We start from the raw sequence: 57,021 nt of genomic DNA on the forward strand, positions 1-57,021 counted from the left end.
AAACCAAGTTCATGATGTTTTAGGGACAATAAAAGCGTTACATCAGTACAGCAATTGGTATCAAATAATTTTCATTTGTGTGATTTTTGAGCGTATTAAATATTTTGCCTTTCGGTATCAAATGATTTGCCGCGCTATAAAGGGCACTACTTATGCGGCTGAAGCCATGGCGTCATTAACCATGGATTTGCTACAGAACCCGGCGCTGGTGGCACAGGCAAAGGCCGAACTGGCAGAGAAACTGAGCGTCACGCCGTTTGAGAACCCGATTCCCGATGGTGTGGTTCCGCCGATTCCTCAGGTATGAATAACGATCTGGCGGCATAAGCCGCCAGATCATCAGCAAGACGGGTATTACGGCTGAGCGACGAAACCAACCGCTTCGTACACTTTCTTCAGCGTTACATTGGCTTTTAGACGCGCTTTTTCAGCACCGTCACGCATCACTTGTTGCAGGAAAGCTTCATCGTTACGGAAATGATGATAACGCACCTGCAACTCGGTCAGCATGCCGGAGACCGCTTCAGCGACCGCGCCCTTCAAGTGGCCATACATCTGCCCTTCAAACGCTTTTTCCAGTTCAGGGATCGGTTTCCCCGTCACACCCGCGAGGATATCCAGCAGGTTGGATACCCCCGCTTTATTGGCGATGTCATAACGCACGACAGGCGGCTCATCAGAATCGGTCACCGCACGTTTGATCTTCTTCACTACGGATTTCGGATCTTCCAACAGCCCAATAACGTTGTTGCGGTTATCATCTGACTTGGACATTTTTTTGGTCGGGTCGAGCAGCGACATCACGCGTGCGCCCGATTTCGGAATAAACGGCTCAGGCACTTTGAAAATATCACCGTACAGCGCATTGAAACGCTGCGCCACATCGCGGCTCAATTCCAGATGCTGTTTCTGATCTTCACCTACTGGCACCTGATTGGTTTGATACAGCAGGATATCAGCGGCCATCAGCACGGGATAGTCAAACAAGCCGGCAGTGATGTTGTCGGAATAGCGTGCAGATTTGTCTTTGAACTGCGTCATGCGGCTCAGTTCGCCAAAGTAGGAATAGCAGTTTAGCACCCAGCTCAGTTGCGTGTGCTCCAGCACATGGGACTGAACAAAGATGGTGCTTTTCTGCGGATCAATACCACAGGCCAGATAAAGCGCCAGCGTATCCATCGTCGCTTTACGCAATTGCTGGGGATCCTGGCACACGGTGATAGCATGCAAATCAACGATGCAGTAAATGCAATCGTAATCATCCTGCATGTTCACCCACTGACGTAATGCGCCTATGTAGTTACCAATGGTAAGTTCACCGGACGGCTGTGCGCCGCTAAAAACGATGGGCTTATGCATGCTGACGCTTCCTGATTTTTTGACGAGAGTGGCCCCACCAGGGGCAAAAGTTGTGAGAAGCGCTCAGCACCACGTCGGGCTGACTCAGCGCAATGGCTTCTCCGTAGTTATAGCCATAAGTCATGCCAACGTTCGGGCAACCCGCGGCCTGTGCCGCCTGAATATCGTTGCGCGAATCGCCGACAAACAGCAATTCGGATGCCCACAACCCTTGCTGCGCCAATACCAGATAAAGCGGCGCAGGGTGCGGCTTTTTCATTTTGACATCATCGCCGCCAATAATTTGAGTGAAGACGCCTGCAATGCCCAGCGCTTCCAGCAGCGGCGCGACAAAAGGCGTTGGCTTATTGGTTACCAGCGCCATCGGGTAGCCCCAGTCGGCCAGTTGGGTCAGTGTGGCGTACACCTCAGGAAACAGCGTACTGCCGCCGTCCACCGTTTGCGCATAGTAGCGATCAAACAGTTCGCGTGCAGTGCGGATATCCTGCGCTGTAGGGGTCACCCCCGTCCAGAGCAGCGCCCGCTCACCAGCACATCAGCACCATTGCCTATCCAGGTGGCGACGGGCAAATTCAACGCTTGCAGCGCCATATCAACATCAACGGCATCCGCCAAACCTGGCGCACTGTCGACCAGCGTGCCATCCAGATCAAAGGCCAGCCCGCGAACTGCACTGATATTAGCCATGAGACACCTTATTCAATTCACTGCGCATCTTGTCAATTACCGCACGATAATCCGCATGACCAAAAATGGCGGAACCGGCCACGAACATATCGGCTCCGGCTTGGGCAATCTGGGCAATATTGTCGACTTTTACCCCGCCATCCACTTCAAGACGAATATCGTAGCCTCTTTCATCAATGCGTTGACGCACCTGACGCAGTTTATCCAGCGTGCCGGGAATAAAGGATTGCCCGCCAAACCCAGGGTTGACCGACATCAACAGAATGACATCGAGCTTATCCATCACATAGTCGAGACAGCTGAGCGACGTCGCCGGGTTAAGCACCAGCCCTGCTTTGCAACCGTGCTCCTTGATCAATTGCAGTGAGCGATCGACATGCTCGGAGGCTTCAGGGTGGAAGGTAATAAAGCTGGCACCGGCCTCGGCAAAGTCGGGAATAATGCGGTCTACCGGTTTCACCATCAGATGAACATCGATAGGCGCCGTGATGCCATAGTTGCACAATGCTTTGAGCACCAGCGGCCCGATCGTCAGATTGGGAACGTAATGGTTATCCATGACATCGAAGTGAACCACATCGGCTCCGGCAGCCAACACGCTGGCGGTATCTTCCCCCAACCGGGCAAAGTCGGCCGATAAGATGGACGGAACGATCAGGAAAGGCTTCATTCGTATCTCCAAAAAGTTGATAGGATAACCTGTGCTATGCGCACGCATCGGGTATTAACGTAGCGGTGCACCATAGAGCGCCAACAGCTCATTTACCTTGCTGCGCCCCATGATATTCCGACTGATGGTGCGTCTGGCTCTCACCACATACAGCGCCGCATCCTGATACCACTCTCGGGTCAGCTCAGTATCGTGGTTGGATATCAGCACGGGAATGGCACTCTCCACCGACAACCGATGCGCCAGCGTCGCCAGGCTCTGTTGATCGATGTTATTGAAATTATTCGTGTGATACGCTGTAAAATTCGCCGTTGCGGAAAGCGGCGCATAAGGAGGATCGCAATAGACCACAGCACCTTGCGTTGCTTTGAGCAGCGTCTGCTGATAGTGCTCGCAGACAAAAGTGGCATTACGTGCCTTGTAGGCAAACCAGCGTAACTCTTCTTCGGGAAAATACGGTTTTTTGTAACGGCCAAACGGCACGTTGAATTCGCCTCGCATGTTATAGCGGCACAAGCCGTTATAACAGTGGCGGTTCAGATACAAAAACAGTACCGCACGACGATAGGGCACCGCACAAAGATTAAACTCATCGCGCAACAGATAAAATATCTCCACCACGTTATGTTCATCGGTGAACAGTTCGCGCGCGTCACGAATGAAATCGTCGGTTTGCGTCTTAACGATATCGTAGAGATTGATGAGGTCACTGTTAATGTCCGCCAGGATGTAACGGTCGTATTCCGTATTCAAAAACACTGAACCGGCACCCACAAACGGCTCTATCAGACAGTCTCCTGCAGGTAGATAGCGGCGAATTTCTTCTACCAGCGGATATTTCCCACCAGCCCATTTTAAAAAAGCGCGGTTCTTCTTCATGCCGTCGTTAGTTACTCATTACATTTCAGAGCCGCGGATTGTACTCTGTGTCAGACAGCACATCAGGGCTAAAATTGGTGTTACTTATTCAAGTCCTGCTTCACCTGACGGATCGGCTTAACCCATGATTTTTGCGCCTGCACGGCCGCAGGAAGCGATGACGCGGCCTGCTTCGCTTCAGCAGAAGAAGCATAAACACCGTTCACCAATACATACCAAGGTTTACCGTCTCGCTTGGTTTCATAAACCCAGGCATTGGGTAAGTTGTGCTGCTTGGCGTAAGCTTTCAGCGTATCTGAACGTGATGCACTGCTTAATTGCAGTGTGAAATGGCTGGCGGGTGCATTTTGAATCGATCCCCCCAGCCCTGAAACCGTCGCCTTGTCCCCAGAGGATGTCGGCTTGCCTGATGTCATCGGCACTTTTTGCGTTGGCGTTAGGGCTGATTTGCCTTGTGCCGCTTTATCTTGAGCGTTTTTAGCATGTGCGGCTTTATCCTGCGCTGTCTTCTCAGAGACGTGCGGTGGATTTTTCGCCGAGGGAGCCACGGTGGCAGGTGCGGTCGGCAGTGTGGTTACCGGCGAAGAACCCGACGTTGCCCCCTGAGAGAACGCGTTAACCTTTTCTTGCTGCGTCGAAAGCGCATCCGTCATGTTACCCGGCAATTCGACACGCTGCTGCCCGGCTGGCGGAGGGTTTACCTGCGCTTGTGTCGGTGAGCCAGAGATCGGCGGCGCATTCAAGGTCTGCGGTTGCCCAGGTGCAGCAGCGCTCCCTGATACCGCAGCATTACCGGGCGCGACTTCCCCCTGGGCAGGCGCGCCCTGCGTCATCGAAGAAGAGGCAGACAAATCGATACTCTTCTCACCGTTGCCAGAAGCCGTCGTTTGCGCGCTATCAGCCGGTTTAGACGGTGATTGCAATGTGGAACCCACGCCGATGATCAACAGCACCACAATCCCAATCCCAATCATCAAATGTTGACGAGAGAGCGCCAGTTGCGGCGCAGAGAGACGGGGACTGCGTTGCTGACGTTGTGGCCGCCGATCGCTGGTATCCGGTTTTAACTCATCTTCTGGTTTAAACTCGTCCATTTAAACCCCTCCAACTGAAAAGCACATACCCGCTGCGCGGTAAGCGGAGCGAATTGTTGAATTATAAGACATTATCTTCTATTAACCATAAACCATCAGCGTGAATATGTCTGCAAATACCCGAAAAACTGTATTCACGCCCGGCAATCGGCGATCGACGCCAATACAATATCGTGTGATACACCACCGCGCACTTCCGAGCGACCAATCGCAGTGGGCAAGACAAGGCGAAGTTCACCTGCCTGTACCTTTTTGTCACGCATCATATGGGGAAGATAAGATTCCGGTGACATCGCATCCGGGCCGTGAACCGGTAACCCTGCACGTACCAGCAATGCACGAATACGATCAATTTCCGAGGCGCTGAATTGGCCAAGCCGTCTCGCCGCATGCGCGGCCATCATCATGCCCGCAGCAACTGCTTCACCGTGCAACCAGTTACCATAGCCCATCTCTGCTTCAATGGCGTGCCCATAGGTATGGCCCAGGTTGAGCAGCGCGCGCATCCCGCTTTCGCGTTCATCCGCTGCGACCACCTCAGCCTTTAGCTCACAGCAACGACGAATACAGTAAGAGAGCGCAGCAGGTTCCAGCTCACGCACCGCGTCGAGATGATTCTCCAGCCAAACGAAGAATTCGCCATCGAGAATAATCCCATATTTGATCACCTCGGCCAAACCGGAGGAAAACTCCCGGGCAGGTAAGGTGCGCAGACAGTCCAAATCGATAACCACCGAAGCGGACTGATAGAACGCGCCGATCATGTTTTTACCGAGCGGATGGTTCACTGCGGTTTTACCGCCAACGGAAGAGTCAACCTGCGATAACAGCGTTGTCGGCACCTGAATAAAGCGCACGCCACGCTGATAGCTGGCGGCAGCAAAGCCCGCCAGATCGCCAATTACGCCGCCCCCCAGGGCGACGATCGTCGTGTCTCGATCGTGAGGTTTTTGCAGCAATGCGGTAAAGACGTCATCCAGCACCGTTAGCGATTTATATTTTTCGCCATCAGGCAATATGACGTGATCAACATTCACACCCGCCTGCTCCAGCACCCGGCGAACCGCATCGAGATAGAGCGGGGCCAGCGTCTGGTTGGTCACCAACATCACCTGTTCGCCCGCGGCCAGCGGCATAAAAGAAGCCAGGTCAGCAAACAACCCGGCGGCTATTGTAATGGGATAGCTGCGTTCCCCTAATGTTACGGTAATTCTTTCCATGCGCGTGCTTTACCCGCTTGGCCCCGAAGCTCAGGGCGATGTCGTTACTCAGTTGCCATCCAACATACTGATGATCTGGTTGGCAACCACCTTGGCGCTCTGCTCGTCAGTGCGAATGGTGACATCAGCAATTTCTTCATACAGCGGATTACGCTCTCTTGCTAACGCCTCCAACACTTCGCGCGGCGGATCCTCTACCTGAAGCAAAGGACGCTTTTTGTCACGCTGCGTGCGCGCCAACTGTTTTTCGATGGTGGTTTCCAAATAGACCACAACCCCGCGCGCTGACAGGCGATTGCGTGTCTCGCGTGATTTTACCGAGCCACCGCCGGTAGCCAGTACGATACCCTGTTTCTCGGTCAATTCGTTGATGACTTTTTCTTCACGATCGCGAAAACCTTCTTCGCCTTCGAGATCAAAAACCCAGCCCACATCAGCCCCGGTGCGTCGCTCAATTTCTTGATCGGAGTCGAAAAACTCCATATTGAGTTGCTGAGCTAACTGACGGCCAATAGTGCTTTTGCCGGCACCCATCGGCCCAACCAGAAAGATATTGCGTTTCTCTGCCATGTTTTTTGGTATTACTAAGACAATTCGTTAATGATAACCCGCCCCGCCAATCAACCCAGCAACGGGACCTAAACTGAAACCTCATGAGCGATAGTTCGAGAATCAGACAGAAAATTATCTCAATACTCAGGGGCATTTGGCAACCGAATAAAATATCTCGCCCCATGTCGAACGGCAAATAGCGTATTAATTCGGCATCTTCTGGTAAGATAATTCCGCTTCGACAGACCGCAGCGCTCAATGGGCTAACCTTGTATGCTAAATCCAGCGCAGCGTCAAACTGAGAAAGCGGAAACGGGTAAATCTTGGATCTCAGCGCACACCGTTAGGTCTCCATCAAGACGATGCCGCGACTAACGTCGAGGTGATGAAAATCACCAGTTCACGCCGTTTATGCTCATGTCGTTGATGTTGAAACAGTGAGCCCAGTAACGGAACATCCCCCAACCACGGTACTTTTCGTTCCCCCTGATTTTTTTGCTGTTGAAAAATCCCGCCCAACACAATCGTCTCACCATCAGACACCACAACCTGGGTTTGAATTTCTTGCTTGTCGATTGCCAATGTTTCGCCATTGTCACTTTGTTTAATCACCAACCCCGGCATGTTTTGGCTGATTTTCAGGTTCAGAGTAATCTTGCCTTCACGCAGCACCGTGGGCGTGACTTCCATCCCCAATACGGCTTCTTTGAACTGAATGGATGTGGCGCCACTGGCACCGCTGGAGACCTGATAAGGAATCTCCGTGCCCTGTTTGATGCTCGCCATCTGCTTGTGTGCGGTAAAAAGACGCGGACTGGCAATGATTTCAACCTGGTTCTCTTGCTCGAGCGCTGACAATTCCAAATCGAGTAGCCAGCCATTCAAGCGCGCCAGATTGAATCCAATGCTGCCCGCAGGCAAATCAACCGGCAGGTTGACGTTAAAATCATTCAGGCGCAGCGCTCGGCCAGCGTTAACCGGTTCGCTCATGCCCCAGTTCACGCCCAAAGCCCGTAAACTTTCGCTGCTGATCGTGACGATATGCGCGGCCAATTGTACCTGAGGGACAGGCTGATCCAGCGCGTCAACCCATTTGTGTAACTGTTGTAATACCGCAGGGGCATCGCGCACCAATAGCGTATTGGTGCGCGTATCGGCACTCACGCTGCCCTGTTCTGACAACTGCGTACTGCGTTGTGCCAGCACGCTGACGGCAACCTCTTCCGCACTGGCGTATTGCAGGGCGAAGAAGCGATTTTCCAGCTCAGGCTGACGAATCTCCGCCGCACGCGAAGAAACCAGCAATACGTTGCCTTTGCGTTCAACCAACAATGCACCCTGAAGCGCGACAATGTCCAACGCCTGCTGCCAGGGAATGTTGTGCAAACGCAGGCTCATCACACCGTCAACTCCGGGGGCAATCACCACATTCAAACGCTGGTGCTCAGCGAGCGCCTGCACGATTTTCTGCACGGGAGCATCTCAAATATCAGCGAGATAGGCTGTGATGGCACACTTGCAAATACCGCGTGTTACACCAACACGGTAAACACTAACGCCATGATGGCCCTCAGCCTCCCGATCCGTTTCATCTTGCTTTCCTCCGTGCTCAGCGATGACATGTTCACCGTGTATCGATGCTCTGCGACGACCACGCAGCAGGCAGTTTCCGCGTCCAACTCCGCTCGTGCCCTGTTGAATCCATCACGCGTTTTTCTATCTGTACGCCGTGCTCATTGATGGCGCTGACGACCCACCCGGTGTTTGCTACCGCGTCGCCCACGTTCACCATGACCCAACCCTGCCTTGGTGCAGAAAGCCACCCAGACCATCTGGTTGAATGCCCAATCAAGCCTTCGAGCCGCCATTGTGCAATCGCATCCTCACCGGAAAAACGCCCAGTGATCGGCAGAAAAGGGTCCCGCCCCTGGGGGGCGGTATCGCTGTGCACCACCGATGGTAACAACGCCACCACCAGCATCCCCCCGTAAGTCAGATTCATCATTGCGCCTCCTCGCTGATGTCGGGAAGGGCAAGTTGCATTTCCACATGAAGACTCTCTTGTTGCGCGTTGATGGAGAGCGAATGAATATTCAACGGCTACGATGAGGCGGTAATCTGTTGAATGAAGGTCAGCACGCCATGGAAGTCAGTGCTCACTATCACCTTCCAGCTGTGAAGAGGCAGGGTCGTAGAAGGTTGCAGTGTTAACAGATCGGCTCTGGATACAGAGAGAGGGAGTAGAAGGCGCTCCGTGAGTGCCACCGTAACGTCATGGATGGGTTTTTCGGGCAGGGAATCCCACTGTTGCTGCAACGTGTGTCGCGCAGGGAAATCATCGAGACTCCGCACCAGCGTATCACGAGCCTCACTCGCGAGCAAAGTATGTTGGTGCAAGCGCTCCACTGCACTCGCTCCGGCTGAAGTACAGTGTAATAGCCCAGCGCCGCCATAACGCCAAACGATAATGGTTGAGATAACGGCGAAAGCCACAGCCAGTGATGGGCGTCAAGACCGTGCAGTAACAGGGAATAGGAAGCCACCTTCGTCAGTTGAGCCAGGGTGCGCAAGGCAAAATATCTAGTACGTCCGGTATTAGCCCGGCACGATGCAGGCACTGTTGCCACTGTGTCACTTCTCCACGTTTAGCGGCTGTGATCAGCAAAGTACCCGGTGATTGGGGCTCGGTGCGATAATCGAGCACCAGAGATTCACGGCCAATGGGAAACTGGTGGCCGATTATCACGCGCCACAGATTGCTTTCTCTGCACCCTATCTGGCAGAGATGGTGCGTCAGGAGATGGTGAAACGCTACGGTGAAGATGCCTATAACGACGGCTACAAGGTGCACACCACCATCACCAAGAAACGTCAGCTTGCCGCCGAAGAAGCGCTTCGCAATAACGTCATGGCGTATGACATGCGCCATGGCTATCGCGGCCCGGAAAAAGTGCTGTGGAAGGTCGGTGAAAGCGCCTGGGACCAAACGCGCATTATCAATGAGCTGAAAAATACGCCCAATTATGGCCCGCTCTACCCTGCCGTTATCACCCAAAATGATGCCGACAAGGCCACGGCACTCATGGCTGATGGCAGCAACGTCGTGCTGCCGCTGGCGGGCATGAAATGGGCGCGCCCGTTCAAATCTGACGTGCTGCAAGGGGAATGCCGCGTCGCGTCACCGAAGTGGTACAAAACGGCCAGCAGGTGTGGGTGCGCAAGGTGGGTAATGACTGGTGGCTGGGACAAGCGCCGGACGTCAACTCCGCCATTGTGCCAATGAACCCCACCAACGGTGCCATTGAGGTACTGGTGGGCGGCTTTGATTTCAATCAGAGCAAGTTCAACCGCGCTACGCAGGCGCTGCGCCAGATTGGCTCCAATATCAAACCGTTCCTCTACACCGCCGCCATGGATAAGGGCCTGACGCTGGCCACCATCCTCAACGATGTGCCGATTACCCGTTGGGATGCGGGCGCAGGCTCAGACTGGAGTCCGAAGAACTCCCCGGCAACCTACGACGGCCCGATTCGTTTACGTCAGGGATTGGGGAAGTCTAAAAACGTGGTGATGGTACGTGCGATGCGTGCCATGGGTGTCGATTACGCGGCAGATTACTTAGAGCGTTTCGGCTTCCCGCAGCAAAACATTGTGCGTACCGAATCGCTGGCGCTGGGTGCAGCCTCTTTCACGCCGCTGCAAGTTGTCAGAGGCTATGCGGTGATGGCCAACGGGGGGTATCTGGTTGACCCTTACTTTATTTCCCGTATTGAGAATGACACCGGCAACGCACTCTTTAACGCGACGCCGAAAACCGTGTGCGATACCTGTAATCTGCCACTGGTTTACGGCGAAACGCCGCGTTCTGCCGTTCTCTCGACGGACAACATGGGGAACGTTGCCACCTCGTTAGAGCAACAGGGTACCGTGCCTCAGCCGCAGATCGATGCGGTAACGCCGACCGAAGCGCAGGCAAGCACGCTGCCGTATGCGCCGCACGTGATTAGCACGCCGTTGTCTTTCCTGATAAAGAGCGCGCTCAACAGCAATGTTTTTGGCGAGCCTGGCTGGATGGGAACAGGCTGGCGCGCCGGTAAAGATTTGCAACGCCATAACATCGGCGGCAAAACGGGCACCACCAACAGTTCCAAGGATGCCTGGTTCTCCGGCTACGGGCCTAACCTTGTCACCTCGGTGTGGATTAGCTTTGACGATCACCGCCGCGATCTTGGCCGCAGCACGGTCTCTGGTGCGATTAAAGATCAGATCTCCGGCTATGAAGGTGGCGCAAAGAACGCCCAGCCAGCGTGGGATGATTATATGAAAGTCGCCCTGCAAGGCGTAGCAGAGCAGCCATTGACACCGCCGCCAGGCGTCGTCACCGTCACCATCGATCGCTACACCGGCAAGCTCTCCAACGGAAGCGGAAACAGCCGTGCAGAATATTTTATCGATGGGACACAGCCTACCGAGTTTGAAGTACACGAAGCGGGCACGACCCTGATGGAAAACGGCCAAAGCGAAGAATTGTTCTAACCGTTTAGAGGGAGGATGGTTCCCCCGGTGAAAGCCGGGGGAACTATTACTCAGACTGCCCTGCCAGCCACTCGCGCGTCAAAAACAGCGCACTAATGTTACGTGCTTCACGAAAATCCGGTTCCTGTAGCAAGCCAAGCAGATTATCCAACGGCCAGCGCACCGGAATCAGCGGCTCAGGCTCATCCCCTTCTCGCGTTTGCGGATAAAGATCGCGCGCTACAACGATATTCATGCGGCTGGAGAAATAAGAAGGAGCCAGCGTTAGCGTCGCCAGCAGCGACATCTGGTGTGCACCAAATCCCGCCTCTTCCATCAATTCGCGATTTGCCGCTTCAAAAACGGTTTCACCTGGGTCAATAAGCCCTTTAGGAAAGCCCAACTCGTACTGTTCGATGCCGACTGCATATTCGCGCACCAACACCAACTCATTGCCGATAATCGGCACAATCATGACCGCTTCCAGGCCCGAGGGGCGCATCCGTTCATACACGCGGCGCACGCCGTTGCTGAACTTCAGATCAACCGACTCCACGTTAAACAGACGCGAACGGGCCACTGTCTCCACATTCAGGATTTTCGGTTTTTTCAGATTGTTATCCATAAATATATTCGCCCTACGAGGCATCCCTGTGGCAACGAAAAAAATCTGATACCCGTCAAAAAAAATTGTTGAGGAGCATGAAGAACTGGCACCTCTTTTTCCGAAACGGGCGCGCCGCAGAATGCAAAAAAAAAACGTTAATTTTCTTCTTTGATATTGCTCACATTGTGCGTTAACAGGCTATCTTACTGCAACTCTGAAACGTCTAAATTTACACAATCGCAACAAATAACAAACATTTCTGATTTCCACTGAAAAAAACAAAAGTCAACACGTCACAATAAATTCAGATTTTCCCCATGTTTTCATCTGATTTTCTCTTGGTAAGATCATCGAAATGTACGAAAAATTTATTGCGCAAATGGGTGATTCAAGCTGATTAACAATGATATACGGATTATCACTCTCGGGATAAGTTTGCTAGTATCCGAATTATCAGCGTTGGAATGAGGATGGCATGAGCACAATAGTTATTCTTTTATCCCTATTGTTTGCCTGTCTTATCGTCATCGGAAGTTACACTGGATACCGTATGCGTCGCCATTTGCCCTTTACAAAACCGTCATTCGCCGTCATGCACGCGCGAGAACGCTCATTGACTCACGATGAGCGAGCTGCCATTGAACGCTATTTGACACAGGCTAATCTGCAACCGTCAGCCGCTAGCGCATTGCCGGTTTTACAGCGAACCCGTCAGGATCCGCGCGTCTATATGCTCACCCATAGCATCACACGCTATGGACTCAATACCAGTACCGCGAACAAATGGCGTTATTTCATTGATACACAAGAGATACATCTGCCCGCAAACTGGGAACAGTACATCACCGAGAACAACCACATCGAGCTGATTAACACCCGCTCAATTCCGCTGGTCGTTGCGCTCAACGGACATTCCTTGAGTGAATGCGTTGAGCGCAGCGATCAGGGTATTTTACCGACGCCGTTAATGCCTGAACGCAATGCCTCGATTCGAGAAGAGGGGAATGAGCGCGCAGAGCTGGTGGCCGTTCGCAAAGAGACCCGAGAAGAGTTCGCGATGCATCACGCGTCCGGCATTCGGGAAGCGCTGTTAATCGCATTGGCCTTCCTGCTGTTGTTTATCAGCCTGATGACGCCGCTGACGGTAATGCCCTGGCTCGCCGGTGCGGCAGTGCTGCTGGCGGCCTGGAGCTGTTGGCAACTGTTCCGCGCACCATCCGAGCGTGAACTGCAAGAGGTACACTGCCTGAATGGCACACCACAGTGCCTTGGCCTGTTTGGGGAATCGAACCAGGGGCAGATTGGCAATATTTCACTGGGTAATATCGATCTGATCTACCCGTCCCATTGGCAGCCTTATATCGCCTACGATCTAGCGCAGAAAACCCAGGTCGATATCTATCTGAATCGCCAGGTAGTCCGTCAGGGGGAATTTCTCTCGCTCCACGAGGAAGTTACCCGTTTTCCACTCCAGCGATGGGGAAAAAACCTGATCCTTTCAGCAGGCGCGCTTTTGCCTCTGATTTTGCTGCTCAGTTTCATGCCGCTGGAATTACCGCTTAATCTGAGCATGAGCTGGCTGCAAGGCGCGCAGAACATCAAAGTGACGCAGGTCGACGAATTGCAAAACGCTCGCCTGAAGATCGGCGATAAACTGGACATTCAAAGTACCGGCATGTGCGATGTGCCTGCGGGTAACCGCTATCCGGGTAATGTCAAACCGTATCCCTTTACCCCCTTTGATTGTTCTGCCATCTACTGGAACAAGGCGGGATCACTGCCGCTACCTGAATCAGACGTGATCGAAAAAGCCTCAGCGCTACTGGCCGTCGTGAACGCCCAGTTGCACCCCGTCACCAACGATGAAGGCAAAGTCAGCACACAGCTCGCATCAGCTATTCAGAAATCAGGCATGGTGCTGCTCAATAATTTCTCCGACATCGTGCTAAAAACACAGGAACTGTGTACGCGCGAAGAGGACTGTACCCGATTGAAAAATGCATTGGTCAACCTGGGCAACGTGAAAACCTGGGATGCATTGGTCAGACGCGCAAAATCAGGATCGCTTAAAGGCATGAACGTCCTGCTGCGTTCCGTTAATGCTGAATCGTTGGAATCTCTGGTTGTCAGCGCAACAGAGTCGTTTTTCTATCAAGAGATTAACGCGGTAACGGACTCGCTGAACAGTCCGCCACCGAGCGGCTTTCTTATCCGCAGTGATGAAGGCCATCAACTTGTGAACTATCCACTGCCGCCCAAGCCGTTCAATGAATATCATGCAGCAGAGCAGTGGCAGGAGTTACAACGGCTTTCCGCGATGTTGTTGCACACCCCCTTTAGCGCTAAAGGGGTGATCACTCAGCTCTCCACCGATGCCAACGGGACGCAGCACATCAATTTACATAGCGATCCTGACGCCATTACACTGTGGCGCTATTTTGGCACCGGTTTATTGATGCTGGTACTCTCGGTGGTACTGGTTGCCAAATCTGGCGCTGATGCTGGTAAAAATGCGCAAAAGCCAACAGCGCGAACGTGATATCAAACAGTACTACGGTGAGTGCTTTTCTACCCGACTCGCTACGCCTATCCTAATGGAGGGTCGCGCCTACCGGATGGATAGCTAGGCGCGCCTGCATCACAGCCTGTTGCTTATTGCCGCCTCAGGCATCATACCAGCCCTTGTTGTGCCGCGTTTTCCTGCACAACACAGCGCTCGCCGCCGCTACCGGAGTACAGATGCAGCAAGACCTCACTTGGAATGATATCGACACCGTTATCCTGGATATGGATGGCACCCTGCTGGATCTGGCATTTGACAGCTATTTCTGGTTGCAGCTAGTACCACAGCAGCTCAGCGCAGAGAGAGAGAGAGAGAGAGAGAGAGAGATCTCCCTGAGCGAAGCCAAAAGGGTGATTGATAAGGAGTATCACGCCGTCCAACATACGCTGAACTGGTACTGCTTCGATTACTGGAGTGAACGCCTCGGCCTTGATATCTATCAGATGACCAGCGAGATCGGTTCATGTGCCTGCTTACGCGCAGATACCGAGCCATTTCTTACTGCGCTGGGGGGCAAGTGGCAAGCAACGGGTATTGCTCACCAATGCCCATCCGCACGGTTTGGCGGTGAAAATGGCACACACCGGGCTCGACAGACACCTTGATTTATTACTTTCTACCCATACATATGGGTATCCGAAGGAACATCAGCAATTGTGGCAACAGGTACAGGCGCAGGTGGGGTTTAGAACGCACGCTGTTTATCGATGACAGTGAGCCGATTCTGGATGCCGCCAAGGCGTTTGGCCTGCGCTATTGCCTTGGGGTCACCAACCCGGACTCGGGTCAGCAGGAAAAATCTTTTGCTCGCCATCCGGCCATGAATGATTATCTGGCGTTCCTGCCCGCATTACGCATAGCACAACAAGCTTCCTGATAATGCGTTTATGCTCCAGGGGATTATGAACAAGGGGTGAATATGAAAGAGAAGACCGATTCAGATGATAGTATTCGCCTGGATAAATGGCTCTGGGCTGCGCGATTCTATAAAACCCGGGCTGTCGCGCGCGAGGCGATCGACGGTGGCAAGGTGCATTATAATGGGCAGCGTACCAAGCCCAGCAAGCTGGTAGAACTGAATGCAGAAATCAAACTGCGTCAGGGCAATGACGAACGAACCGTGCTGGTTTGCGCCCTCAGTTCACAACGTCGATCGGCTCCCGAAGCACAGTTACTCTATCAAGAGACCGAGCAAAGCGTAGAAAAACGCGCAAAGCTTTCTCTGGCACGCAAGATGAACGCCCTGACGATGCCGCATCCGGATCGGCGCCCTGATAAGAAAGAACGGCGCGATCTGATAAAATTTAAATACAGTGATTCAGAATAGTCCCTGACCAACCAAGAGAGAAACCATGTCCAACCATGACCAACTACACCGTTATCTTTTGAAAATAATGCATTTTGTTGCGAGTTGGTGACGGTCAGCAATACCTACCGGCATATTCTGGAAAACCATGACTACCCAGCGCCGGTGCGCCTGATTCTGGGTGATATGCTCGCCGCCACCAGCCTGTTGACGGCAACGCTGAAATTCAATGGCGATATCACCGTACAGCTTCAGGGTGACGGCCCGCTCAAACTCGCGGTGATTAATGGCAACCACCAGCAGAAAATGCGCGGTGTTGCGCGTTTACAAGGCGAGATTGCCCCTGATGCTACGCTGCGTGACATGGTCGGTAACGGCTATCTGGTGATCACCATTACCCCCGAGGAAGGTGAGCGCTATCAAGGTGTGGTAGGGCTGGAAGGCGACTCTGTTGCCAGTTGTCTGGAAAACTATTTTCTGCAATCCGAGCAGTTACCTACCCGACTGTTTATCCGCAGCACAGAGCACGAAGGCCGCCCGGCTGCCGCCGGCATACTGCTGCAAGTGCTGCCCGCACAACACGTCGGCCACGATGACTTTGACCATCTGGCGCAGTTAACCGCCACCATCAAAAATGAAGAGCTGTTTACCCTGCCCGCGAACGATGTGCTGTACCGCCTTTACCATCAGGAATCGGTTACGCTCTACGAGCCGCAGTCAGTATCGTTTCATTGTCACTGCTCGCGTGAACGTTGCGCAGATGCATTAATGACGCTGACGGATGACGATCTGAATGAGATGCTGGCGCAGGATGGCGAAATCGACATGCACTGCGATTATTGTGGAAATCACTATCTGTTTAGCGCCAGCGAAATCAGTGATATTCGTCACGCCGATACAGACAGCATAAGGCATTGATCGAAGAAGATATTGATGGAGAATCATCGACCAAACGGGCACCGAGGTGCCCGTTTTTATTTTTCAGCTATTTGAGAGAAAAATCGTTTCACTTAACGAAAATTAAACAAACCCATGTCTTAAATTATTTAATTTTATGATTGTTATCCCAGCTAAAATAGGCTTACTCCCTACAATAACTATCAGTATGACTATAACTATTGAGGAGTAGCGATATGCAGATGAAAGGTATTGCACCACAAGCCCTCGCCGCTTATGGAATCCGCGATGTTAGCGAGATTGTCTACAATCCGAGTTATGAAGTACTTTTCCAGGAGGAGGTTGCTCCCGGCCTGGAGGGATATGAACGCGGCAGAGAAACCAAGCTGGGCGCTATCGCCGTCGACACCGGCGTTTTTACCGGTCGTTCGCCCAAAGATAAATATATCGTTCGTGATGACACCACGCGTGAGCATGTGTGATAGTCAGATCAAGGCAAAGGCAAGAACGATAACCATCCCATGACGCAAGAGGTCTGGAGCCACCTGAAACAGCTGGTGACCGAGCAGCTTTCCGGTAAACGCCTGTTTGTTATCGATGCCTTCTGCGGAGCCAACCCAGACACCCGCCTGAAAGTGCGTTTTATCACTGAAGTTGCCTGGCAGGCCCACTTCGTCAAAAACATGTTTATTCGTCCGGACGAGGATGAACTCAAGCAGTTTGAGCCCGATTTTATCGTGATGAACGGGGCAAAATGCACGAATCCGCAGTGGCAGGAGCAAGGGCTGAACTCGGAGAATTTTGTCGCCTTTAACCTGACAGAGCGGATCCAACTGATCGGCGGTACCTGGTACGGCGGCGAAATGAAAAAAGGGATGTGGCCATCTTCTTCGGCCTGTCCGGCACCGGAAAAACCACGCTGTCCACCGATCCGAAACGCCAGTTGATTGGTGATGATGAGCACGGCTGGGATGATGATGGCGTGTTCAACTTTGAAGGTGGCTGCTACGCCAAAACCATCAAGCTGTCGAAAGAGGCTGAACCGGATATTTACGGTGCTATCAAACGCGATGCGCTGCTGGAGAATGTCACGGTGCGGGAAGATGGCAGTGTGGATTTCAACGACGGCAGCAAGACGGAGAACACCCGCGTCTCCTATCCCATTTACCATATTCAGAACATCGTCAAACCGGTTTCCAAAGCGGGACATGCACGTAAGGTGATTTTCCTAACGGCAGATGCCTTCGGCGTCTTGCCCCCGGTATCGCGCCTGACACCTGACCAGACGCAGTACCATTTCCTATCCGGCTTTACCGCCAAACTGGCGGGCACAGAGCGCGGGATCACGGAACCAACCCCGACGTTTTCCGCCTGTTTTGGTGCCGCGTTCCTCTCCCTTCACCCGACGCGCTACGCTGAAGTGCTGGTAAAACGCATGAAAGCCGCTGGTGCACAGGCTTATCTGGTGAACACCGGCTGGAACGGTTCTGGCAAACGCATCTCGATTAAAGACACCCGCGCCATCATTGATGCCATTCTCAACGGCAGCATTGATGATGCCGAAATGCATACGTTGCCGATCTTCAATCTGGCAATCCCTCTCTCACTGCCGGGGGTTGATGTTCAGATTCTTGATCCACGCAACACCTATGCCAGTCGGGCGAAGTGGCAAGAGAAAGCCGAAGATTTGGTACAGCGTTTTTGCACCAACTTCGACAAGTATACCGATACCCCTGCCGGTCAGGCGCTGGTCAGTGCCGGGCCTGAAATTGGGGCCGAAATTACGCAATAAAACGCAAAAGCGAGGGTTCGCCCGCGCTTTTTTTGTCTGTATTTCCCGTATTCCTCACCCTTCGGATCCCGAAGCCTCTTTTTCAGCGGCAGGTGGACCCTCTTTGATTCGGTCATACGGCAAGGGCAGATAGGCGCGCACGCACAGCCCGCCGCGCTCGCTGGTGCCCACGTCCAACGCGCCATCATGCGCATCAATGATACGCTGCACTATCGCCAGCCCTAATCCGGTACCACTGGTGGTACGCGCGCTGTCGCCGCGCACAAAGGGTTGGAACAGATAAGCTAACTGCGCGGGATCGATACCCGGACCATCGTCTTCCACCTGGAACCAGACGCGTTGCAGTTCTCGTCCACTGCTGACCTTGATCCAAGCGTTGCCGTAGCGTGTCGCATTAACCACCAGGTTCAACGCCGCACGTTTGATGGACAGCGGACTGATGCGCACCATCAATTCCCCCTCGGAGAAATCGCTGTCAATCTCGCGCTCGTAACCACTCTCCGCCGCAACCACTTCACCCAGAATAGTGTTCAGATCCGCCGCTTCCATCTGCATTTCCTGACCGGTGCGCAGATAGTCGATAAATTGCTCGATGATGGCATTACACTCTTCAATATCCTTATTGATGGACTCAGCCAGATAGTCGTCTTCCTTGCCCATCATCTCCGTGGCTAGCCGGATACGCGTTAACGGCGTGCGTAAATCATGGCTGACGCCCGCCATCAATAACGTGCGGTCATCGGCCAGCAGTTTGACACCCGCTGCCATCTGGTTGAAGGCGCGCGTTACCGAACGCACCTCAGAGGCACCATACTCGCGCAACGTGGGCGGAATGATGCCTTTCCCCACTTGCAGCGCCGCATGCTCCAGCTCCACCAGAGGGCGGTTCTGCAAGCGGATAAACAGCCACGCTCCGCCGATGACAAGCAACATGATTGCCAGCGTATACCTGAATAACGGCGAAAAGTCGCCCTGATGGATTTCCGTCAGTGGCACCCTCACCCAGATATCCGGCGAGAGCCAGGTTTTCAACCACACCACCGGGGTGTTTTTGCTCACTTCAACGCGCACATCCGTCGGGCCGCCAAGCTGCTGCGCCATTTGCTGGCTCAAAAACTTATAATGCTGCGCCCAACGTAACCCGCTCTCTTCCGCCGCGGCATTGGTATACAGGGAGATTCCCAGCTCGCGATAGATTTCACGCCGGAACGCAGGTGGCACTTCCAGTGAAGAGCCATCCTCCAGTTGCAGCCTGTCGGTCATCAGCATGCGCACTTCGTAGGCCAACACCTTATTAAATTGCTGAAGGCTCGGCAAAATAGCAAAGTTGAGCACCACCAGATAGGTGGTGACCAGACTGACGAACAACAGGGTGACAATCAGCAATAGCGTCCGGGCAAACGAACTGCGCGGAGAAAAGCGCCATCGTCTCATGCTTTACTGCCGTCCGGCACAAACACATACCCCAACCCCCAGACGGTTTGGATGTAGCGCGGATGTGCCGGATCTTCCTCAACCATGCGACGCAGACGCGAGATCTGCACATCGATGGAACGTTCCATGGCGCTGTATTCGCGGCCACGCGACAGATTCATCAGCTTATCGCGTGATAACGGCTCGCGCGGATGGCTGACCAGCGCTTTCAACACGGCAAATTCACCGCTGGTCAACGGTATCGGTTCGTCATCGCGAAACATTTCTCGCGTGCCCAGATTCAGCTTGAACTTGCCAAACGCGATAACCGCCTCTTCCTGCGAGGGCGCACCCGGCAATTCGTTCGCCTGACGGCGCAACACAGCACGAATGCGGGCCAGCAGTTCACGCGGGTTAAACGGTTTAGGTATGTAGTCGTCAGCACCAATTTCCAAACCAACGATACGGTCCACTTCTTCCCCCTTCGCCGTTACCATAATGATCGGCATGGGGTTGCTTTGGCTGCGCAGGCGGCGGCAAATAGAGAGCCCGTCTTCGCCCGGCAACATCAGGTCCAGCACCATCAGGTGGAAGGACTCACGCGTCAGTAAACGATCCATCTGTTCAGCATTGGCAACGCTACGTACTTGAAAACCTTGCTCCGTCAGGTAACGCTCCAGCAGTGCGCGCAGGCGCATATCATCATCTACTACCAGAATTTTATAATTCTCTTGCATTTTCATTCTCCAAAAGCGTAATCGCTGCCGATGCCCGTATTGTTCAAAAACCCATGAATTACTGACAGTCGTTTCTGGTATATATTGCAGGTGCAGGCAAAATTGTTACAAAGCATAATAAAATAGGGATTAATCAATCATTTCCTTCACTTTATACGCACTATCGCCATCGGATGCGGCAACGCCTATACTGCTCACAGTGTGTTAACGCCACACCACGCGTACCCGTAATAACCGATGATGAAAACAAACGATGAAAACCGATCTTATCACCCGTGAAGGTTACGACATGCTCTACAAAGAGCTTAACTATCTTTGGAAAGAACGTCGTCCTGAAATTACAGAAAAAGTGGCTTGGGCGGCAAGTTTAGGCGATCGCAGTGAAAATGCCGACTACCAATACAACAAGAAACTATTGCGCGAAATAGACCGCCGGGTGCGCTACCTGCGAAAACGTCTGGAAATCGTGCGCGTGGTCGATTACTCCCCCCAACAGGATGGTAAGGTGTTCTTTGGTGCCTGGGTCGAAGTGGAGAACGAGCAAGGCGACCGAATGCGCTTTCGTATCGTTGGCCCTGATGAGATCTATGGGCGCAAAGACTATATTTCAATCGACGCGCCGATGGCGCGGGCATTACTGAAAAAAGAGCTCGATGAAGAGGTGAAAGTGAAAACGCCCTCTGGCGAAAAAACGTGGTATGTAAATATGATCTCGTATACAACACCCGCCGAGTAATCGCCCGGCCTCCAGTTCACGAACCGGACAACATTGACATCACGGAGTGAAGGGAACAGCGTCAGCGAATATTACAGGCCAGTTTTGACCACGCCGTGCTGATAAGATAGACATCGTGCGTCAGCATTTCAAACTCCAGGATGTCATTTTCTCCGATCATAGAGAAAGCATCATCAGGTGCATTATCTTCTGGATTTTTATCTAGCGAGACATTTTTTACTATCAGGCGGTTTTCATTCCAGACGGAGTCAAAACTGAATGTTCGCTGTACCGTGCGAGGAACATCATCCTCACCAATAAACACACCATCAATAAAAATTAATACACGATTTTTGTCGCTTAAATAAATATTGACATCGTATTCCTTTCTTATTCTATATTTTTCATTTCCCTCTCTGACTCTGACCTCGCCACAACAAATCACTGGTTTGTGAAAAGACTGCTGTTTAAAATAATACGGCCCCGCCAATAAAATCATTATTAATAGTAACAGACTAAACCATACCATTTTATTACCTCGATTATTTTTCAACATAGGTAGTACATCCTTTTCCTCGTTTACTACATGCAATGATGACACGATTCTTTTTCATTCCTGGGCCATGAAACGGCATTGTCTTTGATGAAATAAACAAAACATTATCACCACAAAGTTCTTGATAGCCTGCGATCGACTCTTGGTTAACCGCATCCTGCAAGGCAAAGACATCACACTTATTTGCCACATTGACTCTGACCAAAGGCCGATAAGGGAAACGACCAGAAAACGACACCATGAAAAAAATAAATAACAGAATCATGCCGATAATAATAATAAGCTTGGCCTTATAACCTATCTGGAAACGGGATGTCGAATTATTTGGTGTGATCAATCGGGGCGTTACGCCACCGACATGCGCTTTCGTCGACGTATCCACCGCATTTTCTATCGTGTGTGCCTCCACGTGCTGTTTGGCATAGGCCTCAATACTGTCAACATGAAAAACAATGCCTGATTTCGGGACGGTGACAATCGCCTCAGCCAGACCAAAATTGCGTAATACCTTTCTAAGCAGCGAGATATAATTATTGAGATTGCTGATAGAAGGGGAAAGCGAGTACTTTTCAAGTGCCTCTCGCAGCAACAATTCACGGCTTAAAGTAACCCCCGGATTATCAATCAGAGTGGCAAGTATACGTGCAATAGGCGCGCTCAATGAAATGGTTTCACCTTCACGGTCACTCCAGGCTAAAGTCCCCTCTCCATCATTAAAAATAATGGTTTGATTAATCAAATAGGCCATAAAAACCTCTGGGATAAGCAAGTGTTATTTTAAAAATAACCTAACCCTATTGATGAAATGTTTATTTATACAGAACATAGGAAATGGAAAACCTGCGATGTATATCTTAGATCGCTCATTGAAGCCCATGAGAATATTGGTTTTAACAATACCTTTATGCCATACCTTTACACAACGTCATAAAAAGATTGAGCCGTAGCATAAAAATTTGTTCGTTTATTGTCAAAGATTATTTACCTTAAGAAATACAAGCGCGTTTTTTGAAAGAATAATAGATAAAATCGATACAAACCACAGATAAACAAAAACCCCAAAAAAATGAATAACACCTTGAGGGTAATAGATATCATAGTATGTCCTCCACACGTTTATCGCAGAAGAGACATAAATCAAACCTATTAAAAAGCAAGTTAATAACGCTGTCGTCTATAAAACATAAAAACAAATTTTACGATTTGAAAAAATAGGTTACGTGCAAATACCGCGATGAATAATAACGCCAATGAATTATACCATAGATGATTTATTCCAAGCTCAGGAAATACACAACTCAATACCACTAGGACTAAATCATCTTTAGCATTCGTAAGTTCGTTGCCGTTCGCTTATTCGATTTGTCCTACCTCTCTATTCTGCATGATAATTGCGAATTCATTCGTAATTATCATGACATCGCAGCCAATGTGATGCGTTTATTAAGCATGACGTGCATCATTGGGGGTAACCCGCCCTGAAAATCTTTCCTTATGAGGTATCTGCTTAAATTATTCGCATTACAGGGAAACGGCAAGTAAGTGATTCAAGCCAGTGAGCGCAGCCAACGCACCGGAAAATTAAAATATGACAGATACGAGATTATTTTTGTGTTGACATAAATGTGTCACTTGGATCGCTTAATTTAGCCTCGAAGTGTCACGGGAGACTCGGATATGTTCAGCTTAGATGCCATCCTGCAAGACCTTGCACCACATCGTCAAACGCCATCCTGGCAACGTTCTCTTTTGCGTGCACTCCTTTTTGAGCGCGAAATGCAACAATTCTCCGAACGCTATCCCCATTTGAAAGGTCTGGATCTGGTCGAGAAAATTCTGGACTATTTCAATTTCAGTTGTGAAATGGTGGAAGGTGATTTAGAAAATATCCCTAGCCAAGGGCCGGTAGTACTGGTTGCCAACCATCCAATCGGCTCGCTCGATAGCCTGGCGCGGCTGCGTGCGGTGGCGAGCGTTCGCCCTGACGTGCGCATTTTAGCAAGCCAAGTGCTCTCCTACATTACCCCGTTAAAAGGGGTTCTGCTCGCGGTCGATAACTTTAATAATCGCACTAAACGCTCACAAATCAATGAAATACAACAGCATCTGAATCAAGATGGTGCCATCATCCTGTTCCCGGCGGGGGAAGTGTCGCGTATCAGCCTGCAAGGGATCCACGATGGCCATTGGCACAGCGGTTTCATTCGTATGGCCGGCAAAGCACGGGCGCCAGTCGTTCCCATTCATATCAGCGGGCGTAATAGCAGCTTGTTCTAACTCTCTTCATTGCTCTATCGGCCACTCTCAACGCTGCTACTGGTACGGGAAATGTTTCAGCAACGCGGCCAGCGCAATCAATACCACCACCACGCCCGGCCAAAGCCGACGCCAGTCTGCGGTAATCAAACGCCATGGGATCATGCCTGCTCCTCCCGATGACCATCCGCCACCAGTTGTTCTTTTTCCAACTGAACGCAACGCGACATCAACGCGGCCAGTCGTTTATCATGCGTGATGGCGATCAGCGTGCTTTGATGTTCTCGCGCCAACGTCGCCAGCAAATCCGCAATCTGTTCACCGTTATGCGCATCCAGGCTGGCCGTTGGCTCATCGGCAACGATTATTTCCGGCATCGCCAGTAGTGTGCGCGCCACGGCCACACGCTGTTTCTCACCGCGCGACAGCACTTCAATCGGGCGATCGCCCGTGTTAACCCCCACGCGTTCCAGCAATATTTTTCCCCGAGCCTTCAACGACGCAGGCAATCGCCAATGACGCAGGCAATCGCCAATGATGAAAACGTGCTGGCAGCAGCACGTTCTCTAACGCATCAAGACCGGGAAACAGATGAAAATCCTGCATAATCAGGCCAACATGGCGAGCACGCCAACGATCGCGCTCGGCTTCGGACAGTTGACGAATGTCCTGCTCACCCCAGCGCACACTGCCGGTGCCCTGACAGTCCATGCCGGTGATGGCATTCACTAACGTGGTTTTACCCGATCCTGACGGCCCCATCACCGCCACGCAGCTGCCCGCAGCAATCTGCAATTGGGCGATGTCCAGCACTGCGCTGGACATATCTGGAAAGGACACGGTTAAATTTTCAATGCGCAAATCGGCCACAGCGGCTCCTACGGAGTATCAAAGCGGGCATCGCGCAGGCGCAACAGGCTAACAAACCCGGTTTCCGGATCTGTCCATGAACCATGTTCCAGAACGCCTTCCACTTCGATAATGGTGTTGTTCTGTACGAAGGTTTGCCGTTTTGACAGGTAGACCACCACGATATCCTCCGGCCAGTCAGCATCGGAAGAGCAGAACGGGCAGAGAGCCATCGGCATTTTGGTCAACATAAAGAATTGGGATTCAGCTTTGAGCGGAGGGGCCATAAAGCCACGCATTTTGACGCGTTTTCCAGAAAGGTTTTTACCTCATCGGAAAATTCCAGCCCAAGCACGCCATAAGAGGCATAGAGTTTATCGAAAGAAAGTGTGGGCAATGCGGCACGCGCGGTGCCAATCACGCTCAGCATCAACACGCAGGCGGCCATCAAACGCCACATCGCAGAGAATAATAACGGCGGAGTTTCCCCCGCCGGAAGTGAAGTATGACTATTCATCACAGCGCATTACTTGGTGGTTTGCGGTTTCAGCGCCAGCGCATCAACAATCACGCGGAACAGCTCGGTGTTTTCCATATAACCGCGAATGCGTTCGCCGCCAGGGCCACTGGCCTGAATCACCATGTCATCCACGGCGTGGACACCGGTATCCTCAGAGCGCGGCAGGATGCCTTCACGGAACACGGCACCCGGGACGTTTTCATAAGCCTTGTTCGTCACATACTGGTCTTTTTCGTTCTTGATGGCAGGAACGAACTGGTTATCCAGTTTCGGACGGAAGGTTTCGTAGTAATCCGGGTAGTTGTTGAAGAATACCGCTAACCGTTTGGAGACGTTGATATCATCCGGATAACCGTCTTTGTTGGCATCCTGATAGTTCGGGAAGCCCGCATCTTCATACACGCCCACTTTTTCACGCATCTCGGTGCCGGGTTTGTTGTCATCTACCGTACCGACAATCGACAGGCCGTGCGTATGGTCACCGGTCACGATAATCAGCGTATCCGGATTCTTCTCAGCAAACTTTTTGGCGATAGCCACTGACTGATCCAGCATGATGGTGTTGGTAAAGGCGCGTTCCCAATCCAGCGGGTGAGAGGCTTTGTCGATCAGCGCCGATTCCACCATCAGGAAGAAGCCGTCTTTGTTTTTCGACAGCACATCCAGCGCAGCCTGCATCATGTCAGTCAGGTCAGGCTGATTGGGGAATTTCTTGGTTACGTCGTTTTTCAGGAAACGGCGATCCAACACACCGTCCATATTGCCGGTGTGGAACAGCCCCAGCAGTTTGGTCGCCTGCTCAGCATTCTTCTTCAGCCCATCTGCGTCAGTCACCAGCGTATAGCCCGCTTGCTGGAATTTCTCAACGTAGTTGGTTTCATCCTTACGTTTAGAATCGGCCGTGCTTTTCTGCAGGAAGTAAGCAGAACCGCCGCCCAGCATCACCGTCGGCTTCACGTTGTAGAACATCTCAACGATTTCGGCTTTATCTGCGCGACGACGGGTGTGAGACACCACTGCCGCTGGCGTGGCATCTTCCAGTTCGGCGTCACTGACCACACCAACCGACATTTTGGAAGAACGGGTGATCAGCTCGCCCAGCGTTTCCTGTTTCAGGTGTTCCAGCGAGTTCTTGCTGCGGCTGACGTAGACACCCAGCGCATTCACGCCGGATTTGTGGCCCGTCATGTATGCGCTCATGGTGTTGGCGCTGTCTGCCGCGATGGAGTCAGTGCTGGAGGTGCCCGCAAACGCCATGTATTGCAGATCGTCAATCGCCAAACGACCATCGTCTTTCCCTTCGGTCACGCCTTTGGAGAAGGATGCGCGCGCCGGTACGGTGCGCCACGGAGAGACCATCACCGATAAACAGAATGACGTTCTTCGCTTTGCGTTTCTCAGCGCTGGGGTAGACATCCCAGGTCACTTTCGCCGTTTTGCCGTTGGCCTGCGCTTCCACTTCATACTTGCCTGCCTGCGGCAGGAACACATTGCGGATCCATACGGCAGAGACATCCTGCCCGTCTTCGCGCTCAACAAAGGTAGCGGATTTGCCCAGCACCTGCTGGTAATCCTTGCCGTTGATCAGAATGCGAACATCAGCGGGTTTCAGTACAGAATCAAACTCGACTTTAAAATCAAACTTACCGCCAGCCAGCATGGTGGCGCGGTCGATAGGGTAAATCGCTTGAGCCTGCGCGAACCCCGGCAGGGTGGAAGCAAACAGCAACGGCAGTAGCCAACGAGCGTTCATGGTCATGTCCTTGAGCGATAATATAATCACGACATAACCTAGTTAGTTACCTTTGTTTACAGTTTGATGAATGTTGACAGGGATGGTGATGTTTATTCGTCACTTGGCTGGCAGGAAAAAAATCCCCGTGACTCCCACGGGGATAAGGAAAGAGAGACCAATAAGCACTACTCCGTTTTCTCTCTCAATGGGAAGCGGCGTCGTACAACGACGAAAAAGAGGGGAACAAAGAAAATCGCCAGCACCGGTGCTGGTTGCCATCGGCAACACACCAAAAACAAAGGCCAGTGACGTCATCAGGATTGGGCGCAAGCGTTGGCGGGAGGCTTCCAGCGTGGCTTTAACGATATCCACGCCTTTGTGGTTCATATCGTTGGCAAACTCTACAATCAATATGGCGTTTTTGGCTGAGAGCCCGATCACTGTCAGCAGGCCGACCTGAAAATAAACATCGTTTTCCAGCCCGAGTGCCCAGGTAGCGATTAATGAGCCCAGCACGCCGAGCGGCACAACCAGCATCACGGAGAACGGCACGGACCAACTCTCATACAGCGCAGCCAGACACAAGAACACCACCAGCAGGGAGATAGCATAGAGCGCCGGAGCTTGAGCCCCAGTCATGCGTTCTTGCAGCGACATCCCGGTCCATTCCAGCCCAAATCCTTCCGGCAATTTGGCAACCAGTTGCTCCATCACATCCATGGCGGTGCCGGTGCTGACGCCCGGCGCAGACTCACCGAGGATCTCCAACGCGGAGAAGCCGTTATAGCGCTCCAGACGCGGCGAACCGGTCCATCCACGAGGTTTAGGCAAAGGCGGAGAACGGCACCATGCCACCGCTGTCATTACGCACATATCATTTGTTGAGATCGTCTGGCAGCATACGGTAAGGCGCGGCCGCCTGCACACACACCTTTTTCACCCGTCCACGATCGATAAAATCGTTCACGTAAGTGGAGCCCCAGCCAATCTTCAGCGTACTGTTGATGTTGCTGATGGAAACCCCAAGCGATTCGGCCTTGCGCTGATCGATGGTGATTTGCATCTGCGGACTGTCATCAAGACCGTTGTGGCGCACGCGGGTCAACCGCGCGTCGCCAGCCGCCTGCTCCAGCAGCGTGTCGCGCGCCGCCATCAAGGCGTCGTGCCCCAATCCTGCGCGATCCTGCAATTCCATATCAAACCCGGAAGCATTACCCAAACCGGAAATCGCCGGCGGCGTGCTAGCGAAAACCCGCGCCTCATTGATACGGCGAAATGCGCGCGTTGCCCGTTCAACGATGGCTCCTGCGCTGTTTTGCGCGCTGGGGCGTTCATCCCAATCTTTCAGGCGAACAAACAGTTGTGCTACGTTCTGGCCGTTACCGCCGGGACCGTTACCGACCGCGGTAAACACCGACACCACGTTCTCTTTTTCTTGCGTCATATAATAGGCTTCCACCTTCTCGACCACTTTCAGCGTTTGCTGTTGTGTCGAGCCGGGCGGTAGCTGAATCTGCGTCATAAAGACGCCGCGATCTTCTTGCGGCAAAAACGAGGTGGGTAAGGTACGGAACAGGAACGCCATCACGCCAATAATCGCGAGGTAGAGCACAAACCAGCGGCCACTTTTGACCAATATCTTGCCAACCCCGTGCTCGTAGCGATCAGAAAGCTGATTAAACTGACGGTTAAACCAGCCGAAGAAGCCGCGTTTACCATGATGTTCACCTTTCGCCAGCGGTTTCAACAGCGTGGCACACAGTGCGGGGGTCAAAATCAACGCCACCAGCACCGACAATACCATGGCAGAAACGATAGTGATGGAGAACTGGCGGTAAATGGCGCCGGTCGTGCCGCCAAAAAACGCCATCGGCACAAACACCGCAGAAAGCACCAGCGCAATCCCCACCAGCGCACTTTGCACCTGTTGCATCGATTTGTGCGTCGCGGCTTTGGGGCTTAACCCTTCCTCGCTCATCACGCGCTCAACGTTTTCCACCACCACGATGGCATCATCCACCAGCAAGCCGATAGCGAGCACCATGGCGAACATGGTCAACGTATTGAGGCTAAAACCAAAGGCATAGAGCACTGCAAAAGTCCCCAGCAGCACCACGGGAACGGCGATGGTGGGAATCAGCGTAGCGCGAAAATTTTGCAAGAACAGGTACATAACCAGAAACACCAGCAGCACCGCTTCCAGCAGCGTTTTCACCACATCCTCAATGGAGGCCTTTACAAAGGGAGAGGTTTCGAACGCGATTTTTGCCTCCAGCCCGTGCGGGAAAAACGGGGCCAGCTCTGCCAGCCGTGCGCGCACCAGCTTGTCGGTTTCAATTTCATTGGCACCGGATGCCAGCTTGATGCCGAGTCCGGAGGCGGGCTGACCGTTAAAACGGCTCAGCGAGTCGTAGTTTTCTGCGCCCAGTTCAATTTTCGCCACATCACCCAGCGTCACCGCTGAGCCATCCTGATTCACACGCAGGGTAATGGCGCGGAACTGCTCCGGGGTTTGCAGCAATGAGCGCGCGTTTACCGTGGCATTAAGTGACTGATAGTCTACAGATGGTGTGCCGCCCACCTGACCGACTGATACCTGACTGTTTTGCGACTGGATGGCGCTCACCACGTCGCTGACGGCCAGGGAAAAGGATTTGAGTTTGGACGGTTCGAGCCAGATGCGCATGGCATACTGCGAACCGAAAATATCGACGCTGCCCACCCCGTTGATACGGCTGGGCGGTTCCTGCACGTTACTGGCAACATAGTCGGAGATCTCCTGCTTTTCCATACTGCCGTCTGTCGAGACGAACGCGATCATCAGGATATTGGTATCACCGGTCTTGTTGACGGTGACCCCTTGTTGCTGCACATCCTGCGGCAGTTTTCGCATCGCAGACTGCAACTGGTTCTGCACCTGCTGGCGCGCGTTATCAGGATCGGTCCCCGCATCAAAGCTTAAGGTAATGCGTGTCTGACCGGAGCTACTCTGCGATGACATATACATCAAATGATCGAGCCCGGTCATGCTTTGCTCGATAATCTGCGTCACGGTGTTTTCCATGGTCTGCGCAGAAGCGCCCGGATAGGAAGCGGTGATACGCACGTTTGGCGGCGCCAAATCTGGGTATTGCTCAACCGCTAACGAGGCGATCGCCATCATGCCACCCAGACTCAGCAGGATGGCCAGTACCCAGGCAAAGATCGGGCGATCAATAAAAAAATTCGCCATCGAAACAACGCTCCTTCAGACTATTTTTATACGTGGCGCATATCGTTGATTATTTATAGATATCCTGAACAACGCACTACTTTACCCTGTCCCCCTACGCAACATCGTGGAGAAAATGAGGAGAATATGTAAATTAACGTTGGTGACACATTTTTCCGTCCCTGATGTGTCTTGCCTTCAACCAGGCTGTTATGCTTCTGCAAACGTGCGAATCAATGCGGCGAACGCATCAGGGTGAGAAATAAACGGCGCATGCGCCGCCTGCGCCATCACCACCGAGTCAGAATCGGGCCAGCGTTCATCCAGCAAGCTTGCCACCTTGCGCGGTACTAACCCGTCCAACGCACCGTAAATACGCAGCATCGGCAGCGTCAACGCCGCCATCGCCTGGCACAAATCGGTTTGACGCAGAATCTCCAATCCCCCGTCCAGCACCTCAATACTCGGCATTGGTTGCTCCAGCACCACGCTTTTCAGCAGACGTGCATCCTGACGCGCGCTGCCCGTGCCCAGCGTTTGCAACGCCAGAAAACGCTCTACTGTGCTCTGAAAATCTTCGCGAAGCTGCTGCTGAAAGCCCTGTAAAACCGTAGGTTTAATGCCGCCGGGCCATTCCTCTTGAGCACCAAAGCAGGGAGAAGAGGCGACGGTAACCAACGCGCTGACACGCGCAGGCGCACTGAGTGCCGCTTGGCTGGCGACCAGTCCGCCCAGCGACCATCCCAGCCAGACCGCCTGTTCAGGGGCCTGCGCCAGTACAATGTCGGTCATATCATTGAGCGACAGCGCCCCATATCCCAGACTACGTCCATAACCGGGAAGATCGACACGATGCAGCCGAAAATGCAGGGCCAGTCGCTCGGCAATGCCTTGCCATACCTGCGCATTCAGTCCCCATCCGTGCAACAGCACAAGATCGCGTTTTCCTTCCCCTTCCGTGTGCCAATAGAGCGTTGTCATCGATTATCTTCCTGCCATTCGTTCGTAATTTTGTTGCGAGGCCGCTATGTTAACCATCGGTGCCAACTGCTGGCTATGCCAACAACCGCTTTATCATTACCATCACGGTATTTGCAGCTATTGTCAGCGTCATCTTCCCGCACTGCCAATGTGCTGCCCGCGCTGCGGATTACCCTCCGGCAATGCCGTGTTGCCCTGCGGTCGCTGCCTGCATCGTCCGCCACGTTGGCACAGCCTGACCTTTGTCTCCGACTACCGCCCACCGTTCACCATACTGTTGAAACAGTTCAAATTCCACGGTCGCATCGAGCTCGGGCAAGTGCTCGCCCGGCAGATGTTACTGCGCTGGCTCCACCTCTATCGCCTTGCCCCAGAACGCATTGAGAAACCCGATGTGCTGCTCACCGTGCCGCTGCACCGCCGTCAGCGCTGGCGGCGCGGCTTCAACCAAACCGAGTTGCTGGCTCAACCGCTGGCCTGCTGGCTGCGCTGCCGCTATCACCCTCATGCGCTGAAGCGTGTACGCCATACTCCTCTGCAACAGCACCTTTCCGCCGCCGAGCGACGCAACAACCTGCGCCATGCATTTGCATGCGCTCTGAATCTCTCAGGGCTGCGGGTTGCGCTAGTGGATGACGTGGTTACCACCGGCAATACCGTGACAGAGATCTGCCGCGTGTTACTGGCGCAAGGTGCCGCACATATTCAAGTATGGTGCCTGTGCCGCACCCAGTTCAACACTTGAGCGCCGCCAACGCCGCTTTGTTGCCATAAATGGCATTCGCCGTGAATGAATTGGAGTTCACAGCACGATGGGCGTATTGTGACCGATAAGCGTAGTCAACTATTGAGTTAACCCACTATGATCCGTATTACCGACGCTGCACAAGACCACTTTGTCAAACTGCTGGTAAAACAAGAAGAAGGCACGCAAATTCGCGTCTTCGTTATCAATCCCGGCACGCCCAACTCTGAGTGTGGTGTTTCCTACTGTCCGCCAGATGCGGTGGAAGCCACCGACACTGAACTGAGGTTTGAAAAGCTTTCCGCCTACGTGGATGAGTTGAGTGCCCCCTATCTGGAAGATGCAGAAATCGACTTCGTCACCGATCAGCTGGGATCGCAACTGACGCTAAAAGCCCCGAACGCGAAAATGCGTAAAGTAGGCGATGATGCACCGTTGATGGAACGCGTTGAGTATGTGCTGCAATCCCAGATCAACCCACAATTGGCCGGGCACGGCGGCCGCGTTACGCTGATGGAAATCACCGATGATGGCTTGGCTATCCTGCAATTCGGCGGTGGTTGCAACGGCTGTTCGATGGTCGATTACACGCTGAAAGAAGGGATCGAGAAAGAGCTGTTACAGAAGTTCCCTGAGCTGAAAGGCGTGCGCGATTTGACAGAACACCAGCGCGGCGAACATTCCTACTATTGATCGCCTGACCGCTTTACTCCCCACGTCCGCGTGGGGAGTACTTCTCTGCTCATCAAGCCCCGCGAGTTTTACTCGCCGCTTCTGGCTCCAATGCCAAACCACGCCGTAGATCGAGATCGCGAATCAAGCGTTCCAGATGGCGATCTCTGAAGATTGATGTCACCGTTCTGCTCAGTTTACGCCGCCAGTTGGGGTATTCACGCGTGGTGCCAGGAATATTGACCGGTGTCGCCATGTCCAGCCAGTCCTCCAGTTGCAATCCCAGCAAGGCGCTGCGGTAATAGCTGGTACTGATGCAGTGCATCCAGCAGTCCCTGTTTCGCCTTATCGCGCTGTTCAATCTGCTGCTGCAATGTTTGCTCATCAGGATAAAGGCCCAGCTCCCTTCCCAATGACAGATCCACGTTTTGCCAAAAGCCGCGCAGAGTGGGCAGATCGTGCGTGGTGATAGTCGCCATGGACTGGCGCGGGTGATCGAGCGGCGCGCGAAACTGATGCTGCTCATTCTGTTCAAAAAACAGCACTTTATATGAATAAACCCCGCTGTCACGCAGCGTATCCACGATCTCGGCGGGCTCGGCTTTGGGGATCCACCACAGACGCAGCAGCCCCATCACGTGGTCGATGCGTAATGCGCCACAGTGCGCCATGTTGCTGCGCAGCACATCGATAAACGGCTGATACCCCTGCGCCTGCATCACGTGCAGATTCATGGGCGGCAGTGACCAGTTTTGCCCCTGAGGCCCCAGTGGAGCGGGCGGCGCGCCGATGGCGGCGTCCAGACAGTAGAGCCGACGCTCATCCCAGGTTTCCGCCCCGCCCTGCGCCACGCCCACGGCCATGTCACGATATAAACCGATATGCATACCGAGTTGTTTGCTGTGGGCGAAACATTCGGCCAGTTGCTCATTGGCCACCTATTGCAGCCAGCAGTAAAACGCGATTTCGTGCTCGTTTTCATGACGAAACGCTTTCACCGCGTCGCCATGCACATCGTGATAACGCTTCGGCCACTGCTGCCAGTCGCTATAGTTCTCCCCCCTGGCGCTTAAGCCAGGTTTGCAACGCATCAAGGGTAGCTTGCCGTTGCAGGCTTTGCCCGCCACTAACCACAAATTGACGAAATGCGCTGACGCGCGGATCGAGCACGCTGTGCGTCTTGAAATAATCATATGCCAGTCGCAGCGCGGCCAATTTTTGCGCCATCACCCCGCTGTAGTCCACCCAGCGTCCGGCGCGCAGTGTCGCTAACTGGCGCTGCGTATCATCCTGTCGCCACCATGCTTGTGCTTCTTTGCTCTGCTGAAAATCATCAATGCGGTTCACGTTGATATAAATAATATTCAGCCAGTGGCGGGATGAGGGGCTGTAAGGACTGGCAGCCTCGGGGTCGGCAAGGTAAAGCGCATGCAGTGGATTCACCCCGATAAACGCACCACCGCGCCGTGCCACTTGCTCCACCAGTTGGCGCAAATCGCCAAAATCACCAATCCCCCAGTTGTCTTGGGAGCGCAGCGTATACAACTGCACGTTAACACCCCACCAGCGCTTGCCCAAACTCAACGGCTCCGGCTCGTAACCACGCTGTGGCGCGACAATCACGCGGCAGGTCCAGCGCTGTTCACCACGCGTCAGTATCAGTTCGTGATATCCCAGTGGCAAGGCATCCGGCAGCGGCAGTTCAGTGCCCCTCGTAACAGCGCCTTGAACCTGACCGCCATTTTCATACATCAACGTCCAACCAAACTCACCGTCGCCCGAAAGAGGGATCAGCGCCGCCGTCCCCTGACGAAATACCTGAACAGAGGGCAACGGCGTATTTTCGCTGCCTCCCGTCGTCATCATGGTCAGCAACTGCGCTTTCACTTCGTCATCGACGAGGTGTGTCTTACCGTACGCATCGGTATAGGTATCGGCGACGCCGACAGGCGAGAACTTCGGGTTATCTACCTTGAATGACATCTTCCTTTCCTCAACAGCGCGCGTGCCAGATGCGCGTCTGATAATCATGAATCGCCCGATCGGTACTGAACAACCCCATTCGAGCTATATTCAGCACACACCGTCGCGTCCATTCCTCCGTTTCACGATACAGCGCATCCACACGCTGCTGCGTCTGACAATAGGGGGCGAAATCTGCCAGCAATAAATAGGGATCGCCCTTTTCCAGCAGACTCTCCAATAAGGGGGCAAACGCCGTTTTATCACCGTGACTAAACGCACCGCTACCCAGTTCATCCAGCAGCATTTTTAACTGCGGCGCACGGGCCAGTTCCGCACGAGGATCGTATCCCTGAGCCAGCAAGTTCTTAACCTCATCCACCGTATGCCCGAAAATAAACAGGTTTTCTTCCCCCACTTCCTGCGCTATTTCCACATTGGCACCATCCAGCGTTCCTACTGTCAGTGCTCCGTTTAATGCCAACTTCATGTTCCCGGTGCCCGAGGCCTCTTTCCCAGCCGTGGAGATTTGCTCCGACACATCAGCAGCGGGAATGATTCGCTCAGCCAGAGACACACGATAATCTGGAATAAACAGTATACGCAAACGATCTCTGACACGCTTATCCAGATTAATCTTCTACGCTACGCTGTTAATGTCGTAGATAATGTTTTTTGCCAGCACATATCCCGGTGCTGCCTTGGCCCCGAATAAAAAGACGCGCGGAACTATATCCAGATGCGGGTTACCGCGCAATTGGCGATAAAGTGAAAGAATATGGAGCAAATTGAGGTGCTGCCGTTTGTATTCGTGCAACCGTTTGATCTGCACGTCAAACAGGGCGTGTGGGTCCAGTTTTACATCCTGATGTTGGCGCACCCAACCTGTCAGATTTTCTTTATTTTGCTGTTTGATTGCGCGATAACGCGCCCGAAATGCGCGGTCATCGGCGTAGGGCTCGAGCGCGCGCAAAGCGGGTAAATGGGTGGTCCAGGCCGTTCCTACGGTCTCATCCAGCACGCCGGATTACACTGCTTTAGCCAACGGCGCGGCGTGATGCCGTTGGTCACGTTATGGAATTTTTGCGGCCAGAGTTGATGATATTCAGGAAACAGATCGCTCACCACCAGACGTGAATGCAGCGCTGCCACGCCGTTCACGGCAAAGCAGACAACTACGCACAGGTTTGCCATGCGCACCTGATGCTGATAGCGGATGGCCACGCGCGGCCAGATATGTCGCGCCTGTGCTCCCCACTGCTGTTCCACCTGCGCTTTGAAGTGCGCATCAATAATGTTAATCAAGGCAAAATGACGCGGCAGCAGACGGCGGAACAGCCCGTCGTGCCAGCGCCTGCGCCACGTCGGTGTACCATCCCAGGTTAATCAGGTTATTGCCCGTCAGGCGACCCGGTAAAAATTCCATGGAGAGGTAGTTAACATGACGGCCTGACGGCGTAGCGGGAGGGGTAAGCGAGTGGGCAGCGAGCTGTTCCGACAGCGCTGTGCTGACGACATGCCACAGCTGCTGTACGCTGAGCTCGGTCAGCGCCGCCGCGCGTAGTATTGTCGCTGGCGATGCAATGCCGCAGTAAACAGCGTGTGGTTGAATGACAACATTCCCATCGTGCCTCTCCCCTCTTATCAATCAGAAAAAGGCACGTCTGGCTCAGCACAACTCCAACTGCACCTTATGTTGTTCAATGATTTTCATTACGCTGGGTGGTGGTAGCTGATCGGTAAAAAGATAGTCGATCAGGTCCATATTGCCCAGATTCACCATCGCATTGCGGCCGAATTTGGAGTGGTCAGTGACCAGCATGACACAGCGGGAATTCTCAATGATTGCCCGTTTTGTGCGCACTTCATGGTAGTCAAACTCCAGTAAGGAGCCATCCATGTCAATGCCGCTGATGCCAAAATCCAGACGAAACTGAGAAATGAAATCCAGCGTCGCTTCACCCATAATGCCGCCATCTCGCGTGCGCACTTCACCGCCCGCCAGGATCAGCCTGCAATCTTCTTTTCCCATCAACAGCGTCGCCACATTCAGGTTATTGGTGACGACACGCAGATCCTTATGCTGCAACAACGCGTGGGCCACCGCTTCTGGCGTTGTTCCGATATCTATAAACAGCGTAGCACCATCCGGGATTTGGCTGGCGACTTTACGTGCAATACGTGCTTTTTCATCTGACCACATCATCTTGCGATCGTGATAAGCCGTATTCACCGAGCTGGAGGGCAGTGCCGCGCCACCGTGGTGACGATGGATCTTGTTCTGTTCCGCCAGATCGTTAAGATCCCGACGAATCGTTTGCGGACTGACCGCGAAATGTTCTACCAACTCTTCGGTACTGACATATCCCTGCCGACGCACCAGTTCAATGATGGCGTCGTGCCGCTGTGTTTGCCTCACGTTGTTCCCCTAAAACAGGTTTCCACTCAACCCTCAGATTGAGGCCTCTATTCGCTGCTAGCAGCGCTTACCCCGTAATTTCAACGGGTTGCGATCATGCCTTTTTCTGCTGTGTATCCCCAAAGGCCAGCGCCAACCCGATAACCAGACCCGCGACATGCGCGGCATTGGCAATACTCAGCCCTAAAATATCGAAATATCCGGCGATCAACCACAATAATGCGAAGGCCATTAACCCACGCTGCATGAAAAGCGGCCCCGATGGCACGCGTTCACCATATAGCCAGACATACCCCATCAAGGCGTACACCACGCCGGACAGGCCACCGAAATAGATGCCACTAAAGAAAGATTGTATCCAGCCGCTGGCAACAGCGGAAAGCAGCGCCAAGGTCAGCAGCTTGCGTGTACCCAGAATTTTCTCTACCGGCCCACCGAGATACCACCACCACATCAGGTTAAACAAAATATGCAGCAAGGAGAAATGCAGGAAAGCGTGGCTGAACCAACGCCACAGTTGGCCTTTTTGCCCTGCATCCGGGTAAGAGAGCCACATCATGGCGCGATCGTTACCGAATATCACCATCCACAGATAGACGACAATGCAGGTGATCATCACACCCAGCGTGAGCGGGCCGGCTCGCTGCTGTAGCGTTTGCAAATAGGAGAAGCGCGCATAGCGCAGAGGCGATGAGGTTGATCCTGCTTGCCAACTGGCGGCCTGATAACGCGGATGCATCGGATCCTGAATGAACACATCAAGCGCCTGCTGTACTTCGGGCAACCGCGCTTCATCGTCCAGCCAGAGTTCCACTTCCTGCCCGGAGAAGCGTAGTTCCAGCTGAATATTCTGCGTTTGCATATAGTCGACAAACGCCTGCGCCAAGCGTGGCTGAGATAAGGCTGTTAGGCGAATTGCCATCGTGGTTTATCCGTTAGCAAATTGATTTGCCATAAAAATATCACATCGTTTTATTAAGAGGGTTGAAATATTGCTCTGATAAAGAGGCGGTTTACCCTCACGCCAGCGCCACAATTCTCCCAATGACGACGGCAATCCTTTGTACATCACCAACATACGCACTTCCGTTTTGCCCATTATCCTATGACAATAGTCACTTTTTAACCATAGCCGCTCCTTTAGGCTCATATCCAGCAGAGAGGTGACCATGTTTCTGGAAGAAAGACGTAATCAAATCCTGGCCTATTTGACCCGGCACGAGCGCGCCAGCGTTGATTACCTGGCCACCGCATTTGCCATGAGCAAAGAGACGATACGCAGCGATCTGAACGAGTTGGCGCGCCTGAATCTGATTTAGCGTTGCTACGGTGGTGCGATTATTGTACGGCGCAGTTTGCAGTCAGAACTGATTGCGCCCAGCAGTGAAAATTTTGAAGTGCTGCTCAAGCGACTGGAAAAGCAGACCCGGCATCAAACCAGCAAACAGAAAGGAAACAAGATGAACGGCAAGGTGTGTATTTTAGGATCGTTCAACGTCGATATCGTCGCCAAAGTGGCACGTTTTCCCAAAGGCGGCGAATCGATCATGGCGCAGAGCAGCGCGCTCGGCCCCGGCGGCAAAGGGGCTAATCAGGCGATGGCCGCCAGCCGGGCGGGTTCACAGGTCTATTTTGTTACCAAGGTAGGTACCGATCAGTCCAGCCAGTTTACCTACGACCATCTCTCGTCATCGGATATTCACGCATTCAAGCTGTATCAGTCCGACACCGAGCCAACGGGCAACGCCATCATCTATGTCTCACAACAAAACGGCGAGAACATGATCGCCATTTATCCCGGTGCTAATCAGACCATCACCGATGACGAAGTGGCAGCTATCGCGCCGGAATTGACCACGTCAGACGTGCTGCTGGTTCAGTTGGAGAACAACTTCTCGCCACCCTGAACGTCATCAAGCTGGCGCACGCGCTAGGCAAAAAAGTGATCCTAAACCCGGCACCTTACTCGAGTGAGATTCTGCCCTATCTGGATTATCTGGATTATCTGGATTATCTGGACGTGATCACGCCCAACGAAACGGAAGCCTCGTTGCTATCCGGCATCGACATTCAGGATTTTGATAGCACCAAAGAAGCCGCGCTGAAAATCGCGCGTATGGGGGCCAAGCGCGTCATCATCACCATGGGCTCACGCGGTGCGCTGCTGTATGACGGCCACCAGTTCCAACACATTCCAGCCTTTCCGGCGCTCGGTGTCGACACCACCGGCGCGGGGGATGCCTTTAACGGCGCCTTTGCCGCCGCACTGGCCAATGGACAAAGCATGGTGAAGGCCGCCACCTACGCCTCCGCCTTTGCCTCTTTGGCGGTTGAGCGAGAAGGCGTCTAAAATATGTCATAACATCAAAATGTTATCTCGCGTTTATCACAACGTTAATGCCTGCGGGTTATCGCCCGCACTGTCTGTATTCGGAGAAATAAAAAATGAAAAAAATCGATGGTATCATCCCAGTCATGCTCACACCGTTCACCGAACAGAACGACGTAGACTATCCCGGCCTGGCCAACCTGATTGACTGGTATCTGGAAAACAAGGTTGATGCGCTGTTTGCCGTATGCCAGTCGAGTGAGATGCAATTTCTGACGCTGGAAGAGCGCGTGGCCGTGGCGCGTTTCGTTGTGGATCACGTGAAAGGCCGCGTGCCGGTGATCGCCTCCGGTCACATCAGTGACGACCTCGGCGCGCAAATCGAAGAGCTGTCAGCCTGGCACAAACCGGTATCGATGCACTGGTGCTGGTAACCAACCACCTCGATCCGCAGAAAACCGGCAGTGAAACGTTCTTCAGCACGCTGAACAGCCTGCTGGATGCGCTGCCGCTGGGCCTGTATGAGTGCCCTGCCCCCTACCGCCTCCTGCTGAGCGACGAAGAGCTGACCTATTGCGCCAACACGGGCCGTTTCGTGGTGTTGAAAGACGTGAGCTGCGATCTGGATACCGTGACCCGCCGCGTCAAGCTGGTGCAGGACACCCCGCTCAATATCATCAACACCAATGCGGCAATCGCCTTCCCGGCGATGAAAGCGGGCTCACGCGGTTTCAGCGGCGTATTCACCAACTTCCACCCGGAACTCTATGTGTGGCTCTATCACCACCATCAGGAAAACCCGGCGTTAGCGGATGAGCTGGCGGATTTCCTGTCGCTGGCGGCGGTTACTGAAACCCTGGGCTACCCGAAAAATGCCAAGATTTACCACCAGCGCCGCGGCACCTTTGACAGCATTCACTGCCGGGTGAACAAGGATGACGTGCTGGAGAAATTCTGGGGATTGACCGTGATCCTCGACCAGATTCGCCACGGCACCGAGCATTATCAGAAAAAAATTGCGCAATAAAAAATAACAACAAGTAGCGGGAAGACCTCGTGATTCCCGCTACGACAAATAATAAAACCAGGGGGATTCTCAGCATGATCGTGTGTGACCAACGTGATTGGGCGCAAGAAAAACACGCCCTGCATCCTACATCACCGTCCTTACAGCCAGACTCACGGCGAATCGTTTATTCGCAGATTCATCTCAGCCTGCTCACGGAAAATAAATAAAATGAAAGAGACAATATCTTTATCCAACCTGCTGCCACTGCACAACCAATGCAAAAAATATCCCGTTTGCGTTGGGGTATTATCCTGGTGTTGCTGATCGCCGCCGTGGTCAACTACCTTGACCGCGCCAACCTCAGCATCGCCAACACCACTATTTCGAAAGAGTTCGGTTTTAGCGCGACCCAGATAGGCTTGCTGCTTTCGGCCTTTCTATGGCCTTATGCGCTTGCCAACCTGCCCGCAGGCTGGCTGGTCGATAAATTCGTGACGAAAAAAATGTTTTCCTGGGCGCTCGGCCTGTGGTCGGGGTTCACGATTCTGGCGGGCTTCGTTAATGGCTATTCCATGTTCTACGGCCTGCGTATGCTGCTGGGTATCTCTGAATCGCCGTTTTTTACCTCCGTCACCCATCGCTGGTTCCCCAGTAACGAACGCGGGCTCCCCACCGCCATCATCAATACCGGCTCACAGATCGCGAACGCCATTGCACCGCCGATCCTGACCATTCTGTTGCTGACATTGGGCTGGCGCGGCATGTTTGTTGCCATCGGTTTGGCGGGCATCCCAATTCTGCTGGTCTGGCTGAAGCTGTACCGTAACCCGACGCCAGCAGAAGATGCACAAATTCACGGCGTTGTGGAAACCGCGACAGCACAGCAAGCCGATCAGCCAAAAGCGAGCTGGGGTTCTCTGTTCAAACACAAAACCACCTGGTTCATGATCCTGGGGAACTTCTCCATCATGTTCACCATTTGGGTGTATCTGACCTGGCTGCCGAGCTATCTGGAGAGATCGTTGGGATTCAGCCTGATGAAAACCGGCTGGGTTGCCTCCATCCCGTTCTTTGCCGGGATCATGGGCGTGCTGGTGGGTGGCGTGATTTCTGACCGCCTGATTCGTCGCGGCACCAACACCATCACCGCGCGTAAAATCCCTATCGTGTGCGGTACAGCACTGGCCGCGTGCTTCGTGGCACCGATCCCCTTCGTGCACGACACCACCTTGTGTATCGCGCTGCTTTCACTGGGCTATTTCTGTTCTCAGATGCTGTCAGGCGTTATCTGGACGCTGGCAACGAATATCGCACCGAAATCGCAGGTGGCTTCACTTGGTGCCATTCAGAACTTCGGTGGGTTCCTCGGTGCTGCCAGCGCGCCTATCGTCACCGGCATCATTCTTGACGCCACTGGCACCTTCACCAACGTCTTCTTGTTTGGTGCCTTCCTGTTAATGCTGGGGGCCATCAGCTACGGCTTCTTTGTGAGAAAGCCGCTTCAGGTTGCCGAATAACCTTGCACATCCCGGCGCTTAACCGCGTCGGGATGTGCCAATTCAGGCGTTGTCAGACGCTGACGCCACATCCTGCGAGAAATCCCGCTGCCAGGCCTCAAAACCACCATCCACGCTATATACCGCATCAAACCCCAGGCTCAACAAATACTGTGCCGCGTTGCGGCTGCTAATGCCGTGATAGCACATCACCATCACCAGCTGATCCAGCTCCGCCTCACGCATAAAATCAGACAGCGTTTCATTCGTCAGGTGCACCGCCTGAGGCACATGCCCCGTGGCATAACTTTGCGCATCGCGAATATCCACCATCACGCCGCTTTTCTGCCAGCGCTCATGGGCTTGCTCAATGCTAAGACACTCAAACTGTTCCATTCGGATACCACCTCGGGACAAAGAAAAAGGGCATTACGGCACAGCGCACGCAAATTTACTTTCCTGGTCGGCCACGATTCAAACGTCGCGTCGCTGTTCTCCGCACTGGGAGTGAAGCCGTATCATCTGCCGCATCAATTGGAAACCACGCCGATCGGCGGCAAGGTGGTATCTCAACGCTGGCGCGATAACGCCAGTAACAAGGCACTGCTGAAAGTGGAATACGTGTATCAGTCTACCGAACAGCTCGCCTCACTGGCACCTCTTAACCGCGCCAATCCACCGCAGCGCGTCACGCTGACGCTCAGAGAGCGCCCGACCAACGACAAAGGGTTCTGCCCATTTGAGGATTTTGAGAAAATTACCAAGGCGCTAGCACAGTAGTCATCCTTGTAGTGTGTGGTTTTAGTCTTTTGATCGCGTAAAGAATCACGCTGAGGCGGGCGCGACCACTGGGTGAGCGACATGGATGTCGTGAAAGCCAGCGCCGCGCCGGGAGGGCGTCACTGGCGGCCCGAACTGCGGGCACGAAGGCCGAAGGCACCGTGCAGCGGCGTGATTTCTCGCGAAAAGCCTGGAGCCACGAGGCGACGGCGCTTGAGCGCCTCGTGTCGGGCGCGTGCTGCAACGGTTGCAGAAATAGGCGTCGGTAAGCGCGCACGAAACACTCACGGCCCCGGCAGGAATATTGAGGCTATCGCTACACGGTTATACCAGAATCACCTCAACACTCTGCGCCCGCAGTTGCTCAACAATGCTGGCATCAGCCTGTTTCCCAGTGATCACTACGTCAATCTGATCAGCACGGCTAAACAGCATGCCCGCACGTTGGCCGATTTTGCTGCTGTCTACCACCACCGCCAGTTTACCGACATAGCTCAGCATCTTCTGCTCGGCCATCGCCGTCAGCATATCGGTTTTATACAGCCCTTCCACCGTCAATCCTTTGCCACTGGTAAACATCCAGTGACCGGCATACAAGCTTGCATCCCCTTCCTGAGGCGCCAATGTGATCGACTGGCTCTTGTTGTACTGCCCTCCCATGATCACAACACTTTCATGCTCTTGTTCAATAAGGAAATTGGCCAATGGCAAATAGTTGGTGATCACCTGGATATCACGCCCAACAATCTCACGCCCCAACAAAAACGCCGTTGAACCACAGTTGATCACCACACTTTCACCAGGATGGCACAGCGCAGCCGCCGCCTGCGCGATACGCATTTTCTCATCCAGATTCTGCGCCTGATAGATATTGAGCGGCGTCCAGGCTGGGCGCGGCAGATTAACGGCCTCGGCCCCATTGCGCACCTTGCGCAGTTTGCCCAATTCATTGAGTTTGTTGATATCGCGTCGCGCGGTAGAGGGAGAAACGTCAAAATTGGCGAATCAGATCGGAGACGGTGAGCTGCCCCTGGCGTTGCAGAAAATCAATGATGGCATGATGGCGCTGAGATTCAGTCATAAGTCGTCCGGTAACAAGAAGCGGCGCGTCATGGCGTCGACGTGAAGAGTTTACATCATAATTTATCATAAATGCGCAGCAATCATCATAGCGCGACGTGTTTGCTACGCCGCGCGCTACATCGCAAATTACAGGAAAGATTTGAAAGGCAAATCGGGTTCCATAGTGAAGCAGTCATCAAAACCGCGCGGATAATGGTATTCAAAATTGTCTTTGTCCACAGGCCAGGTAAATTTGCCACCGACTTACCAGATGAAGGGCTTGAAACCGTACTGCAAACGGTCTTTTTTCATCTCCCACAGCACACGAATCTCTTGCGCATCTGCCTGAAAATTTGACCCGATATCATGGTGGAACGGAATGACAACTTTGGCATTCAGCGCTTCAGCCATACGCAGAATATCCGCGCTGGTCATCTTGTCGGTAATACCGCGCGGGTTCTCGCCGTAAGAGCCCAACGCCACGTCAATATCATACTCATTGCCATGTTTGGCGTACATACTCATTGCCATGTTTGGCGTAGTAGTTGGAGTAGTGGGAATCACCACTGTGATACAGATTGCTACCGGGGGTTTTAAACAGGTAGTTCACCGCCCGCAGATCCATGCCATCCGGTAGCACGCCCGCGGCCTTTTGCTCCACGGGCAAAGTGATCAACGCGGTGCGATCGAACGCATCTAACGCATGGATTTCAATATCTTTAATACGAATCACCGCCCCGGTTTCACCACAATGCAACGCTCACGCGGAACGCCCCAACCCACCCAGAGATCCACACAGCTCTGCGGACCAATAAAAGGGAACCTCCGGACTGCAATTTTTCAGCACGGCGGCAGCGACGTTGACGTCAATGTGGTCGTTATGATCGTGCGTCGCCAAAATGGCATCTACCTGACGAATGGCGAACGGATCCAGCACAAACGGTGTGGTGCGCAAGTTAGGTTGCAGTTTCTTCACACCCGCCATGCGCTGCATCTGGTGCCCATTTTTCATCAATGAATTGCCGTGACGCTGCTTGCCCGTGCCGCACCAGAAATCGACGCAAATATTGGCCCCACCTTCCGATTTCAACCAAATCCCGGTGCAGCCCAGCCACCACATGGCGAAGGTGCCAGCGGCAACCTGCTCTTGTTCGATCTCTTCATTCAGCCAGGTTCCCCATTCCGGGAAGGTACTCAGGCTCCAGGATTCGCGGGTAATGGTTTCTATCTTGCTCATGGCGTTACCTCATCATTAATCGGCAATTAAATAAATCACAGTTAATCATAAAAAGATTAAAAACGATAATTTAATGCCAATCTATCACTGTTAAATCGCACTGACAATCACTGTGAGTGAAAAAAAATCATGAATTTTCTAACTGAGATCAACAAATAGATCAAAAGAACAAAAACACAACAAATTTAATTTTAAACAAAAAAACAAACAGCAATTATTGAATGATCTTAAGTGCCATGAGAATTGCGAGTTTAATCACAAACAATCAATAAAAATCTCAATACAATTAATTGTGATTACTGAAGTCCCTACGCCCGGTTATGTCAGCCACAACGTCGCTGCCCATCAGCAGGTGTGACCTTTCTCGGCTACCTGTTGTTGCGCAAAAGCGCCACGGTACTCATCAAAGGCACCATCAAGACGATCATCGGCTTTATGCTGTTACAGGCAGGGTCCAGCATCCTGACCGGCACGTTCAAACCCGTGGTCGCCAAGATGTCCGAGGTGTACCACATCAACGGCGCCATCTCTGACACCTACGCCTCAATGATGGCCACCATTGAACGCACGGGCGATGCCTACAGTTGGGTCTGCTCGCGGTGTTCTTCTATTATATTCTCGGCTACCCTATGTGGACCACCATTGTGTGCAGCGCCGTGTTGGTATCACTCTATTGGGGAATCACCTCCAACAGGATGTACAAGCCTACACAGGAAGTGACCGACGGCTGCGGTTTCTCTATCGGCCACCAGCAGCAGTTCGCCTCCTGGCTGGCCTATAAGCTCGCGCCCTATCTGGGTAAAAAGGAAGAGAGCGTAGAAGATTTGAAGCTGCCCGGCTGGCTGAATATCTTCCATGACAACATCGTCTCCACCGCCATCGTGATGACCGTGTTCTTTGGCGCAATTCTGCTGTCGTTCGGTATCGATACCTTGCAGCAAATGGCAGGCAAAGCGCACTGGACCATCTATATCCTGCAAACCGGCTTCCAATTCGCCGTTGCCATTTTCATCATCGTGCAGGGCGTGCGCATGTTCGTTGCCGAGCTGTCCGAAGCCTTTAACGGCATCTCACAGCGTCTAATCCCCGGTGCTGTGCTGGCAATCGACTGCGCCGCTATCTACAGCTTCGCCCCCAACGCCGTGGTATGGGGCTTTATGTGGGGCACCATCGGCCAATTGATCGCCGTTGGCATTCTGATTGCCATTGGCTCCCCCATCATGATCATCCCAGGCTTTATCCCGATGTTCTTCTCCAACGCCACTATCGGTGTGTTTGCCAACCACTTTGGCGGCTGGCGTGCGGCGCTCAAGATTTGTCTGGTGATGGGGATGATTGAAATTTTTGGCTGCGTATGGGCGGTAAAACTCACCGGACTGTCTGCCTGGATGGGCATGGCGGACTGGTCAATTCTGGCACCGCCGCTCATGCAAGGCATGACGCTGGGCCTGTGGTTTATGGGTGTAGTGATCCTCATCGCTGTTGCCTATATGTACTTTGCCAGCCGCACGTTGCGTGCTGAAGAAGATGCGGAAAAACAACTCGCGCAAACCACCGAGCAATGACTCTGGAGAAAGCACCATGACAGTTCGGATTCTGGCCGTATGCGGCTGTGGGCAAGGCAGTTCCATGATCATGAAGATGAAGATGAAGAAGATGAAGGTGGATCAGTTCCTGACCCAACAAGGCGTGGCACACACCGTCAACAGTTGTGCCGTCGGGGAATATAAAGCAGAGCTGAGCGGCGCGGACATCATTATCGCCTCAACCCACGTGGCGGATGAGATTACCGTGAGCGGCAACAAGTACGTCGTCGGCGTGCGCAATATGCTCTCTGCCGCCGATTCTGGTCCCAAGCTGATGGAGGTTGATCAATGCCCACTTCCCTCAGGACGTCAAGGCATAAGGAGTTTCTATGAAGCTGCGCGATTCACTGCTGGAAAACCAGTCAATCCGCCTGCAAGCGGAGGCCGCCACCTGGCAGGAAGCGGTCAAAATCGGCGTTGATCTGCTTGTGGCCGCCGACGTGGTCGAGCCGCGTTACTACCAGGCGATTCTCGATGGCGTCGAACGTTTTGGCCCCTATTTTGTTATCGCTCCCGGGCTTGCCATGCCTCATGGCCGCCCGGAGGAAGGAGTGAAAAAAACCGGCTTCGCGCTGGTGACGCTAAAAACCCCGCTGCCGTTCAACCATGAAGATAACGATCCGGTAGATCTGCTGATTACGCTGGCCGCCGAGGATGCTACCGCACATCAGGAGGTAGGCATTATGCAGATCGTTAATCTGTTTGAAGATGAGGCGAACTTTGGTCGCCTGCGCGCCTGCCGCACCGAGCAGGAGGTTTTGGATCTGATCGATCGCGCCACACTGGCCGCGACGGAATAAGGAGTCCCCGATGCCGCAGTTACCGATGTTACAAGTTGCGCTGGATAACCAAACGCTGTCCGATGCCTACAACACCACCCGCCTGATCGCCGAAGAGGTGGACATTATCGAAGTCGGCACCATTTTGTGTGTAGGCGAAGGGGTACGCGCCGTGCGCGATCTGAAAGCGCTGTATCCGCACAAGATTGTGCTGGCCGATGCCAAGATTGCCGATGCGGGGAAAATCCTGTCACGCATGTGTTTTGAAGCCAATGCCGACTGGGTCACCGTGATCTGTTGCGCGGATATCAACACCGCAGCGGGCGCACTGGCGATGGCACGCAAATTCGAGGGCGATGTGCAGATCGAACTGACCGGCTTCTGGACCTGGGAGCAGGCAGAAGCCTGGCGCACGGCAGGCATTCAACAAGTGGTGTATCACCGCAGCCGAGATGCTCAGGCCGCAGGCGTCGCCTGGAGCGAAACGGACATCAGCGCCATCAAACGTCTGGCCGAAATGGGCTTCAAGGTGACAGTCACGGGCGGCCTGGCGCTGGACGATCTGCCGCTGTTTCAGGGCATCCCCATTCATGTCTTTATCGCCGGTCGCAGTATTCGTGATGCGGCAAGCCCCGTCGAAGCCGCCCGTGAGTTTAAACGCCGTATCGCCCAATTGTGGGGTTAAGGGAGGGAATATGCTGACAAAAGCGGTGCCGCTGGGCATCTATGAAAAAGCATTGCCTACCGGTGAAAGTTGGCTGGCACGCCTCCAGTTGGCGCGCGAACTCGGCTTTGATTTCGTCGAAATGTCAGTGGACGAAACCGATGAGCGCCTTACCCGGCTGGATTGGGATCGAGAACAGCGTCTGGCGCTGGTCAATGCCATCGCCGCCACCGGCATCCGGGTGCCCTCCATGTGCCTGAGTGCGCACCGCCGCTTTCCGCTAGGTTCGCAGGATGATGCCATTCGCGATCAAGGGCTCGCCATCATGCACAAAGCGATTGCGCTGGCGCAGGATGTCGGTATACGGGTGATTCAATTGGCCGGTTACGACGTCTATTATCAGGAGGCGAATGAGATCACGCGTGAACGTTTTCGCGACGGCCTGCAACAAGCAGTGGAAATGGCGAGCTGTGCGCAGGTCACACTGGCTATGGAGATCATGGATTATCCACTGATGAACTCGATCAGCAAAGCGCTGGGCTACGCCAACTACCTGAACAACCCGTGGTTTCAGCTCTATCCCGATATCGGCAACCTTTCAGCCTGGGATAACGATGTGCAAATGGAACTACGTGCGGGCCAAGGCCATATCGTCGCGGTGCACGTCAAAGATACCCGTCTCAGCGTATTCAAAAACGTGCCCTTTGGCACTGGCGTAGTGGATTTCGAACGTTGCTTTGCCACCCTGAAAGAGAACGGTTACCGCGGTCCTTATCTGATTGAAATGTGGAGCGAGAATGCCCCGACCCCATCAAGGAAGTGATCGCCGCGCGCGACTGGGTGAAACAGCGCATGGAACGCGCCGGCCTGCACGTGGAGGAAGCGGCATGACAGCGCAATTGAAACAACGCGTGTTTGAAGCCAACATGGCCCTGCCTCAGCACGGTCTGGTGACCTACACCTGGGGGAATGTAAGTGCGATTGACCGCGAACGCGGTCTGATGGTCATCAAGCCCAGCGGAGTTGCCTATGAGATCATGCAAGCCGAAGATATGGTGGTGGTCGATTTACAGGGCAATCTTGTAGAAGGGCGTTATCGTCCTTCCTCGGATACGCCCACCCACCTGGAGCTGTATCGCCGCTACCCGCACAAATGGGGGGCATTGTGCACACCCACTCCACCCACGCGACCGCCTGGGCGCAAGCAGAGTTAGCAATTCCAGCGCTCGACACACGCACGCTGATTATTTTTTTGGCGACATTCCCTGCACGCGGCCTCTGTCGGCGCAAGAAGTGGAACATGAGTACGAAAAAAATACCGGTGTAGTCATTGCCCAAACGCTGGGAGAGACCAATCCGCTGCACGCCCCCGGTATTATTGCCTACCAGCATGGGCCGTTCTGCTGGGGCAAAGACGCGGAAGAAGCGGTGCATAATGCGGTGGTGCTGGAAGAGCTGGCACGAATGGCCTGGCTGGCCTGTACCCTGAACCCTCATTTGCGCCCGCTCGACAGCGCATTACAGCACAAGCACTTTAATCGCAAACACGGCCCAAACGCCTACTACGGGCAACAATAACGCTTTGACGGTCATTTCTCGCCAACGCGAGAAATGACCGTATTCTCCACCAATTACGCGTCCTTCCTCGCACCAATCCCCTATACTTTATATGACAATCTTCAACAATATGTTACCTGCATCACGCCTAAATGTTTTTATTTGGTTAATCCTTGGCTGTGGTGTTTGTTTTCAATTATTATAATGCTCGAAAACGAACATTTTGACCTTTTTTTGGACACGGAGGAGAACGCGTGGAAACCAAAGACCTTATCGTAATCGGTGGGGGCATCAACGGCGCAGGCATTGCTGCCGATGCCGCGGGCCGTGGCTTGTCTGTGCTGCTGTTGGAAGCGCAGGATCTGGCCAGCGCCACCTCCTCTGCCAGTTCAAAATTGATCCACGGTGGCCTGCGCTACCTGGAACATTATGAGTTTCGTTTGGTGAGCGAAGCGCTCTCCGAGCGTGAAAAATTGCTGAAGATGGCACCGCACATCATCTTCCCGATGCGTTTCTGCTTACCCCATCAACCGCACCTGCGTCCTGCCTGGATGATCCGTATCGGGTTGTTTATGTACGATAATCTGGGCAAACGCGTCAGCCTGCCCGCCAGCCACGGCCTGAAATTCAGCAAAGACTCGGTGCTGAAACCCGAACTAACGCGCGGTTTCGAATATTCCGACTGCTGGGTGGATGATGCGCGTCTGGTGGTTCTGAACGCGCAGGAAGTGGTTAAACGCGGTGGCGAAGTGCGCACCCGTACCAAAGTGACCCGCGCCCGCCGTGAAGGGGATCTGTGGATCATTGATGCTGTCGACAGCGTGACGGGCGAAACCCACACCTGGCAGGCAAAAGGACTGGTCAACGCCACTGGCCCTTGGGTGAAAGAGTTTTTCGATCATGGGCTGGAACTGAAATCCCCTTACGGGATCCGCCTGATCAAAGGCAGCCACATTGTTGTGCCCCGCGTACAGGATGAGCCGCAGGCCTACATTCTGCAAAACAAAGATAACCGTATCGTGTTTGTGATTCCGTGGCAGGATGAGTTTTCGATCATCGGCACTACCGATGTGGAATACCACGGCGATCCGCATGAAGTGAAAATCGACGACAAAGAAATTGCTTACTTGTTGGATGTCTACAACGATCACTTCAAAAAGACGCTGACGCGAGACGATATCGTATGGACCTATTCCGGCGTGCGTCCGCTGTGCGATGATGAGTCTGATTCTCCGCAGGCAATTACCCGTGATTACACGCTGTCAGTGGCGGATGAGCACGGTAAAGCCCCTCTGCTGTCGGTGTTTGGCGGCAAGCTGACCACCTACCGCAAGCTGGCAGAACATGCGATGGAGAAGCTGGCAAAATACTATCCTCATAGCGGTCAGGCCTGGACACAAAACGCAGTGCTGCCCGGTGGCGATCTGGCCGGTACGCGCAACGAATACGCCGCTGCGCTGCGCCGTCGTTTCAATCTGCCGGAATCGCTGGCGCGTCGCTATGCCCGCACCTACGGTTCCAACAGCGAACTGATCCTGACTAACGCCAGTGGCATTCACGATCTTGGCGAAAACTTCGGACACGATCTGTACGAAGCAGAGTTGCGCTATCTGGCCGATAAAGAGTGGGTAGTCAGCGTGGAGGATGCCATCTGGCGTCGCACCAAGCTGGGCATGTGGCTGAATGATGAACAAAAACAGCGTGTCGCTGACTGGCTAAACGCCTATCTCCAACCGAAGGCCACAGCGGAATAATTTTCCTGCCAGACTTCTCCTCCAACGAACAGGTTGCCGAAAGGTAACCTGTTCGTTTTTTATACGCAAAAAATGATAACATTTCCCGGTTTATCGCGTTTTTTTTCCCGACAAATAACGGCGAGAGTCATTTTTTACCTGACTCACTCCAATAACACCTCCCACACTCAAATCAAAAAAGAATGCACACCAAAGAATAAACACAGGAAGTAACAGTAAATAATAAACGAATGCTAATAAACATTGCGCACAATGTTATTTATTTTGTTAAGAGAATTTGAAATCGGGGGAATATATTTATCATATGAAGAAAAGCGATGAATCAAATATATATCTGACAGAATGTAAATAAGAATAATAATCAATAACAACAAAAAATAAATAGTTATTTATTTTCTACGATATAGCTCACAGAATAAATACAATAAAATACCCATCCTTATTAATGATTAACGGAGTAATAAATTGCATATCAAGTACTATATTATTAGCGCTGATGGCAAACCATGAACTCCGTCCTATTCAACATTGCATCGTAAGTCAGTTCGCAAAATAGACGCGGGTAATAAGCAGTTGTGACGAGATATCGTTATTAACTATTTCACACAACGACTAGTGTTTACTGTCACGTTATTTCTCGCCGCCTTGTTGCGTGTTTTGTACTGCGTTGATTCCCGTGCTCATGTATTCGGGTATGAGGAGGATGAAAATTAAATGCCTAATCAGGTTGAGCGTCCTTTATTGGATCTGGGACTAACAAGACTCGAATTCCTGCGTATTTCAGGCAAAGGCCTGGCAGGGATCACTATTGCGCCAGCACTGCTTTCACTGTTGGGATGCCGACAGGAACAGATTGATAGCGGCGTTATCGGGCTGACGACAACCCCCAAAGGCGTGCTGGTGACAAACCGCGCCCGCTGCACCGGGTGTCACCGCTGCGAAACTGCCTGCACATCTTTCAATGACGGTAGCGTTGGCTCCTATTTCTCACGTGTCAAAATCCATCGCCATTTCTATTACGGCGACGGTGGCCTGGGCTCCGGCGGCGGCTTGTATGGCGATCTTAATTTCACCACTGACACCTGTCGGCAGTGTAAAGATCCCGAATGCATGAAAGCCTGTCCCATCAAGGCTATCGCCTTCAATGAAGAGCACGGCAGCATCGCCGTGGACACCAAACGTTGCATCGGCTGCGCCGCCTGTACTACGGCCTGCCCCTGGATGATGGCAACCGTTAATCCGCAGACTAAAAAATCGGGCAAATGCATTCTGTGCGGTGAATGCGCGACGGCTTGCCCGACCGGGGCATTATCCATTATCGAGTGGAAAGAGATTACCGTCTGATAACGGCAACGGGCGTTATCCCCTTATTCACGCGGCGTTTCACACGCAGGAAGAAAAATTATGATTAACGGTTGGACAGGTAATATATTACGTATCAACTTGAGCACCGACACCATCAGCAAAGAGGATTCCAGCCAATATAAAAAAATGGTTGGCGGAATGGGCTTTGGCTATAAAATTATGTACGACGAGGTGCCAGCCGGAACAAAACCTTTTGATGAGGCCAATAAAGTTGTTTTCGCCGTCGGACCACTGACCGGTTCCGGCGTACCTTGCAGTTCACGCGCCAATATTACCTCGCTGTCTACCTTTACCCGGGGTCATCTGGTTGTTGATGCCCATATGGGTGGGTTCTTTGCTGCCTACATGAAATATGCTGGCTACGACGCCATTATTATTGAAGGCAAGGCGGCAAAACCGGTCTGGATTAATATTCAGAACGACGAAGTAAAAATTGAAAATGCTGCTTTTCTGTGGGGAAAAGGGACACATGCCACCACCGAAGAGATCTGCCGTGCGACTAGTGAAGAAACCTGCGTGGCGGCTATCGGCCCGGCGGGTGAAAATCTGGTGCCGCTCTCCGGCATTCTTTCTTAACAGCCGCAACCACAGCGGCGGCGCAGGCGTAGGCGCAGTGCTCGGTTCCAAAAACCTGAAGGCCATCGCCGTTTGGGGCAGTCACGGCGTTAACGTTGCTAACCGTGAAGAGCTTAAAGCGCTGAACGAATACATGATGACGCAGCTCATCGGCGCCAACAACAACCACGTTGTGCCGAGCACGCCGCAGGCATGGGCCGAATATTCCGACCCAAAATCACGCTGGACCGCGCGCAAAGGCCTGTACTGGCAGGCGGCGGAAGGCGGCCCGATTGAAACCGGTGAAATCCCGCCGGGCAACCAGAACACCGTCGGTTTCCGCACCATGAAATCCACCTTCGATCTGGGGCCGGCAGCGGAAAAATATACGGTGAAAATGGGGGGATGCCACTCCTGCCCGATCCGCTGTATGTCGCAACTTAACGTGCCGCAGTCCAAGCAGTTTGGCGGCCCGACCACCGGCGGCAATACCTGCGTAGCCAACTTTGTACACACCACCATCTTCCCCAACGGCCCCAAAGACATTGCCGAGAAAGGCGATGGCAACGTGGTCGGAAATCTGGTCGGCCCGAGCATTTTTGACGATATGGGATTGTGGTGTAACTACGGTCAGTTGCATCGTGACTTCACTTACTGTCATACACACGGCGTGTTCAAACGCGTACTGTCCGTCGAAGAATACCAGTCCATTCCCTGGAGCCTGATGGAAGAAGGCGATCCGAACTTCATCAAGGATATCTACCATCGTCTGGCCCACCGTATCGGCGAGTTCAGCCATTTGTCAGATGGCTCTTATTTCATCGCGGAGCGCTGGAATCTGGGACCAGAATATTGGAACTATGCAAAAAACAAACTGTGGTCGCCCATGGGCTTCCCGGTGCACCATGCCAACGAAGCGTCGGCCCAGGTGGGAACCATCGTCAACTGCATGTTCAACCGCGATGCCATGACCCACACCTACATTAACTAATTGGCGGCGATCTGCCGCTCAAGCTGCAAAAAGAGATCGCGGCTGAGCTGTTTGGTTCCGGTGACGCCTTTGACGAAACCAAAAGCTACACCCCCCATTAACCGCTACAAAATTGATTATGCCAAGTGGACACTGCTTAGAAGTTTCCTGCACGACGCTGTGTAACTGGGTATGGCCGATGACAGTCTCACCGCACAAAAACCGTAACTACCGCGGCGATCTGGCAATGGAGGCGAAATTCTTTGCTGCCGTGACCGGAGAAGATACCACCGAAGCCAACCTCGACCTGGCGGCAGAACGTATTTTCACGTTACACCGCGCCTACACCGTGAAGCTGATGAACACCATGGACATGCGCCATGAGCACGATCAGATCTGTGACTGGGTGTTCGATAAGGATCCCAAACTGCCAGCGTTCAGCGAAGGCACAGACAAGATGGATCGTGATGACGTGCAGAAATCGTTCACGATGTTCTACAGCGCGATGGGTTGGGATCCAGAGCTGGGGTGCCCGACACGCGCAACCCTGGAACGCCTTGACCTGAAAGAGGTAGCAGACGATTTGGCGGCACACAACCTGTTGCCAGCCTGAGAACAAGGCATCAATCATGAAAACTGTTGTGGATAACGAAACAGCGCCTCCTGATGGATTGCCGGATGCGGCGCTTGCCGCCGCTCAGGACGTTGCAGACAGCGACGCACCAGATATGCGCCGACGCAGGTTGTTGCTGCCGTTAAGCGGCGCACTGCACGACGCTCCGCCAGCGCAGGAAACACCGCCCGTAGAGGAAGAGCCCAAAGCCCCCCTACCTCGTTCTGGAGGATTACCTGCGTGGCTGTTCTGCCAACGGTGCGGTTGTGGATCGACGCGAGCTGTTAGCGCCACCCTGCGCGTTAACCGAAGAGGAGCTGGATGTACTGCTAATGCAGATTCGTGCCGAAGAACAAGGCAGCGATATCGTCGAGATTGCGCAGTAGGACGCCTGTTTCTACTACTCCGACCGTTACATGAGCCATAACTACGCCCGGATTCTGGTCTTCACGCACGAACAGGACGCCTGCGCTACGCTGGCGCAAACCGTCCGCTTTGAGTGTGAAACCTATCCGCGCCCGTTCAAGGCCGGCATGTTGGCGTTGCACCCGTATGGATTTGATGACGACAAGATCGCAAGCATCTTGCGCTTTCTCACCCAAACCGAGGCTTACCAGGATATTCACCAGGTGGAAGCCTCCAACGGTGCCATCTATCTGTATAGCGACCGTTACATGAGTGTCGGCAAAGCCCAAGGGCTCTGTGAATGGATTGAGGTGGAACAATATGAGAACCCCTAGCCCGCGCGCCCGGTATGCGTGGATCACAATGAATAACGTACTTTCTGGGAGGCATGGAAGATGACATGCTCACGCCGTAAATTTGTCCTCGGCATGGGGTCGGTGATTTTTTCAGCGCACCGGTTTTCTCGGCATTGGGTAAAGCGGAAAAAGGCGCCCCCGTGCGCTATGCCATGATCCATGATGAAGTGAAGTGTAACGGCTGTAATATCTGTACCGTTGCCTGTCATAAGGTCAATAAGGTACCTACCGGCGCGGCGCGCATGAGCATTGCGCACATTGCGATGACGCCGCCTGAATCCGGTAATACCTATCACTTTTTCCGTCACTCTTGCCAGCAGTGCGAAGATGCCCCTTGCATTACCGTCTGCCCGACGGGTGCGTCCTACCGCGATAAAAGCAACGGTATCGTGCGGGTGGATAAGCCCAAATGCATTGGGTGCAGCTACTGTATCTCCGCTTGCCCGTATCAGGTGCGCTACCTAAATCCTGTTACCCATGTGGCGGACAAACGCGACTTCTGTCTGGAATCGCGCCTGATGAAAGGGTTCCCACCCATTTGCGTCAGCGCCTGCCCGCAAAATGCCCTGATCTTCGGGCGGGAAGACAGCGAAGTGGTGCAGAACTGGCTGAAAACACACGACTACTATGTGTATCAGTTGCCGAAGGTAGGTAAACCGCACCTCTATCGACGCCCGGGGCCCCATGAAGTGAAGAAGGTGAACGTATGAATATCATGCCTAACGCTGAGCAATTTCAGTCCCAGCTGTATCAATATGTTTATCTCTACACGCCCGACTATTGGCCTATCTGGCTGATTTTGGCCGGCGTGGCGTTTGTCGGCATGCTGGGCGTGTTAGCGCTGCACGGTTTCCTGCGTTACCGCTTCGCCGCACCGCATGCCGCCGGACACGAGGAGAAGGTTTATCTTTACTCGCGTACGGTACGCTTGTGGCACTGGAGTAATGCGCTGCTGTTTATCCTGTTGCTGGCGAGCGGTTTCATCAACCACTTTGCGCTGCTCGGATCGCACGATACCGCGCTGCTGGTTTCACTGCACAGCCTGTGTGGCTATTTGTTGCTGGTGTGCTGGCTGGCGTTTGTGCTGATTAACGCACTGGGCGGTAATGGGCATCATTACGTTATCGAGCGACAGGGATGGGGCCAGCGCGCCTTCCTGCAAGTGCGCTTTTATCTCTACGGCATTATCAAAGGTGAAGACCATCCGTTCCCGGCCACGCCGCACGCCAAGTTCAACCCGCTACAGAAGGTGGCTTATCTCGGGGTGATGTATAGTCTGGTGCCGCTACTGCTGCTCTCTGGGGTATTGTTGCATAACCCGCTATGGCTGCCCGCCGGATGGATATTGGTGAAAGCCTGGCTGCTACCAGTGCATTTTATGCTGGCGGTACTCAGCGTGTTCTTTATCTGTGGACATCTCTATCTTTGCACCACAGGGCGCACGCCGACCCAGACCTTCCGCAGTATGGTTGATGGCTACCACAGGCACTAACGGAGAACCCCATATCACGCGTGAACAGTTGCGCGCGCTGCACGTAAGCCGCGCCCTGTATCGCTGGTTCCTGCGGCGTTTTCCAGAGGGCGGCAGCTAT

At 53.1% G+C, this 57,021-nt stretch carries 37 protein-coding genes and 22 pseudogenes; 27 read left to right on the forward strand and 32 right to left on the reverse strand.

Features of this window, described 5'->3' with window-relative positions; genetic code table 11:
• A pseudogene (locus tag ACMZI0_RS03080) lies at positions 1 to 307 on the forward strand (hypothetical protein); the annotation flags it as partial.
• Positions 308 to 354: 47 nt separating this feature from the next.
• Here the strand turns inward: ACMZI0_RS03080 and trpS are convergent.
• From trpS to ACMZI0_RS03130, 10 genes and pseudogenes are all read right to left on the reverse strand, one after another.
• Positions 355 to 1,359, reverse strand: a complete 1,005-nt coding sequence (trpS, locus tag ACMZI0_RS03085) for a tryptophan--tRNA ligase (RefSeq protein WP_415671908.1) — start codon at positions 1,357 to 1,359, stop codon at positions 355 to 357.
• An 8-nt stretch (positions 1,360 to 1,367) separates the two neighbouring features.
• A pseudogene (locus tag ACMZI0_RS03090) lies at positions 1,368 to 2,046 on the reverse strand (phosphoglycolate phosphatase); the annotation flags it as partial.
• Positions 2,039 to 2,716 (reverse strand): ribulose-phosphate 3-epimerase, encoded by a 678-nt coding sequence (gene rpe / locus ACMZI0_RS03095; RefSeq protein ID WP_415671909.1) that lies wholly within the window; start codon positions 2,714 to 2,716, stop codon positions 2,039 to 2,041. The gene rpe and the pseudogene ACMZI0_RS03090, both read right to left, overlap by 8 nt.
• Before the next feature lie 54 nt (positions 2,717 to 2,770).
• The gene (dam, locus tag ACMZI0_RS03100; protein WP_415671910.1) at positions 2,771 to 3,595 is read right to left on the reverse strand and encodes an adenine-specific DNA-methyltransferase; all 825 of its coding nucleotides are present in this window, start codon (positions 3,593 to 3,595) and stop codon (positions 2,771 to 2,773) included.
• 80 nt (positions 3,596 to 3,675) lie between these two features.
• The gene (locus ACMZI0_RS03105; protein ID WP_415671911.1) at positions 3,676 to 4,689 is read right to left on the reverse strand and encodes an SPOR domain-containing protein; all 1,014 of its coding nucleotides are present in this window, start codon (positions 4,687 to 4,689) and stop codon (positions 3,676 to 3,678) included.
• Positions 4,690 to 4,823: 134 nt separating this feature from the next.
• On the reverse strand, positions 4,824 to 5,909 hold the full coding sequence (gene aroB, locus ACMZI0_RS03110; RefSeq protein ID WP_415671912.1) for a 3-dehydroquinate synthase: 1,086 nt from the start codon (positions 5,907 to 5,909) through the stop codon (positions 4,824 to 4,826).
• A 48-nt stretch (positions 5,910 to 5,957) separates the two neighbouring features.
• Entirely contained in the window at positions 5,958 to 6,479 is a 522-nt protein-coding gene (gene aroK / locus ACMZI0_RS03115) for a shikimate kinase AroK (RefSeq protein WP_195315773.1), read from the reverse strand.
• Positions 6,480 to 6,815: 336 nt separating this feature from the next.
• Positions 6,816 to 7,975 (reverse strand): annotated as a pseudogene (gene hofQ / locus ACMZI0_RS03120) (DNA uptake porin HofQ).
• A gap of 110 nt (positions 7,976 to 8,085) precedes the next feature.
• Positions 8,086 to 8,466: a HofP DNA utilization family protein gene (locus ACMZI0_RS03125; RefSeq protein ID WP_415671913.1), complete on the reverse strand. Its 381-nt coding sequence runs from the start codon at positions 8,464 to 8,466 to the stop codon at positions 8,086 to 8,088.
• A gap of 95 nt (positions 8,467 to 8,561) precedes the next feature.
• Entirely contained in the window at positions 8,562 to 8,954 is a 393-nt protein-coding gene (locus ACMZI0_RS03130) for a hypothetical protein (RefSeq protein WP_415671914.1), read from the reverse strand.
• 241 nt (positions 8,955 to 9,195) lie between these two features.
• On the opposite strand from ACMZI0_RS03130, the pseudogene ACMZI0_RS03135 reads away from it, so the two are divergent.
• Positions 9,196 to 10,997, forward strand: a pseudogene (locus ACMZI0_RS03135) (penicillin-binding transpeptidase domain-containing protein); the annotation flags it as partial.
• Positions 10,998 to 11,043: 46 nt separating this feature from the next.
• Here the strand turns inward: ACMZI0_RS03135 and nudE are convergent.
• Positions 11,044 to 11,601, reverse strand: a complete 558-nt coding sequence (nudE, locus tag ACMZI0_RS03140; RefSeq protein WP_415671915.1) for an ADP compounds hydrolase NudE — start codon at positions 11,599 to 11,601, stop codon at positions 11,044 to 11,046.
• 457 nt (positions 11,602 to 12,058) lie between these two features.
• On the opposite strand from nudE, the pseudogene ACMZI0_RS03145 reads away from it, so the two are divergent.
• From ACMZI0_RS03145 to ACMZI0_RS03165, 5 genes and pseudogenes are all read left to right on the forward strand, one after another.
• A pseudogene (locus ACMZI0_RS03145) lies at positions 12,059 to 14,210 on the forward strand (IgaA/UmoB family intracellular growth attenuator).
• 112 nt (positions 14,211 to 14,322) lie between these two features.
• Positions 14,323 to 15,023 (forward strand): annotated as a pseudogene (gene yrfG / locus ACMZI0_RS03150) (GMP/IMP nucleotidase).
• Between the two features lie 42 nt (positions 15,024 to 15,065).
• Positions 15,066 to 15,473 carry a ribosome-associated heat shock protein Hsp15 gene (gene hslR / locus ACMZI0_RS03155; RefSeq protein ID WP_415671916.1) on the forward strand — a complete coding sequence of 136 codons (408 nt, stop codon included), beginning with the start codon at positions 15,066 to 15,068 and terminating at the stop codon, positions 15,471 to 15,473.
• 25 nt (positions 15,474 to 15,498) lie between these two features.
• Positions 15,499 to 16,370: pseudogene (gene hslO / locus ACMZI0_RS03160) on the forward strand (Hsp33 family molecular chaperone HslO).
• Positions 16,371 to 16,585: 215 nt separating this feature from the next.
• Positions 16,586 to 18,141 (forward strand): annotated as a pseudogene (locus tag ACMZI0_RS03165) (phosphoenolpyruvate carboxykinase (ATP)).
• Between the two features lie 54 nt (positions 18,142 to 18,195).
• Here ACMZI0_RS03165 and envZ read toward each other — a convergent pair.
• Complete coding sequence (gene envZ / locus ACMZI0_RS03170; RefSeq protein ID WP_415671917.1) at positions 18,196 to 19,575, reverse strand: two-component system sensor histidine kinase EnvZ; 1,380 nt, start codon at positions 19,573 to 19,575, stop codon at positions 18,196 to 18,198.
• Positions 19,572 to 20,291 (reverse strand): two-component system response regulator OmpR, encoded by a 720-nt coding sequence (gene ompR, locus ACMZI0_RS03175; RefSeq protein WP_415671918.1) that lies wholly within the window; start codon positions 20,289 to 20,291, stop codon positions 19,572 to 19,574. The genes envZ and ompR overlap by 4 nt, the downstream gene beginning before the upstream one ends.
• Before the next feature lie 253 nt (positions 20,292 to 20,544).
• On the opposite strand from ompR, the gene greB reads away from it, so the two are divergent.
• Complete coding sequence (greB, locus tag ACMZI0_RS03180; RefSeq protein ID WP_415671919.1) at positions 20,545 to 21,027, forward strand: transcription elongation factor GreB; 483 nt, start codon at positions 20,545 to 20,547, stop codon at positions 21,025 to 21,027.
• A 61-nt stretch (positions 21,028 to 21,088) separates the two neighbouring features.
• Here greB and ACMZI0_RS03185 read toward each other — a convergent pair whose 3' ends face one another.
• Positions 21,089 to 21,562 (reverse strand): FidL, encoded by a 474-nt coding sequence (locus tag ACMZI0_RS03185; RefSeq protein WP_415671920.1) that lies wholly within the window; start codon positions 21,560 to 21,562, stop codon positions 21,089 to 21,091.
• A complete protein-coding gene (locus tag ACMZI0_RS03190; RefSeq protein ID WP_415671921.1) occupies positions 21,549 to 22,310 on the reverse strand; it encodes a winged helix-turn-helix domain-containing protein in 762 nt (253 codons plus the stop codon). Before ACMZI0_RS03190 ends, ACMZI0_RS03185 begins: the two co-directional genes overlap by 14 nt.
• Positions 22,311 to 23,239: 929 nt before the next feature.
• On the opposite strand from ACMZI0_RS03190, the pseudogene ACMZI0_RS03195 reads away from it, so the two are divergent.
• A pseudogene (locus ACMZI0_RS03195) lies at positions 23,240 to 23,914 on the forward strand (1-acyl-sn-glycerol-3-phosphate acyltransferase); the annotation flags it as partial.
• A 65-nt stretch (positions 23,915 to 23,979) separates the two neighbouring features.
• Here the strand turns inward: ACMZI0_RS03195 and ACMZI0_RS03200 are convergent.
• The 8 genes and pseudogenes from ACMZI0_RS03200 to bioH form a co-directional block, all read right to left on the reverse strand.
• On the reverse strand, positions 23,980 to 24,294 hold the full coding sequence (locus ACMZI0_RS03200; protein ID WP_415671922.1) for an ATP-binding cassette domain-containing protein: 315 nt from the start codon (positions 24,292 to 24,294) through the stop codon (positions 23,980 to 23,982).
• Positions 24,272 to 24,688 carry an ATP-binding cassette domain-containing protein gene (locus ACMZI0_RS03205; protein ID WP_415671923.1) on the reverse strand — a complete coding sequence of 139 codons (417 nt, stop codon included), beginning with the start codon at positions 24,686 to 24,688 and terminating at the stop codon, positions 24,272 to 24,274. Before ACMZI0_RS03205 ends, ACMZI0_RS03200 begins: the two co-directional genes overlap by 23 nt.
• Positions 24,689 to 24,696: 8 nt before the next feature.
• On the reverse strand, positions 24,697 to 24,918 hold the full coding sequence (locus tag ACMZI0_RS03210) for a hypothetical protein (protein ID WP_415671924.1): 222 nt from the start codon (positions 24,916 to 24,918) through the stop codon (positions 24,697 to 24,699).
• Entirely contained in the window at positions 24,912 to 25,184 is a 273-nt protein-coding gene (locus ACMZI0_RS03215; RefSeq protein WP_415671925.1) for a hypothetical protein, read from the reverse strand. Before ACMZI0_RS03215 ends, ACMZI0_RS03210 begins: the two co-directional genes overlap by 7 nt.
• Before the next feature lie 9 nt (positions 25,185 to 25,193).
• The gene (locus ACMZI0_RS03220; protein WP_415671926.1) at positions 25,194 to 26,546 is read right to left on the reverse strand and encodes an alkaline phosphatase; all 1,353 of its coding nucleotides are present in this window, start codon (positions 26,544 to 26,546) and stop codon (positions 25,194 to 25,196) included.
• Complete coding sequence (locus tag ACMZI0_RS03225) at positions 26,458 to 26,940, reverse strand: hypothetical protein (protein ID WP_415671927.1); 483 nt, start codon at positions 26,938 to 26,940, stop codon at positions 26,458 to 26,460. The genes ACMZI0_RS03220 and ACMZI0_RS03225 overlap by 89 nt, the downstream gene beginning before the upstream one ends.
• A 167-nt stretch (positions 26,941 to 27,107) precedes the next feature.
• Positions 27,108 to 30,154: pseudogene (acrD, locus tag ACMZI0_RS03230) on the reverse strand (multidrug efflux RND transporter permease AcrD).
• A gap of 189 nt (positions 30,155 to 30,343) precedes the next feature.
• Positions 30,344 to 31,114 carry a pimeloyl-ACP methyl ester esterase BioH gene (gene bioH, locus ACMZI0_RS03235; RefSeq protein ID WP_415671928.1) on the reverse strand — a complete coding sequence of 257 codons (771 nt, stop codon included), beginning with the start codon at positions 31,112 to 31,114 and terminating at the stop codon, positions 30,344 to 30,346.
• Between the two features lie 46 nt (positions 31,115 to 31,160).
• Between bioH and gntX the strand changes: the two genes are divergently transcribed.
• Both gntX and nfuA read left to right on the forward strand, forming a co-directional pair.
• Complete coding sequence (gene gntX / locus ACMZI0_RS03240) at positions 31,161 to 31,859, forward strand: DNA utilization protein GntX (RefSeq protein ID WP_415671929.1); 699 nt, start codon at positions 31,161 to 31,163, stop codon at positions 31,857 to 31,859.
• 117 nt (positions 31,860 to 31,976) lie between these two features.
• Entirely contained in the window at positions 31,977 to 32,552 is a 576-nt protein-coding gene (gene nfuA / locus ACMZI0_RS03245; RefSeq protein ID WP_415671930.1) for a Fe-S biogenesis protein NfuA, read from the forward strand.
• A gap of 52 nt (positions 32,553 to 32,604) precedes the next feature.
• Here the strand turns inward: nfuA and malQ are convergent.
• The 5 genes and pseudogenes from malQ to glpG all read right to left on the reverse strand — a co-directional run bounded on the left by malQ (position 32,605) and on the right by glpG (position 37,834).
• A pseudogene (gene malQ, locus ACMZI0_RS03250) lies at positions 32,605 to 34,514 on the reverse strand (4-alpha-glucanotransferase).
• Between the two features lie 10 nt (positions 34,515 to 34,524).
• Positions 34,525 to 35,843: pseudogene (gene glgP, locus ACMZI0_RS03255) on the reverse strand (glycogen/starch/alpha-glucan family phosphorylase); the annotation flags it as partial.
• On the reverse strand, positions 35,791 to 36,141 hold the full coding sequence (locus ACMZI0_RS03260) for a hypothetical protein (protein WP_415671931.1): 351 nt from the start codon (positions 36,139 to 36,141) through the stop codon (positions 35,791 to 35,793). The gene ACMZI0_RS03260 and the pseudogene glgP, both read right to left, overlap by 53 nt.
• Before the next feature lie 21 nt (positions 36,142 to 36,162).
• The gene (locus ACMZI0_RS03265) at positions 36,163 to 36,912 is read right to left on the reverse strand and encodes a DeoR/GlpR family transcriptional regulator (protein WP_415671932.1); all 750 of its coding nucleotides are present in this window, start codon (positions 36,910 to 36,912) and stop codon (positions 36,163 to 36,165) included.
• A gap of 94 nt (positions 36,913 to 37,006) precedes the next feature.
• Positions 37,007 to 37,834 (reverse strand): rhomboid family intramembrane serine protease GlpG, encoded by an 828-nt coding sequence (glpG, locus tag ACMZI0_RS03270; protein ID WP_415671933.1) that lies wholly within the window; start codon positions 37,832 to 37,834, stop codon positions 37,007 to 37,009.
• 247 nt (positions 37,835 to 38,081) lie between these two features.
• Between glpG and rbsK the strand changes: the two are divergent.
• From rbsK to ACMZI0_RS03285, 3 genes and pseudogenes are all read left to right on the forward strand, one after another.
• Positions 38,082 to 39,262: pseudogene (gene rbsK / locus ACMZI0_RS03275) on the forward strand (ribokinase).
• A gap of 95 nt (positions 39,263 to 39,357) precedes the next feature.
• A pseudogene (locus ACMZI0_RS03280) lies at positions 39,358 to 40,268 on the forward strand (dihydrodipicolinate synthase family protein).
• 257 nt (positions 40,269 to 40,525) lie between these two features.
• Entirely contained in the window at positions 40,526 to 41,767 is a 1,242-nt protein-coding gene (locus ACMZI0_RS03285) for an MFS transporter (RefSeq protein ID WP_415671934.1), read from the forward strand.
• Between the two features lie 42 nt (positions 41,768 to 41,809).
• On the opposite strand, the gene glpE is transcribed toward ACMZI0_RS03285, so the two are convergent.
• The gene (gene glpE, locus ACMZI0_RS03290; RefSeq protein WP_415671935.1) at positions 41,810 to 42,142 is read right to left on the reverse strand and encodes a thiosulfate sulfurtransferase GlpE; all 333 of its coding nucleotides are present in this window, start codon (positions 42,140 to 42,142) and stop codon (positions 41,810 to 41,812) included.
• 111 nt (positions 42,143 to 42,253) lie between these two features.
• On the opposite strand from glpE, the gene ACMZI0_RS03295 reads away from it, so the two are divergent.
• Positions 42,254 to 42,526, forward strand: coding sequence for a hypothetical protein (locus ACMZI0_RS03295; protein WP_415671936.1), 273 nt, complete (start codon positions 42,254 to 42,256; stop codon positions 42,524 to 42,526).
• Between the two features lie 324 nt (positions 42,527 to 42,850).
• Here the strand turns inward: ACMZI0_RS03295 and ulaR are convergent.
• Positions 42,851 to 43,513: pseudogene (gene ulaR, locus ACMZI0_RS03300) on the reverse strand (HTH-type transcriptional regulator UlaR); the annotation flags it as partial.
• 222 nt (positions 43,514 to 43,735) lie between these two features.
• A pseudogene (gene ulaG / locus ACMZI0_RS03305) lies at positions 43,736 to 44,825 on the reverse strand (L-ascorbate 6-phosphate lactonase).
• A 354-nt stretch (positions 44,826 to 45,179) separates the two neighbouring features.
• Between ulaG and ACMZI0_RS03310 the strand changes: the two are divergent.
• The 9 genes and pseudogenes from ACMZI0_RS03310 to ACMZI0_RS03350 all read left to right on the forward strand — a co-directional run.
• Positions 45,180 to 46,390 (forward strand): annotated as a pseudogene (locus ACMZI0_RS03310) (PTS transporter subunit IIC); the annotation flags it as partial.
• A gap of 16 nt (positions 46,391 to 46,406) precedes the next feature.
• Positions 46,407 to 46,731, forward strand: a pseudogene (gene ulaB, locus ACMZI0_RS03315) (PTS ascorbate transporter subunit IIB).
• A 9-nt stretch (positions 46,732 to 46,740) separates the two neighbouring features.
• Positions 46,741 to 47,211 carry a PTS ascorbate transporter subunit IIA gene (gene ulaC / locus ACMZI0_RS03320; RefSeq protein WP_415671937.1) on the forward strand — a complete coding sequence of 157 codons (471 nt, stop codon included), beginning with the start codon at positions 46,741 to 46,743 and terminating at the stop codon, positions 47,209 to 47,211.
• A 10-nt stretch (positions 47,212 to 47,221) separates the two neighbouring features.
• On the forward strand, positions 47,222 to 47,875 hold the full coding sequence (locus ACMZI0_RS03325) for a 3-keto-L-gulonate-6-phosphate decarboxylase UlaD (protein ID WP_415671938.1): 654 nt from the start codon (positions 47,222 to 47,224) through the stop codon (positions 47,873 to 47,875).
• Between the two features lie 10 nt (positions 47,876 to 47,885).
• A pseudogene (locus ACMZI0_RS03330) lies at positions 47,886 to 48,745 on the forward strand (L-ribulose-5-phosphate 3-epimerase).
• A pseudogene (locus ACMZI0_RS03335) lies at positions 48,742 to 49,432 on the forward strand (L-ribulose-5-phosphate 4-epimerase). Before ACMZI0_RS03330 ends, ACMZI0_RS03335 begins: the two co-directional pseudogenes overlap by 4 nt.
• A gap of 233 nt (positions 49,433 to 49,665) precedes the next feature.
• Positions 49,666 to 51,165, forward strand: a complete 1,500-nt coding sequence (gene glpD, locus ACMZI0_RS03340) for a glycerol-3-phosphate dehydrogenase (protein WP_415671939.1) — start codon at positions 49,666 to 49,668, stop codon at positions 51,163 to 51,165.
• A gap of 714 nt (positions 51,166 to 51,879) precedes the next feature.
• Positions 51,880 to 52,509 (forward strand): ferredoxin-like protein, encoded by a 630-nt coding sequence (locus ACMZI0_RS03345; protein WP_319802425.1) that lies wholly within the window; start codon positions 51,880 to 51,882, stop codon positions 52,507 to 52,509.
• Positions 52,510 to 52,569: 60 nt separating this feature from the next.
• Positions 52,570 to 54,668, forward strand: a pseudogene (locus ACMZI0_RS03350) (aldehyde ferredoxin oxidoreductase).
• Positions 54,669 to 54,682: 14 nt separating this feature from the next.
• Here the strand turns inward: ACMZI0_RS03350 and ACMZI0_RS03355 are convergent.
• Complete coding sequence (locus ACMZI0_RS03355) at positions 54,683 to 54,853, reverse strand: hypothetical protein (protein WP_415671940.1); 171 nt, start codon at positions 54,851 to 54,853, stop codon at positions 54,683 to 54,685.
• Positions 54,854 to 55,084: 231 nt separating this feature from the next.
• Here ACMZI0_RS03355 and ACMZI0_RS03360 point away from each other — a divergent pair, with 231 nt between their 5' ends.
• From ACMZI0_RS03360 to phsC, 3 genes and pseudogenes are all read left to right on the forward strand, one after another.
• Positions 55,085 to 55,408 (forward strand): hypothetical protein, encoded by a 324-nt coding sequence (locus ACMZI0_RS03360; RefSeq protein ID WP_415671941.1) that lies wholly within the window; start codon positions 55,085 to 55,087, stop codon positions 55,406 to 55,408.
• 60 nt (positions 55,409 to 55,468) lie between these two features.
• Positions 55,469 to 56,139, forward strand: a pseudogene (locus ACMZI0_RS03365) (4Fe-4S dicluster domain-containing protein).
• Entirely contained in the window at positions 56,136 to 56,921 is a 786-nt protein-coding gene (phsC, locus tag ACMZI0_RS03370; RefSeq protein ID WP_415671942.1) for a thiosulfate reductase cytochrome B subunit, read from the forward strand. Before ACMZI0_RS03365 ends, phsC begins: the two are co-directional and overlap by 4 nt.
• Positions 56,922 to 57,021: the final 100 nt, after the last annotated feature.

The sequence above is a fragment of the Symbiopectobacterium sp. genome (genome assembly GCF_047692315.1).
GTDB lineage: Bacteria > Pseudomonadota > Gammaproteobacteria > Enterobacterales > Enterobacteriaceae > Symbiopectobacterium.

Coding starts and splice junctions, on each gene's coding strand:
- aroB (WP_415671912.1), bottom strand. CDS start 5,909: ATGGAAAGAATTACCGTAACATTAGGGGAACGCAGCTATCCCATTACA.
- glpE (WP_415671935.1), bottom strand. CDS start 42,142: ATGGAACAGTTTGAGTGTCTTAGCATTGAGCAAGCCCATGAGCGCTGG.
- ACMZI0_RS03225 (WP_415671927.1), bottom strand. CDS start 26,940: ATGAACGCTCGTTGGCTACTGCCGTTGCTGTTTGCTTCCACCCTGCCG.
- hslR (WP_415671916.1), top strand. CDS start 15,066: ATGAAAGAGAAGACCGATTCAGATGATAGTATTCGCCTGGATAAATGG.
- ACMZI0_RS03220 (WP_415671926.1), bottom strand. CDS start 26,546: ATGGTCTCTCCGTGGCGCACCGTACCGGCGCGCGCATCCTTCTCCAAA.
- ACMZI0_RS03185 (WP_415671920.1), bottom strand. CDS start 21,562: ATGTTGAAAAATAATCGAGGTAATAAAATGGTATGGTTTAGTCTGTTA.
- nfuA (WP_415671930.1), top strand. CDS start 31,977: ATGATCCGTATTACCGACGCTGCACAAGACCACTTTGTCAAACTGCTG.
- ACMZI0_RS03125 (WP_415671913.1), bottom strand. CDS start 8,466: ATGATGAATCTGACTTACGGGGGGATGCTGGTGGTGGCGTTGTTACCA.
- dam (WP_415671910.1), bottom strand. CDS start 3,595: ATGAAGAAGAACCGCGCTTTTTTAAAATGGGCTGGTGGGAAATATCCG.
- ACMZI0_RS03190 (WP_415671921.1), bottom strand. CDS start 22,310: ATGGCCTATTTGATTAATCAAACCATTATTTTTAATGATGGAGAGGGG.
- ACMZI0_RS03105 (WP_415671911.1), bottom strand. CDS start 4,689: ATGGACGAGTTTAAACCAGAAGATGAGTTAAAACCGGATACCAGCGAT.
- ACMZI0_RS03345 (WP_319802425.1), top strand. CDS start 51,880: ATGCCTAATCAGGTTGAGCGTCCTTTATTGGATCTGGGACTAACAAGA.
- greB (WP_415671919.1), top strand. CDS start 20,545: ATGAAAACCGATCTTATCACCCGTGAAGGTTACGACATGCTCTACAAA.
- glpG (WP_415671933.1), bottom strand. CDS start 37,834: ATGGCAATTCGCCTAACAGCCTTATCTCAGCCACGCTTGGCGCAGGCG.
- ACMZI0_RS03210 (WP_415671924.1), bottom strand. CDS start 24,918: ATGTTGACCAAAATGCCGATGGCTCTCTGCCCGTTCTGCTCTTCCGAT.
- phsC (WP_415671942.1), top strand. CDS start 56,136: ATGAATATCATGCCTAACGCTGAGCAATTTCAGTCCCAGCTGTATCAA.
- ompR (WP_415671918.1), bottom strand. CDS start 20,291: ATGCAAGAGAATTATAAAATTCTGGTAGTAGATGATGATATGCGCCTG.
- envZ (WP_415671917.1), bottom strand. CDS start 19,575: ATGAGACGATGGCGCTTTTCTCCGCGCAGTTCGTTTGCCCGGACGCTA.
- ulaC (WP_415671937.1), top strand. CDS start 46,741: ATGAAGCTGCGCGATTCACTGCTGGAAAACCAGTCAATCCGCCTGCAA.
- bioH (WP_415671928.1), bottom strand. CDS start 31,114: ATGACAACGCTCTATTGGCACACGGAAGGGGAAGGAAAACGCGATCTT.
- ACMZI0_RS03215 (WP_415671925.1), bottom strand. CDS start 25,184: ATGAATAGTCATACTTCACTTCCGGCGGGGGAAACTCCGCCGTTATTA.
- trpS (WP_415671908.1), bottom strand. CDS start 1,359: ATGCATAAGCCCATCGTTTTTAGCGGCGCACAGCCGTCCGGTGAACTT.
- aroK (WP_195315773.1), bottom strand. CDS start 6,479: ATGGCAGAGAAACGCAATATCTTTCTGGTTGGGCCGATGGGTGCCGGC.
- rpe (WP_415671909.1), bottom strand. CDS start 2,716: ATGAAGCCTTTCCTGATCGTTCCGTCCATCTTATCGGCCGACTTTGCC.
- nudE (WP_415671915.1), bottom strand. CDS start 11,601: ATGGATAACAATCTGAAAAAACCGAAAATCCTGAATGTGGAGACAGTG.
- gntX (WP_415671929.1), top strand. CDS start 31,161: ATGTTAACCATCGGTGCCAACTGCTGGCTATGCCAACAACCGCTTTAT.
- ACMZI0_RS03325 (WP_415671938.1), top strand. CDS start 47,222: ATGCCGCAGTTACCGATGTTACAAGTTGCGCTGGATAACCAAACGCTG.
- ACMZI0_RS03285 (WP_415671934.1), top strand. CDS start 40,526: ATGCAAAAAATATCCCGTTTGCGTTGGGGTATTATCCTGGTGTTGCTG.
- ACMZI0_RS03360 (WP_415671941.1), top strand. CDS start 55,085: ATGAGCCATAACTACGCCCGGATTCTGGTCTTCACGCACGAACAGGAC.